Annotated in this window: 54 protein-coding genes and 1 pseudogene (1 of these 55 only partly in view); 39 read left to right on the plus strand and 16 right to left on the minus strand. The window is 55.8% G+C overall.

What is annotated here, in order from left to right:
- From D9K61_RS03440 to D9K61_RS03455, 4 genes are all read left to right on the plus strand, one after another.
- A protein-coding gene (locus tag D9K61_RS03440) for an adenosylcobalamin-dependent ribonucleoside-diphosphate reductase (RefSeq protein ID WP_120631857.1) crosses the window boundary here: on the plus strand, positions 1 to 616 show its 3' end. 1,667 nt of this gene lie to the left of the window's left edge; the window shows 616 of its 2,283 coding nt (coding positions 1,668-2,283); its start codon lies off the left edge, out of view; it ends in the stop codon at positions 614 to 616.
- Positions 617 to 1,107: 491 nt separating this feature from the next.
- The gene (locus tag D9K61_RS03445) at positions 1,108 to 1,383 is read left to right on the plus strand and encodes a PepSY domain-containing protein (protein WP_162946725.1); all 276 of its coding nucleotides are present in this window, start codon (positions 1,108 to 1,110) and stop codon (positions 1,381 to 1,383) included.
- 124 nt (positions 1,384 to 1,507) lie between these two features.
- Positions 1,508 to 1,963: a LuxR C-terminal-related transcriptional regulator gene (locus D9K61_RS03450; RefSeq protein ID WP_216825742.1), complete on the plus strand. Its 456-nt coding sequence runs from the start codon at positions 1,508 to 1,510 to the stop codon at positions 1,961 to 1,963.
- Positions 1,960 to 3,282 (plus strand): ferric reductase-like transmembrane domain-containing protein, encoded by a 1,323-nt coding sequence (locus tag D9K61_RS03455; RefSeq protein WP_120631860.1) that lies wholly within the window; start codon positions 1,960 to 1,962, stop codon positions 3,280 to 3,282. Before D9K61_RS03450 ends, D9K61_RS03455 begins: the two co-directional genes overlap by 4 nt.
- A gap of 151 nt (positions 3,283 to 3,433) precedes the next feature.
- Here the strand turns inward: D9K61_RS03455 and D9K61_RS03460 are convergent, their stop codons facing one another.
- The 3 genes from D9K61_RS03460 to D9K61_RS03470 all read right to left on the minus strand — a co-directional run bounded on the left by D9K61_RS03460 (position 3,434) and on the right by D9K61_RS03470 (position 7,959).
- Entirely contained in the window at positions 3,434 to 5,749 is a 2,316-nt protein-coding gene (locus tag D9K61_RS03460; RefSeq protein ID WP_162946726.1) for an autotransporter outer membrane beta-barrel domain-containing protein, read from the minus strand.
- A gap of 257 nt (positions 5,750 to 6,006) precedes the next feature.
- Positions 6,007 to 7,209, minus strand: coding sequence for a hypothetical protein (locus tag D9K61_RS03465; RefSeq protein ID WP_120631862.1), 1,203 nt, complete (start codon positions 7,207 to 7,209; stop codon positions 6,007 to 6,009).
- 261 nt (positions 7,210 to 7,470) lie between these two features.
- Positions 7,471 to 7,959, minus strand: coding sequence for a helix-turn-helix transcriptional regulator (locus tag D9K61_RS03470; RefSeq protein WP_162946727.1), 489 nt, complete (start codon positions 7,957 to 7,959; stop codon positions 7,471 to 7,473).
- Between the two features lie 442 nt (positions 7,960 to 8,401).
- On the opposite strand from D9K61_RS03470, the pseudogene D9K61_RS03475 reads away from it, so the two are divergent.
- Positions 8,402 to 8,558, plus strand: a pseudogene (locus tag D9K61_RS03475) (transposase); the annotation flags it as partial.
- A 48-nt stretch (positions 8,559 to 8,606) separates the two neighbouring features.
- On the opposite strand, the gene xylB reads toward D9K61_RS03475, so the two are convergent.
- A complete protein-coding gene (gene xylB / locus D9K61_RS03480; RefSeq protein WP_120631864.1) occupies positions 8,607 to 10,043 on the minus strand; it encodes a xylulokinase in 1,437 nt (478 codons plus the stop codon).
- 123 nt (positions 10,044 to 10,166) lie between these two features.
- Between xylB and D9K61_RS03485 the strand changes: the two genes are divergently transcribed.
- The 7 genes from D9K61_RS03485 (at position 10,167) to D9K61_RS03515 (ending at position 17,677) form a co-directional block, all read left to right on the plus strand.
- Entirely contained in the window at positions 10,167 to 11,192 is a 1,026-nt protein-coding gene (locus tag D9K61_RS03485) for a LacI family DNA-binding transcriptional regulator (RefSeq protein WP_120632088.1), read from the plus strand.
- A gap of 92 nt (positions 11,193 to 11,284) precedes the next feature.
- The gene (locus tag D9K61_RS03490; RefSeq protein WP_120631865.1) at positions 11,285 to 12,589 is read left to right on the plus strand and encodes a sugar ABC transporter substrate-binding protein; all 1,305 of its coding nucleotides are present in this window, start codon (positions 11,285 to 11,287) and stop codon (positions 12,587 to 12,589) included.
- Positions 12,590 to 12,694: 105 nt separating this feature from the next.
- Positions 12,695 to 13,561 carry a carbohydrate ABC transporter permease gene (locus tag D9K61_RS03495; RefSeq protein WP_120631866.1) on the plus strand — a complete coding sequence of 289 codons (867 nt, stop codon included), beginning with the start codon at positions 12,695 to 12,697 and terminating at the stop codon, positions 13,559 to 13,561.
- Between the two features lie 11 nt (positions 13,562 to 13,572).
- Complete coding sequence (locus tag D9K61_RS03500) at positions 13,573 to 14,403, plus strand: carbohydrate ABC transporter permease (protein WP_120631867.1); 831 nt, start codon at positions 13,573 to 13,575, stop codon at positions 14,401 to 14,403.
- A gap of 12 nt (positions 14,404 to 14,415) precedes the next feature.
- Positions 14,416 to 15,420 (plus strand): ABC transporter ATP-binding protein, encoded by a 1,005-nt coding sequence (locus tag D9K61_RS03505; RefSeq protein ID WP_120631868.1) that lies wholly within the window; start codon positions 14,416 to 14,418, stop codon positions 15,418 to 15,420.
- The gene (locus tag D9K61_RS03510) at positions 15,417 to 16,190 is read left to right on the plus strand and encodes an L-iditol 2-dehydrogenase (RefSeq protein WP_120631869.1); all 774 of its coding nucleotides are present in this window, start codon (positions 15,417 to 15,419) and stop codon (positions 16,188 to 16,190) included. The genes D9K61_RS03505 and D9K61_RS03510 overlap by 4 nt, the downstream gene beginning before the upstream one ends.
- Positions 16,190 to 17,677, plus strand: a complete 1,488-nt coding sequence (locus D9K61_RS03515) for a mannitol dehydrogenase family protein (RefSeq protein WP_120631870.1) — start codon at positions 16,190 to 16,192, stop codon at positions 17,675 to 17,677. The genes D9K61_RS03510 and D9K61_RS03515 overlap by 1 nt, the downstream gene beginning before the upstream one ends.
- A gap of 183 nt (positions 17,678 to 17,860) precedes the next feature.
- Here D9K61_RS03515 and D9K61_RS26795 read toward each other — a convergent pair whose 3' ends face one another.
- Entirely contained in the window at positions 17,861 to 18,109 is a 249-nt protein-coding gene (locus tag D9K61_RS26795) for a hypothetical protein (RefSeq protein WP_162946737.1), read from the minus strand.
- Between the two features lie 121 nt (positions 18,110 to 18,230).
- Here D9K61_RS26795 and D9K61_RS03525 point away from each other — a divergent pair, with 121 nt between their 5' ends.
- From D9K61_RS03525 to D9K61_RS27415, 5 genes are all read left to right on the plus strand, one after another.
- Entirely contained in the window at positions 18,231 to 18,938 is a 708-nt protein-coding gene (locus D9K61_RS03525) for a M48 family metallopeptidase (RefSeq protein WP_120632089.1), read from the plus strand.
- Positions 18,935 to 19,303, plus strand: a complete 369-nt coding sequence (locus D9K61_RS03530; RefSeq protein WP_174235076.1) for a YigZ family protein — start codon at positions 18,935 to 18,937, stop codon at positions 19,301 to 19,303. Before D9K61_RS03525 ends, D9K61_RS03530 begins: the two co-directional genes overlap by 4 nt.
- Positions 19,304 to 19,373: 70 nt before the next feature.
- A complete protein-coding gene (locus D9K61_RS03535; protein WP_120631872.1) occupies positions 19,374 to 19,625 on the plus strand; it encodes a DUF6455 family protein in 252 nt (83 codons plus the stop codon).
- Positions 19,626 to 19,764: 139 nt separating this feature from the next.
- Positions 19,765 to 19,938, plus strand: coding sequence for a DUF6455 family protein (locus D9K61_RS27795; protein WP_371688448.1), 174 nt, complete (start codon positions 19,765 to 19,767; stop codon positions 19,936 to 19,938).
- Entirely contained in the window at positions 19,910 to 20,212 is a 303-nt protein-coding gene (locus tag D9K61_RS27415) for a DUF6455 family protein (RefSeq protein ID WP_120632091.1), read from the plus strand. The genes D9K61_RS27795 and D9K61_RS27415 overlap by 29 nt, the downstream gene beginning before the upstream one ends.
- Here D9K61_RS27415 and D9K61_RS03545 read toward each other — a convergent pair.
- Entirely contained in the window at positions 20,171 to 20,413 is a 243-nt protein-coding gene (locus D9K61_RS03545; RefSeq protein WP_120631873.1) for a CDGSH iron-sulfur domain-containing protein, read from the minus strand. The two genes, D9K61_RS27415 and D9K61_RS03545, sit on opposite strands and share 42 nt — an antisense overlap.
- 230 nt (positions 20,414 to 20,643) lie before the next feature.
- Between D9K61_RS03545 and D9K61_RS03555 the strand changes: the two genes are divergently transcribed.
- Positions 20,644 to 20,832, plus strand: a complete 189-nt coding sequence (locus D9K61_RS03555) for a hypothetical protein (protein ID WP_254055665.1) — start codon at positions 20,644 to 20,646, stop codon at positions 20,830 to 20,832.
- A 133-nt stretch (positions 20,833 to 20,965) separates the two neighbouring features.
- Here the strand turns inward: D9K61_RS03555 and rimO are convergent, their stop codons facing one another.
- Positions 20,966 to 22,357: a 30S ribosomal protein S12 methylthiotransferase RimO gene (gene rimO / locus D9K61_RS03560; protein ID WP_120631876.1), complete on the minus strand. Its 1,392-nt coding sequence runs from the start codon at positions 22,355 to 22,357 to the stop codon at positions 20,966 to 20,968.
- A gap of 95 nt (positions 22,358 to 22,452) precedes the next feature.
- Here rimO and D9K61_RS03565 point away from each other — a divergent pair, with 95 nt between their 5' ends.
- The gene (locus tag D9K61_RS03565) at positions 22,453 to 24,411 is read left to right on the plus strand and encodes an AsmA family protein (protein ID WP_120632092.1); all 1,959 of its coding nucleotides are present in this window, start codon (positions 22,453 to 22,455) and stop codon (positions 24,409 to 24,411) included.
- Between the two features lie 44 nt (positions 24,412 to 24,455).
- Here the strand turns inward: D9K61_RS03565 and D9K61_RS03570 are convergent, their stop codons facing one another.
- Genes D9K61_RS03570 through D9K61_RS03585 form a run of 4 tightly spaced genes read right to left on the minus strand, consistent with a single transcriptional unit; the run spans position 24,456 to position 29,027 of the window.
- Positions 24,456 to 25,952 (minus strand): phosphomannomutase/phosphoglucomutase, encoded by a 1,497-nt coding sequence (locus D9K61_RS03570; protein ID WP_120631877.1) that lies wholly within the window; start codon positions 25,950 to 25,952, stop codon positions 24,456 to 24,458.
- 15 nt (positions 25,953 to 25,967) lie between these two features.
- Entirely contained in the window at positions 25,968 to 26,801 is an 834-nt protein-coding gene (gene kdsA, locus D9K61_RS03575) for a 3-deoxy-8-phosphooctulonate synthase (RefSeq protein WP_120631878.1), read from the minus strand.
- A gap of 5 nt (positions 26,802 to 26,806) precedes the next feature.
- Entirely contained in the window at positions 26,807 to 28,390 is a 1,584-nt protein-coding gene (locus D9K61_RS03580) for a capsule biosynthesis protein (protein ID WP_120631879.1), read from the minus strand.
- On the minus strand, positions 28,368 to 29,027 hold the full coding sequence (locus D9K61_RS03585; RefSeq protein WP_120631880.1) for an ABC transporter ATP-binding protein: 660 nt from the start codon (positions 29,025 to 29,027) through the stop codon (positions 28,368 to 28,370). Before D9K61_RS03585 ends, D9K61_RS03580 begins: the two co-directional genes overlap by 23 nt.
- A 247-nt stretch (positions 29,028 to 29,274) precedes the next feature.
- On the opposite strand from D9K61_RS03585, the gene D9K61_RS03590 reads away from it, so the two are divergent.
- Together D9K61_RS03590 and D9K61_RS03595 are read left to right on the plus strand one after the other, a co-directional pair.
- The gene (locus tag D9K61_RS03590) at positions 29,275 to 29,862 is read left to right on the plus strand and encodes a uracil-DNA glycosylase family protein (RefSeq protein WP_120631881.1); all 588 of its coding nucleotides are present in this window, start codon (positions 29,275 to 29,277) and stop codon (positions 29,860 to 29,862) included.
- On the plus strand, positions 29,855 to 30,643 hold the full coding sequence (locus D9K61_RS03595) for an SseB family protein (RefSeq protein WP_120631882.1): 789 nt from the start codon (positions 29,855 to 29,857) through the stop codon (positions 30,641 to 30,643). Before D9K61_RS03590 ends, D9K61_RS03595 begins: the two co-directional genes overlap by 8 nt.
- 66 nt (positions 30,644 to 30,709) lie before the next feature.
- Here D9K61_RS03595 and yghU read toward each other — a convergent pair whose 3' ends face one another.
- Complete coding sequence (yghU, locus tag D9K61_RS03600) at positions 30,710 to 31,588, minus strand: glutathione-dependent disulfide-bond oxidoreductase (RefSeq protein WP_120632093.1); 879 nt, start codon at positions 31,586 to 31,588, stop codon at positions 30,710 to 30,712.
- Between the two features lie 248 nt (positions 31,589 to 31,836).
- On the opposite strand from yghU, the gene D9K61_RS03605 reads away from it, so the two are divergent.
- Positions 31,837 to 32,355, plus strand: a complete 519-nt coding sequence (locus D9K61_RS03605) for a YHS domain-containing (seleno)protein (RefSeq protein WP_120631883.1) — start codon at positions 31,837 to 31,839, stop codon at positions 32,353 to 32,355.
- A gap of 59 nt (positions 32,356 to 32,414) precedes the next feature.
- Here D9K61_RS03605 and D9K61_RS03610 read toward each other — a convergent pair whose 3' ends face one another.
- Positions 32,415 to 33,083 (minus strand): J domain-containing protein, encoded by a 669-nt coding sequence (locus D9K61_RS03610; protein WP_120631884.1) that lies wholly within the window; start codon positions 33,081 to 33,083, stop codon positions 32,415 to 32,417.
- 241 nt (positions 33,084 to 33,324) lie between these two features.
- The gene (gene metF / locus D9K61_RS03615; protein ID WP_120631885.1) at positions 33,325 to 34,191 is read right to left on the minus strand and encodes a methylenetetrahydrofolate reductase [NAD(P)H]; all 867 of its coding nucleotides are present in this window, start codon (positions 34,189 to 34,191) and stop codon (positions 33,325 to 33,327) included.
- 94 nt (positions 34,192 to 34,285) lie between these two features.
- On the opposite strand from metF, the gene D9K61_RS03620 reads away from it, so the two are divergent.
- Together D9K61_RS03620 and D9K61_RS03625 are read left to right on the plus strand one after the other, a co-directional pair.
- Positions 34,286 to 35,191, plus strand: a complete 906-nt coding sequence (locus D9K61_RS03620; protein ID WP_120631886.1) for a LysR family transcriptional regulator — start codon at positions 34,286 to 34,288, stop codon at positions 35,189 to 35,191.
- A gap of 98 nt (positions 35,192 to 35,289) precedes the next feature.
- Positions 35,290 to 36,075 carry an inositol monophosphatase family protein gene (locus D9K61_RS03625; protein WP_120631887.1) on the plus strand — a complete coding sequence of 262 codons (786 nt, stop codon included), beginning with the start codon at positions 35,290 to 35,292 and terminating at the stop codon, positions 36,073 to 36,075.
- A 25-nt stretch (positions 36,076 to 36,100) separates the two neighbouring features.
- On the opposite strand, the gene D9K61_RS03630 is transcribed toward D9K61_RS03625, so the two are convergent.
- Both D9K61_RS03630 and putA read right to left on the minus strand, forming a co-directional pair.
- Positions 36,101 to 36,844: a rhomboid family intramembrane serine protease gene (locus tag D9K61_RS03630; protein WP_120631888.1), complete on the minus strand. Its 744-nt coding sequence runs from the start codon at positions 36,842 to 36,844 to the stop codon at positions 36,101 to 36,103.
- Positions 36,845 to 36,886: 42 nt separating this feature from the next.
- Complete coding sequence (gene putA / locus D9K61_RS03635; protein ID WP_120631889.1) at positions 36,887 to 40,285, minus strand: bifunctional proline dehydrogenase/L-glutamate gamma-semialdehyde dehydrogenase PutA; 3,399 nt, start codon at positions 40,283 to 40,285, stop codon at positions 36,887 to 36,889.
- Positions 40,286 to 40,388: 103 nt separating this feature from the next.
- Between putA and D9K61_RS03640 the strand changes: the two genes are divergently transcribed.
- The 15 genes from D9K61_RS03640 (at position 40,389) to D9K61_RS03710 (ending at position 56,608) form a co-directional block, all read left to right on the plus strand.
- Positions 40,389 to 40,877 carry an Lrp/AsnC family transcriptional regulator gene (locus D9K61_RS03640; protein ID WP_120631890.1) on the plus strand — a complete coding sequence of 163 codons (489 nt, stop codon included), beginning with the start codon at positions 40,389 to 40,391 and terminating at the stop codon, positions 40,875 to 40,877.
- Between the two features lie 206 nt (positions 40,878 to 41,083).
- The gene (locus D9K61_RS03645) at positions 41,084 to 42,085 is read left to right on the plus strand and encodes a Gfo/Idh/MocA family protein (RefSeq protein ID WP_120631891.1); all 1,002 of its coding nucleotides are present in this window, start codon (positions 41,084 to 41,086) and stop codon (positions 42,083 to 42,085) included.
- A complete protein-coding gene (locus D9K61_RS03650; protein ID WP_120631892.1) occupies positions 42,085 to 43,656 on the plus strand; it encodes an acyl CoA:acetate/3-ketoacid CoA transferase in 1,572 nt (523 codons plus the stop codon). The genes D9K61_RS03645 and D9K61_RS03650 overlap by 1 nt, the downstream gene beginning before the upstream one ends.
- Positions 43,653 to 44,420, plus strand: a complete 768-nt coding sequence (locus D9K61_RS03655) for an enoyl-CoA hydratase/isomerase family protein (protein WP_120631893.1) — start codon at positions 43,653 to 43,655, stop codon at positions 44,418 to 44,420. The genes D9K61_RS03650 and D9K61_RS03655 overlap by 4 nt, the downstream gene beginning before the upstream one ends.
- A gap of 4 nt (positions 44,421 to 44,424) precedes the next feature.
- Positions 44,425 to 45,948, plus strand: a complete 1,524-nt coding sequence (locus D9K61_RS03660) for an aldehyde dehydrogenase family protein (protein ID WP_120631894.1) — start codon at positions 44,425 to 44,427, stop codon at positions 45,946 to 45,948.
- 59 nt (positions 45,949 to 46,007) lie between these two features.
- Positions 46,008 to 47,258 (plus strand): ABC transporter substrate-binding protein, encoded by a 1,251-nt coding sequence (locus tag D9K61_RS03665; RefSeq protein ID WP_120631895.1) that lies wholly within the window; start codon positions 46,008 to 46,010, stop codon positions 47,256 to 47,258.
- A gap of 96 nt (positions 47,259 to 47,354) precedes the next feature.
- Entirely contained in the window at positions 47,355 to 48,248 is an 894-nt protein-coding gene (locus D9K61_RS03670) for a carbohydrate ABC transporter permease (RefSeq protein WP_120631896.1), read from the plus strand.
- Positions 48,248 to 49,129 carry a carbohydrate ABC transporter permease gene (locus D9K61_RS03675; protein ID WP_120631897.1) on the plus strand — a complete coding sequence of 294 codons (882 nt, stop codon included), beginning with the start codon at positions 48,248 to 48,250 and terminating at the stop codon, positions 49,127 to 49,129. Before D9K61_RS03670 ends, D9K61_RS03675 begins: the two co-directional genes overlap by 1 nt.
- Before the next feature lie 6 nt (positions 49,130 to 49,135).
- Positions 49,136 to 50,248: an ABC transporter ATP-binding protein gene (locus D9K61_RS03680; RefSeq protein ID WP_120631898.1), complete on the plus strand. Its 1,113-nt coding sequence runs from the start codon at positions 49,136 to 49,138 to the stop codon at positions 50,246 to 50,248.
- Complete coding sequence (locus tag D9K61_RS03685) at positions 50,245 to 51,735, plus strand: GMC oxidoreductase (RefSeq protein WP_120631899.1); 1,491 nt, start codon at positions 50,245 to 50,247, stop codon at positions 51,733 to 51,735. The genes D9K61_RS03680 and D9K61_RS03685 overlap by 4 nt, the downstream gene beginning before the upstream one ends.
- Entirely contained in the window at positions 51,732 to 52,490 is a 759-nt protein-coding gene (locus tag D9K61_RS03690; RefSeq protein WP_120631900.1) for a 3-ketoacyl-ACP reductase, read from the plus strand. The genes D9K61_RS03685 and D9K61_RS03690 overlap by 4 nt, the downstream gene beginning before the upstream one ends.
- Positions 52,491 to 52,517: 27 nt before the next feature.
- Positions 52,518 to 54,110, plus strand: a complete 1,593-nt coding sequence (locus tag D9K61_RS03695; protein ID WP_120631901.1) for a GMC family oxidoreductase — start codon at positions 52,518 to 52,520, stop codon at positions 54,108 to 54,110.
- Positions 54,107 to 54,415 carry a Dabb family protein gene (locus tag D9K61_RS03700; RefSeq protein ID WP_120631902.1) on the plus strand — a complete coding sequence of 103 codons (309 nt, stop codon included), beginning with the start codon at positions 54,107 to 54,109 and terminating at the stop codon, positions 54,413 to 54,415. Before D9K61_RS03695 ends, D9K61_RS03700 begins: the two co-directional genes overlap by 4 nt.
- Positions 54,416 to 54,419: 4 nt before the next feature.
- On the plus strand, positions 54,420 to 55,589 hold the full coding sequence (locus D9K61_RS03705; protein WP_120631903.1) for a dihydrodipicolinate synthase family protein: 1,170 nt from the start codon (positions 54,420 to 54,422) through the stop codon (positions 55,587 to 55,589).
- Positions 55,590 to 55,594: 5 nt separating this feature from the next.
- Entirely contained in the window at positions 55,595 to 56,608 is a 1,014-nt protein-coding gene (locus D9K61_RS03710; RefSeq protein ID WP_162946728.1) for a LacI family DNA-binding transcriptional regulator, read from the plus strand.
- The last annotated feature ends 160 nt before the right edge of the window (positions 56,609 to 56,768 follow it).

The raw sequence follows: 56,768 nt of genomic DNA on the forward strand, positions 1-56,768 counted from the left end.
GACCGGATCGGTTCTGACCGTGTCAGAGAGCGAGGACAAGGTCCCGGGCGAAAGCGCAGACGCGCCGCACCAGGTCGATGGTGGGGAAGTCGTCTATATGTCCGAACCGCTGGATCGCCCTCAATCGCTGGAGGGGTCGACCTACAAGTTGAAATGGCCGGATAGCGAACATGCGATTTATCTGACCATTAATGACATTGTCATCGGTGGGCGTCGGCGTCCGTTTGAAGTTTTTATCAACTCGAAGAACATGGAACACTACGCTTGGACGCTTGCGCTGACCCGGATGATTTCTGCCGTGTTCCGTCGTGGTGGGGACGTTTCCTTTGTGGTTGAAGAGCTGAAGGCTGTTTTCGATCCCCGTGGTGGGGCCTGGGTCAAAGGTAAGTACATCCCATCGATTCTGGCCGCGATTGGCGGGGTGATCGAACAACACATGGTTAACATCGGCTTCCTTGAAGGCGAAGGGATGGGTCTCAAGTCCGACCCGCAGGCGCAAGTGGTCAACATGAATGCACCACGCGGTAAAGCATGTCCATCCTGTGGCCAGTTTGACATGGTTATGATTGAGGGCTGCATGACCTGCCGCAGTTGTGGACACTCGAAATGTGGTTGACCAATTGCGAACGCATGCTTGTGTATGAAACAATCGGGTAGCTGAACCCTACAAGCCGATCTATTTCATGAGTTTTCGCCACGTCTAAGCGGCGATGCCAAGGGATGCGCGCGATGTCTTTTCAATTAGCTCGTTCTCATCGAGAAAGAGGACGCCTCGTGTAGTATGACCAAGGCGCCGCCGTACGTAGTTATCGACTAAAGTCGTGGTGTAATCGAAATCCGCCGATAAGGGATTCGAGCATCGAAGATAGTATGCTCAGTCCCGTTATGAAGACCAATCTGCATCCCTTTTGCTGCGGCTTCATACAATGGTTTTGGATTCTGACCCCATCACGACCTCTCCAGCGGCCGGTACCGAACCAATTCACGTAAACTTTCGGCCTAAGCCGCTTGAATTCTGCCCAAAGTCTAATTTTGTCATTCCTGAACGCTTCCCAGATTGATGCGACCGCACTTTCGCGTTGGTTAATTTCTTAGAAAGGAATGCAGATGAACAGTTTTGGTAAATGGGCGACGCTGGCCGCTATTTCCATCCCAGGTCTGGCCACGGCTCAGATAAATGTAGGTGATGCGTTGGGATCGACAGAGGAAAGCATCCGTTCAGCGCTTGAAGCTCAAGGTTATGCCATCTCGGATGTTGAAACCGAGGGCGGTGAAATCGAAGTCCAAGCGTCCTTAGATGGCAAAGACTATGAGATCGAAGTGTCAATCGAGACAGGCCAGATCGTCGAGATCGAAGAAGAAAACGATACAGATGAGGGTTAAAGCTTCATCGGTGCGCCCTGCTCACGGGCGCACCCCTGGCCCATTCAAATCCGGCAACAAAAAGCATCCGGTCGCCTTATGGTCATTGTTCGCGCTGCAATCCGTTTGCTGCGCTTACTTTCTGATGGACATTCTTGTGGATGTTCTTTGGCCATCAATCAGCATCGGCCTGGCTGAGAGCGACTTCGCAGAGGCGCTGATTACAGTTGCACTATTCAGTGGCTTGGCCTTTACGGCAAACGAGTTGCGGCAAGTGCAGATCCGTCACACCAGGCTTGAAGCTCAGATAAGAACGGCTGCGGGTGCCTTCAGCGAAGTCTTAGAGGCCCATTTTCGGACGTGGTCCCTAACTCGGGCAGAACGTGAAGTGGCCATTCTTGCAATCAAGGGTTTTTCGATTGGTGAAATTGCTGATCTGAGAAAAACAAAACAGGGAACGATCAAAGCTCAATGCGCTTCGGTCTATCGAAAGGCCGGCGTTTCAGGGCGTCTGCAGCTTATGAGCGTGTTTGTCGACGATCTTCTTGCTGACAGTTTGGTTAGCTCCACAAACCCTGCAAATCTCAAGGAAGACACATGAGGCCAATCGGGCTAGTTTTGATTTGTGCGACAGTCGCGTATCCGGGATACCAGCTTTTGGCTTTGCCCGGGATCACCGATCAGGTCGCATTGTTTTCGCAGTACATGGGTCTTGCTGCACTTGTCCTAATGTCGTGGGGCCAGCTATTGGCGACACGCATGAGGGGGGTCGAACAGCTGTTCGGCGGGCTTGATCGCGTCTATGTACTGCACAAATGGGCAGGTATTGCGGCAATGGCAGCTATCCTGCTGCACGATCTGATTGGGGCCGAGATGCGCGGATTGGGGGCCGAAACCACCCTAAACGATATTGCTGAATCGCTAGGTGAAATCAGCTTCTACGGGCTGATCTTTCTGGTTCTGATATCTGTTGCGACGTTTATCCCCTATCACCTCTGGAAATGGACGCACAAAGCTATGGGCGCTTTGTTTGCCATCGGCAGCCTTCATTTCTTCCTGATTGCAAAGCCCTTTCCGATGACGGATTTTGCCGGGTTGTATACGGGATTGTTTTGTGTGGCAGGCATTGCATCTTATCTTTGGATGCTGCTGCCACAGAACTTGCGTCCAACGCATAGGTACAAAGTATCGAATATCGAAGCGACGGGTGGCGCGCTGGCCATCAAACTTGAGCCAGTCAGCAAGGGACTAAACCCATCGCCTGGACAGTTTGGTGTTCTGCGTTTTTCCGGTGCAGGTTTACGCGAACCACATCCGTTTAGCTTTTCAAAAATAGATCCGGACCGGGTTTTGCGTGTCACCGTAAAAGCACTTGGAGACTACACTTCTAAACTGACCAGCGAACTTGAAGATGGTCAGTTGGTTCGTGTCCAGGGCCCTTTCGGACGTTTCCGTCAATCGGGCAGAGGCCGACAGGTCTGGGTCGCAGGTGGGATCGGGATCACTCCGTTTCTTGCCTGGGCGGATGCGCTGAGCGTTGATGGCGAACCAGTCGACCTGTTCTACTGCATGAGATCTCGAAAGGATGCTCCGCATCTGGAAGAGGTCGAAAAACTCGCCCAGACCAAATCGAACCTGTCTTTGCATCTCATGGTCTCTCAGGAAAACCGGCGTATCAGTGCTGAGCACATAAGCGACGTGATCGGTCCTGATCTATCACGTGTTACCTTCTCTTTTTGCGGCCCGGTTTCCCTTAGGCTGTCGCTTAAGCAAGGCTTGCGCCGCTACGGAGTATCCGCGCGCCGTTTTCGCTATGAAGAATTTGAATTCCGCACAGGTATCGGTGTTCGACAGTTTTTCAATTGGCTCTTGCGTCGAAAATTTTTCAAATTCAACCGGATAAGAATACTACAACCCTGAACGACCCGGCTGTGTTCACGTAGTCAACAACTTCATATGTCAGCATCAACAAGGTTTGCCATCCTTGCGCTTCGGACAAGAAAGCCGACCCAAGGATCGGCTTTCATTAAGAACTCATCCGACAGTACGCCTTAAGCGTGTAACTTTGTCTTTAGAAATGCCACTCATATGATGCCCACATTGCCTGTGTGGACACGTCAGCGCCAACGGTCGACTTGGCATCAAGACGCAAGATACCGCCATGGTCAAAGGACTTTTCATAGCTCAAACCAACCTCACCAAAAGTGTCAGAGCCGCTTCCACCCGACGCCAGAGAGAGCGAGTTTCCGAAGATGGCTACGTCCGTCACCGAAGGGGCATTCGCATCCCTGTGCACGGCCGTCAGCGACGCGGAAAGGCTTCCACCCGCTATTGGTACCGCATATGCGCCACCGATCCGTGCCTCGCTGAACGAAACGGCCCTTTCACCCACTGTCGCGTTGGGGCTGCTGCCAGTCTCGGTATACCCATCCAGATTTTGTTCCCCGTACAAAAAGCTGGCCCGGGGTGTCAGGATCGCGCCGTTTACCATGAAATAGTCCCGCTGAGCCGCTACCAGCGCCGTGATCATGTCGCTGGAGTAGTGGGCCTCCGAAGGGCTGTTGCCGCTGCTCTGTGTCTCGCTGTGGTCCAGGTTGCCATACCCCAGACCAAAGCTGAGATCGGCAAAGCCAAAGTTCTGTGCGGCGCTCGCGCTGAGAAACACACCAGACGTGTCGAAAGAGACTGAACCTAAGGTGCCATTATTCTTCAGATAGCTGGCACCGAAACCAAATCGAAATCCGGCTCCAAGATCGCGGGTCAAACCGGCGCTGGTGCTCCACATATTTGAGGAAAGCGCCGCAGAATTGCCGCTTGACGTTCCATCGCTTCGACTGCCGCTAACTAGGAAATACGGTCGAAACCCTTCAATGGCACCGCTTCCACGCGTGCTGAGCACCATCCTGTCTCGGCTGACACTGTCGCCACCGATGCCGCCCAATTGGCGTGCCAAGTCGTAAGACAAACCCGCAATTTCGAACGATTGGTTTGTATTGGGCTGGAGCTCACTTGCATCGATTGAGGCATAGACAGGTGCTGCGCCACCTTCACCATCGACGAACCATCCCTGTGATGCCGACGTCCCCGACGTTGTGAACACGCCGTTACTCGTGTCGTCGTCCTGGAAACGATAAACAACTTTGCCACCTACATTCTCCAGGTTCACATTGTGATCACTGATCCGAATTGTTCCATCGATGTTGGCAGTTGTGTCGACATTCAACGTTCCACCACCATCGCCAAGATAGACGCCATAGCTAAGGCCTGATGAACTTGCAGCGATGTCGCCTTTAAGATTAATGGTGCCTCGGGCTGCGGTGACATGCAGGCCATAAGCTTCCGCAGTCGGACCTTGCGCTGATGAAATGATTGAGCCGCTGTGCGTCAGAACACCGGCTGCGTCGATCTCGTCGATCTTCATGCCGTAGGAGGAGTAAGACGTCCCTCCCACGCCCGAGACATTGGCTGAAATACTCCCAGAGTTCGAGAATGTCCCGCTTACGATGTCTACTTCGATGCCCGTCGCATCAGCGGTAGACGTTCCTGACGCCCGCACCGACAGATTCCCCGAGTTGGTAAAGGACCCAACCACGTCGTCCATTTCGATCCCGTCCGCCCGGGCCATTTGCCCGTTTGCCGAAGCGGTTATGGAACCGGAGGTTGTGACCTGACCGTCAAGTTGCCTAAGATCAATCCCGTTTGCATGCGCGGACGTTTGACCGGATGCCACCACAGCGATGTGTGCAGTGTTTACCAGAGTGCCGGTGACCTTGCGCACATCAATGCCGTCCACATAGGCTTTGTTCGCAATGGCCTGAACAGAGATGTCGCCAACGTTGGAAAACTGTCCATCGAGATCCCTCAGAACGATCCCAGCGGTAGAAGCAGATGACTGACCTGTCGCGCTAACCCTGATGTCGCCGCTGTTCGCAATCAGGCCATCAACAGAGCCAGTTTTAATTCCATGCGCATCGGCGACGGATCCTTCGGCAGAAACTGATATCGTGCCGGAATTGATTAGCTGACCGCCGATGTTGAACGCCGCTAACCCAGTCGCTGCGGCGGATGCTGTACCTTTGGCTGAAACCGCAATAGAGCCGCTATTCTCATGGGAACCACCCACAAATAGCGCATCAATGCCCTCGGCATTGGCATATGATCCTTGTGCAGTTGCCGTGATCGTGCCTGAGTTTGCAAGGTGACCATCGAGCAGCCTGACTTCAATTCCTCGGGCGTCCGCCGAGGTGTCGCCAATCGCTTCTATCGACAGTGTTCCGCTGTTGTTGAGGGCCCCATCAACAATAGAAACGCTGATGCCTTCTGCGACTGCAGTTGAGCCATTGGCCGCAATCGCCATAGAGCCACTGTTGTCGAGCGTCCCCGACACGCTGTTTGCAGAAATGCCTATTGCAGATGCCTGGGTTGTTCCCGTCGCAGAGATCGCCAGTGTCGCCGAGTTCTGTAGCAGGCCATCGACGCCTCGGGTCTGAATCCCGGCCGCGACTGCCTGACCACTGGCGGCGCGGGAAATGACCGCAACGGAACCGCTATTTGACAGGCTTCCGGCGATGTCGCGCGTGGAGATGCCCCTGGCTTGCGCAGATGTCGCGCCGTTGACGAGCAGCTCAAGGGAACCGCTGTTGGTTACCGCCCATCAATCTGGCTAAAATCCAATGCATCCGCGCGAGCGGCTGAGGACGTTCCCACAGCCTGAATTCTGATCAGCCCGGCATTTTCATAGGTTCCGGATGCCAAGACGTCCCCTGCGTCTATTCCGTCGACAGAGGCGCTTGATGCAATCGCGAACCCTGTCAGTTGACCGGTATTCAGAACACTGCCGCTGACATTGTTGGTTTCGATGATGTCGAAATACGCATCACCGGAATTGCCGGCGGTTGTGATGGTGATATCACCACTATTTTCGAAGCGCCCGAAAATGGTGGATACTTCGATGCCATTTCCGACTGCTGTATTAACGGCGTTGGCGCCGATGGAAATACCGCCCGAGTTTATCAGTGTGCCAGTCAGATCACTGACCTCGATACCGTTGGTGTTTACAGTTTGGCCATTTGTGCCAACAACCTGGATCGAACCAGTGTTTTCTACGGTTCCAGTTACTGCGCCCAGTTGGAAAGCATCGCCGACAGTCGCAGATCCGTTGGCTGACATTTGGATCGTGATGGTGCCCGTATTGCGAACAGCGCCACCGACCGTAGTTGCCCGAATTCCTCGGGCTTTGGCTGAGCTGCTTGTGTCGACCATCAACTCAATTGTACCGCTATTTGAAACCTCGCCATCGATGTCCGAGGCAGAAATACCAATGGCGGTTCCAAATGTGAGCGCAGAGTTTGCGACGCGAATCGTGCCGGTGTTTTGCACCAACCCGGTAACGTTACCTGAGACGTCGACACCCCTAAGATCGGCACTGTCACCAATTGCGGCACTCATAGAGATCGCGCCGGAATTCAAGACGACGCCGGAAAGATCGCCATTCAAATCAACAGCCGAACGGGTTCTCAAGTTCCCTTCCGGCGAGGACAGTTGCCCGGCATTGGTTAGCGTGCCCGAATAGTCCGCCACATTGATCTCGACCACTCCGGGGCCCAGCAACGGGTTCACGTTGATCGCTCCGCTGGCAGTAATTGTATGATCCTCGTTTACAGCACTGATCAGGGGCGTGCTCTGGGCCACATTGACGACTTCACCGAGCACCACCGATCCTGCCGAAATCGCCAGAACTGAAGTCGAAAGAAACAGAAGTGAGGGTGCAACACTCGCGACTTTACCTTTCCACTTGGTCAAACGCCCGCCGCGCCCAAGGGCGTGAACTCTCTGTTCGGTCTGCATGTATTTCTGCCTCACGTGGCTAAATTTCCGGTTCCCCGAGCCCGTGGAATTGTCCCTCCCACATCACCCGTTTGATGTGCCGTTGTTTGCTATGGCACAAAGCGGGGTTAAAGGGCCGTTAGGGGCGCAATTGAGGCCAATCCGGCGATTTAGACCTTTGGTTTATGGATCTAACACCGCGGTTTATGTTGGGGTGAGACTTCCGGATGCGACGTTCAGCCAGGGCGCGCCATGCAGAGCGCGCACCCGGCGATTAACACATCAGGCTACGGACCCGCCGTCCGTCAGATCTTCCAGGAATGCGCTAAGCAATTGGGCTTTGCCAGCATACCCAGACTTTTTGTAGATCGAATTGGTTTGTGCCTTGATGGTGCCTTCCTTGGCATTGCGGATCTCCGCCATTTCGGCGGTTGAACACCCCTTGATCAACAATCGCGTCACTTCACGCTCTGCCTCTGTGAAAGACCATTTCTCAAAATATGCGTCCAGCAAAGCTTCGAAGGCGCTGGAGGCCTTGGCGACCTTATCCTCAAGGGTTTCCTGATACTCACGCATTTTCAGAATTTCGAAACCCAGTACCATGTTGGCCCCGAATAGGGATAACATGATCAGGACTTCCCAGACGTGGATATCATCCCATTCATCAATCCAGGCGACACCCATTGCTTCGCCAATGTCCTCGAACAACATGACGCAAGCACAGAACAGTGAGGCGAAAAATGAAAAAGTCAGGAGCTTCTTTGAAGGCATGTGGGCGTCCATAGCTGTCAAACGTTGATCGCAGGTACCTACGTCGGACCGACATACATTCTCAAGCCATAACTGTTTGGCGCGGTTCCTGACATCTGGTTCGATCTGCGAATACGAACCAAGGTCGACAAGCTGCAAACTTGCGGTTGAACAATGAGAGTAGTCTAAGCAGATATGCCTTTGGCACCCAAGGGGGCTGCCACGGGGTCTTACAACCCACCAAGTCCTCTGACCTGTCAATTTGGGGTCAGGCATCTGCAGGGGTTCAGCAGGTTGATCGTAATAGTCAAACCCAAGCCATCACTGGTGGCAAAAGGATCCAGCGGCCCTCGGCATAGAAATGCTTTGAATCGGGTGTCCTCAGCTAGGTTTTGGACCCAGTAATTTGAGAGTCGTCATTTCTGTTGCGCGTCACAAACCCCCCGAGTTTCGGGGGTGTATTATCAGTAACCTATTCTGGCTGACTAACCAGCACATGGCGCGTCTTCAGTTCTACTTTCCCAAAATCAAGGCAATCCGAGGGTTGATGATGGACGCGTGTTAAGCGGGATAACTTCATGAACCGCAATGGGTTGCGGTGGTCTGATTTACCTCGTCAGAGATGACCAGAGAAGACCAATGTCCCCTGCGGAACGTGGGTTCCGCATCTAAACCTCGGTTCTGATCGTTTGATAAAGCGAACGGAACTTGTGCAGTCGCTCAAACAGGGCTGGCATCGCTTCGGGTTCAAAAGCCGCTTTCTTTGGGGGCTGCACCCCCAGATCGGCGATGCCTAATGCGCCATCGCCGCACGCCGCCAGTTTCGCTGACCCCATTGCCGGACCCGAATCTGCCCCGTTAGACCGAATGATGGATTTCTCAGTGACGGTGGCGATCAAACTCAGAAGCAGGTCAGATCTGCTGCCACCTCCGATTGCGGCCAGTTCGGATAGGTTTGACAGAGTATCGCCAAAACTCTCGGCCGCGTCTGCGAAACAGAAAGCCACAGCTTCCACAACCGAACGACAGATTTCTGCACGCGTCGTCGCATCTTCCAGTCCGAAAAAACAAGCTCGGATATGTGGGTCCCCATGAGGGCTGCGTTCGCCCGTCAGATATGGCAGGAAAATGGGCACCCGATCCGTGTTGACGGTTTCTGCCAAAGCCACGACCTCGGCTGCCGGCAGGTCTAGCTGCCCTCCGATCCACGATATGGGTCTTGCGCCGTTTAGCATGGCGGCCATCTGATACCAACGGTCTGGTAATGTGTGCGCAAAGGCGTGCACGTATCTTTCGGGGTTTGGCTTGTATGCCCGCCCAGCGACAAAAAGCTGACCGGATGTTCCAAGCGAGATAAAACCGCGCCCCGGTTCTGCCGCACCCAGAGAAACGGCGCCGGTCGCCGCATCACCGCCACCCGCGACAATGGGCACGCCAACCCGAAACCCGGTATCCGCAGCACTCTGAGGAGTTATTGTGCCGACGATGTCGTGACCGTCAACCACATGTGGAAGCCAGCTTGTGTTGACGCCGGTGGCTGCAGCAACCGTGTCACTCCATGCGCGTTCGGCTTGATCCAGCCACAACGTTCCAGCGGCATCCGATGTGTCTGTTGCCAACTCACCATGAAGACGCAAGCCAACATAGTCTTTGGGCAGTAGGATCGATGAAATGCGGTTGTAGTTTTCAGGCTCGTTTTGTTTCAGCCACATGATTTTGGGCGCTGTGAACCCAGGCAGCGGGAGGACACCTGCTATTTGGCCTATATCGGGCATGGCTTCGTGGAGTTGATCACACGCGCTCGTCGCGCGGCTGTCGTTCCACAGTATCGCAGGCCGGATAGGGCGTTGATCCTTGTCGAGCAGAACCGCCCCATGCATTTGGCCAGATAGCCCGATGGCTTTCACATCCGATAGATTGATCTTTCCACCCAACTGCCGCAACGCGTCGCACGTCGCCTGCCACCAGATATCGGGATGCTGTTCGGACCAGCCTGGCTTGGGCGACGATGTGTCCAGATCAACGGATGCCGCGGCCAGGATCCTCATCCCGTCAGCACAGACAACTTTTACGGCCGATGTGCCGATATCAATACCTGCGTACATATGAAATCTGTAGTCTTGCGAAGTTTCTGCGACAAGGGTCCTGCTGTTGATTTTTTTGTCGCGCGCAAAGAATATGTAAAAAGTGGTAAGATCGCGACGGTGTCAATCCGCAGGTTAGAGAGCATGACAAAAATCAAAAACATGGAAGAATTTGCTGCGGTCAGTGGTCTTTCTCGACCTACGGTATCAAAGTATTTTCACGATCCTGAAAGCGTCCGGGCCACAACACGGGCCCGTATAGAAGAGGCTCTGGAACGGTTCGAATATCGCCCGAACATCTATGCGGTGAATCAAAACAGGAAGCTGACAAAGAATATTGGTATCGTCGTGCCCTATCTGGCGGACCCGTTTTTTGCCGAGATCGCGCGGTACCTAGAGCAAAGCTGCATAGCGGCTGGCTATCGCCCTTCACTTTTCAGCTCGCATGGCGAACACAAACTGGAAAATGAAATTCTGGATAGCCTGCGATCGCTGAAACCCGCAGGCGTATTGCTTGCGCCATTGGGCCGGGCATCGGACCGGGCAGCGATTGAGAAATTCTGCGAAAATGTGCCCACCGTCCTGTTCGACAGCAATCTTGAAGGGCTTGGCGCGGCCTTCATAGGGTCGGATAACTTCAGTTTTGTATCTCAGACAGTCGAATACATGACCCGAACAGGTGAACCACCATCTTTTTTTGAAATGCGCACCCCTGCAAACCCTAACGCCAATAAACGGCGCAAGGCATACGTCGAGGTGATGGAGAGGCTTGGATTTGAGCCGCATGTCATCAAGATCGATGGCGAAGGTTGGGCCTTTGAGGAGATTGGGCGCAAGGGAGCAGCCAAGGTTTTGGGCCGTCAGGAACTGAAAACAGACTCGGTTTTGTGCAGTAACGACCGTCTGGCGATCGGCTTTCTCTCGGCTTGTTATGAGATGGGGATTCGGGTCGGCCGTCGTGAAGATTGCACGTTGCGGGTGGCTTCAAACGATGACCATCCCTTCTCACGGTTCACTTGTCCGTCACTGACAACCGCTGCACATGACTATGACAATGTGGCCGGTCGCAGCGTGGAGACCCTCTTTGAACTTATTGAAAGTGGAGGGGAATTTGGAAATAGGACGGAAACCCTGTTTCCAGCGCGGTTGGTTTTGCGGGAATCTGCGTAGATAAAAATTAACGCGCGTAAAGTTATTATTGACGGCGCGGCAACTTCTCAACTACGTTTCCTGTACGACATCCAAGCTCAGGGAGGACAGGGATGTATTTGAGAAACGCACTTCGTGCGGCGACTGCAATGACACTCGTCGCGACGGCAGCAGCTCATGCGGATACCTTAACAATCGCGACCGTGAACAACGGCGACATGATCCGGATGCAGGGCTACACAGACAACTTCAGCGAAGCGACCGGTATCGACGTTGAATGGGTGACGCTGGAAGAAAACGTGCTGCGTCAGCGCGTGACCACCGACATTACCACCAAGGGTGGTCAGTTCGACATCATGACCATCGGCATGTACGAGACGCCGATCTGGGGGGCAAACGGCTGGCTGGTGCCGCTGGATGGCTTGTCGGCAGAATACGATGTTGATGACATCCTGCCAGCAATGCGCGGCGGTCTGAGCAATGACGGCACGCTCTATGCAGCTCCGTTCTACGGTGAAAGCTCGATGGTGATGTATCGGACCGACCTGATGGAAAAGGCCGGTTTGGAAATGCCCGAGGCACCAACCTGGCAATTCATCCGCGAAGCTGCGACCGCCATGACGGACCGTGACAACGATATCAACGGCATCTGCCTACGCGGCAAGGCCGGTTGGGGTGAAGGCGGCGCGTTCATCACAGTAACGGCAAACTCGTTTGGTGCGCGCTGGTTCGATGAAGACTGGAAGCCCCAGTTCGATCAGCCTGAATGGAATGAGGCGCTGACCTTCTTCGTGGGCATGATGAATGAATCCGGGCCTGCGGGGTATGCGACCAACGGTTTCAACGAAAACCTGTCACTGTTTCAGCAGGGGAAGTGCGGTATGTGGATTGATGCCACCGTTGCCGCATCATTTGTGACAAATCCTGACGATTCGACCGTGGCTGACAAGGTGGGCTTTGCGCTTGCCCCGAACTCGGAAGGCGTCGACAAGCGCTCCAACTGGCTTTGGGCGTGGGCTCTGGCCATCCCAGCAGGAACCGAGCAAGCGGACGCGGCCAAGCAGTTTATCGAGTGGGCAACTTCGAAAGACTACATCGAGTTGGTTGCCGAAAACGAAGGCTGGGCAAACGTTCCACCAGGCGCACGTACCTCGCTCTATGAGAACCCCAACTACCAAGAGGTTCCTTTCGCCAAGAAGACGCTGGAGTCGATCCTGTCGGCTGATCCGAACAATCCGACTGTGAAACCAGTGCCTTACGTCGGCATCCAGTTCGCGGCGATCCCGGAATTTGCAGGCATTGCCACGCAGGTGAGCCAGGAATTCTCGGCGGTTTATGCCGGGCAGCAATCGGTGGAAGAGGCGCTTGAAAAAGCGCAGGCCTTCACCACAGAAGAGATGGAAGCCGCAGGGTACTGAGGCTCCTTCCCGGTGGGGGACAGGTTCCTGTCCCCCGCTCCCCACTTCCACAACCCGCGTTTTTCTCGCAGGCTGGTATGCGCCTGAACAGAGAGGTCTTGCGTCATGGCTACTCAACATTCCCGATCCGTTGCTCGCCTGATGATGGCACCCGCAGTGGTCCTGTTACTTGGCTGGATGCTGGTGCCGCTGACAATGACTCTGTATTTTTCCTTCAAGAAGTATCTGCCACTGCGCGGTGGTGATCTGGGTTGGGTCGGGTTCGATAATTACGTTCGGTTCGTTTCCTCCAGTTCCTTTTGGCCAGCGGTTCAGGCGACACTGGTGATCGTTGGCGGCGTGTTGGTGATTACAGTCATTTTGGGCATTCTTCTGGCGATGCTGCTGGATCAGCCGATGTGGGGGCAAGGCGTTGTCCGCATCCTCGTCATCGCGCCGTTCTTTGTCATGCCGACCGTCTCGGCTCTGGTCTGGAAGAACATGTTCATGGACCCTGTGAACGGGTTGTTCGCTCATCTCTGGCGTTTTTTCGGGGCGGAACCCATCTCGTGGCTGTCCGAGGCCTCTATGCCCTCAATCGTGATGATTGTTTCTTGGCAGTGGTTGCCTTTCGCGACGCTGATCCTACTGACTGCAATCCAGTCGCTTGATAGCGAACAGCTGGAAGCGGCTGAGATGGACGGTGCGCCGCCGCTGAAACGCTTCTATCACATCATTCTGCCGCATCTCGGTCGCGCCATCACGATTGTGATCCTGATCCAGACGATCTTCCTGCTGTCGATCTTCGCCGAGATTTTCGTGACCACCGGCGGCGCATTCGGCACCCGAACACTGACCTACATGATCTTCCAGCGCGTGTTGGAAAGCCAGAACGTTGGCCTTGGATCAGCGGGAGGTGTCTACGCCATCATCCTAGCCAACATCGTTGCCATCTTCCTGATGCGCATCGTTGGCAAAAACCTGGACGCGTGAGGAGACAAAACATGGCCCGCGCCGTCACGACACAACGCAAAACCTTCAACACGGCCCTCGCCTGGGCAGTCGGACTACTGATATTTTTCCCGATCCTGTGGACAATCCTGACCAGCTTCAAGACCGAGGCGCAGGCGATTGCCAGCCCACCGATCTTCCTTAGCTTCGATTGGACGCTGGAAAACTACGCCATCGTACAGGAACGCTCTGATTATATGCGGTTCCTGTGGAACTCGGTCATCATCGCGGGCGGTTCGACGATCCTGGGTGTGATCATCGCGGTGCCTGCCGCCTGGGCCATGGCCTTTGTTCCATCGAAGCGCACAAAAGACATCCTGCTGTGGATGCTGTCTACCAAGATGTTGCCAGCGGTGGGCGTACTTTACCCGATCTACCTGCTGTTCATCCGGATGGGGCTTTTGGACAGCCGTCTGGGGCTGGTGGTTGTGCTGATGCTCATCAACCTGCCGATCATCGTCTGGATGCTGTACACTTACTTCCGCGAAATCCCCGGTGAAATTCTGGAAGCGGCGCGGATGGACGGGGCGACGTTGAAAGAGGAAATCCTCTATGTCCTGACACCCATGGCCATTCCCGGCATTGCCTCTACGGTTTTGTTAAACTTCATCCTCGCTTGGAATGAGGCGTTCTGGACCCTCAATCTGACGGCAGTCAATGCGGCACCCCTTACAGCTTTCATCGCCAGCTATTCCAGCCCGGAAGGTCTGTTCTTTGCCAAGCTTAGCGCAGCCTCGACAATGGCGATTGCACCAATCCTGATCCTTGGCTGGTTCAGCCAGAAACAACTTGTCCGCGGCCTGACCTTCGGCGCTGTGAAATAAGGAGCACTCCTCATGGGACGCATTCAACTCAAGTCCGTGACCAAAAGCTTCGGCGACGTACAGGTCATTCCTCCGCTGGATCTGACCATCGAAGATGGCGAATTCACCGTCTTCGTCGGTCCCTCGGGCTGCGGTAAATCCACGCTGCTTCGCCTGATCGCGGGTCTTGAAGATATGACCTCAGGTTCGATGGACATCGACGGGGCAGATGCGACGGATGTACCGCCCGCGAAACGCGGCCTGGCCATGGTATTCCAATCCTACGCGCTCTATCCGCATATGACCGTGCGCAAGAACATCGCCTTTCCGCTGCGCATGGCGAAACTGAGTCAGGCCGAGATTGACCGTCGTGTGGAAGGCGCCGCAAGTGTTCTGAATCTGACGGACTATCTGGATCGTCGCCCCGGGCAATTGTCCGGAGGTCAGCGCCAACGCGTTGCCATCGGGCGTGCAATTGTTCGCGAACCAGCCGCATTTCTGTTCGACGAACCCCTGTCGAACCTCGATGCCGCCTTGCGCGTCGGCATGCGACTCGAAATCAGCGAACTGCACGAGCGTCTGGCAACCACGATGGTCTACGTAACTCATGATCAGGTCGAAGCGATGACGATGGCCGATAAGATCGTAGTTCTACATGCCGGCGTGATCGAACAGGTTGGCAGCCCATTGGACCTCTACCGCGCGCCGCGCAACCTATTCGTCGCGGGGTTCATCGGCTCACCCAAGATGAACTTCATCGAAGGGCAAGAGGCCGCGAAACATGGCGCCCATACAATCGGTGTGCGCCCCGAGCATATCGCGGTGTCCGATAGCGAAGGTCCGTGGTCCGGAAAGGTCAGCGTGTCCGAACATCTGGGATCTGACACGTTTTTCCATGTGCATGAGACCGGTTTGGCCGAAACGATCACCGTGAGGGCCGACGGCGAAGTGGCCTTTAAGCACGGGGATCGCATCCATCTGACGCCACGCACTGACGTAATACATCGTTTTGATGCGAAAGGACTACGGATCGAATGACCCGGCTGGCAGGCAAGACCGCGCTGATCACCGGCGCCGCACGAGGGATCGGGCTGGCGTTTGCCAGGGCCTACGTCTCTGAAGGCGCGCGCGTGGCTCTTGCGGATATTGATATCGCGCGCGCGCGCCAAGCTGCTGCTGAGATTGGCGAAGCCGCAATAGCTGTCGAAATGAATGTTACCGATCAGCAGAGCATTGACGCTGCAATCGCGAACACCGCTAGACAGTTTGGCGCAATCGATATCCTGGTCAACAACGCTGCCATCTTTACAGCCGCGCCCCTTACCGAAATTGAACGTGGCGACTACGACCGCGTTTTTGACATCAATGTCGCGGGCACTTTGTTCACGATGCAAGCCGTCGCACGGCATATGATTGAACACGAGGTAAAAGGTCGGATCATCAATATGGCTTCGCAGGCTGGACGCCGCGGAGAGCCTTTGGTCGCCGTCTATTGCGCAAGCAAAGCAGCCGTCATCTCACTAACACAGTCGGCAGGTCTGAACCTCATTTCTCACGGCATCAACGTGAATGCCATTGCGCCCGGCGTTGTGGATGGTGAGCATTGGGATGGAGTCGACGCTTTCTTTGCAAAACATGAAGGCAAAGCGCCGGGTGAGAAAAAGCGCGAAGTCGCGGCGGCGGTTCCCTACGGGCGCATGGGCCGCGCGGAAGATTTGACGGGCATCGCGGTGTTTCTCGCGTCAGATGAGGCAAACTACATTGTGGCTCAGACATACAATGTCGATGGCGGAAACTGGATGAGCTGATGGGATCTCTGGCACATGCATCTGTCCAGCTAGGGCTTGATCGGCTTGCTGATCTGCCGGCATCCATCGAACGCCCGTCGTATAACCGATCCAACCTGAAACCTGGCATTGTCCATATTGGTGTCGGAAATTTTCATCGCGCGCATCAGGCCTGGTATTTGCATCGCTTAATGCAGCAGGGCGCCGCCCATGACTGGGCAATTGTCGGTGCAGGCGTGCGTAGCTATGACGCTGCTATGCGCGAAAAGCTCCGTCGGCAGGACTATCTTACGACACTCATTGAGCTTGATCCGTCAGGCGTTTCTGCCGAGGTGATCGGCCCGATGACAGACTACCTGCCGATTGAGGCAGGAAATGCGCCCTTGATCCGACAAATGTCCGACCCTGCAATCCGGATCGTGTCCTTGACGGTGACAGAAGGCGGCTACTTTCTGGATCCCAACACCGGCGCGTTTGATGTGCAGGATGACGACATCCGCCACGACGCGCAAAACCCGACCGAACCAAGAACCGTGTTTGGTGCCATCGTCGCCGCCCTTAGCCAGCGCAGGACGGCCGGGGTGGTTCCCTTTACGGCGCTGAGTTGCGATAATCTGCAAGGCAATGGAGATATCCTGCGCAATTGCGTTGTGGGTTTGGCGCGCCTGTCTGACGTCGATCTGGCAAACTGGATCGATCAGAACGGGGCCTTCCCGAATTCCATGGTGGATTGCATTGTCCCGGCCACGACGGATCAGGTTGTTTCCCAGTGCAGAGAGCTGGGCGTTGACGATCTCGCCCCGGTTACACATGAAAATTTTCGCCAGTGGGTGGTTGAAGACCAGTTCTGCGCGGGACGACCTTCTTTGGAAGATGTTGGCGTGACGATGACAAACAACGTTCATGTCTACGAGGCCATGAAGTTGAGGATTCTGAACGGTGGTCACCAGCTGCTTGCCAATGTCGGAGAAATTCTAAACATCCCGACGATATCGGATTGTATGCAAGATGTTGGTGTTCTGGAATTTTTCCGAAAAGTGCAAGTCGAAGAAATTGTGCCGCATGTGGCGGCCGTTTCGGGAACGAGACCTGACGAATACCTCAAACTAGTTGAGCGTCGTTTCGCGAATTCTGCGATCCACGACACGACCCGCCGCGTTGCCTTTGACGGATCGTCGCGCCATCCCGGATTTTTGCTTCCTTCGCTTCGAGACGCGCTTAGGTCTGGCGGGTCTGTTAAAGGGCTCGCTTTGGCAGCCGCTTTTTGGGCGCGGATGTGCGCCGGTGTTCGCGACGACGGCACAGAGATCGAAGCGAACGATCCGTTATGGGCCGGGTTGAAGGCTACAGCTCTGGCCGCCAAGGATGATCCACAAGCATGGATAGGTCAGACAAACCTGTACGGCGAAACCGGGCTCGAGCACCGCTTTTCACAGGAGTTTTCCAATTGGTTGTCCTTGATCTGGCAAAACGGGTGTCGGGAGGCAATTAACAGCTACTTGAAATGAGGTTTTCGGAATTGGGTCAGTTCCCGAAAAAAACCGGCCTGAATTCACGTTTTTGGTCTCTCTTTTTGCAGAAGCGATAAGGCAAGTTAACCGGAGTGAGATAGCTTCGCTCAAAGTATTGGGATTGCCCTTTCAAACCCAATGCTGAAACAAAGCCAGACGCGCCGCGAAAAGGTTAATTTCCTATGATTCCTGATCTTGAGTTTCCCGAATTTGATAAACCCCTTCAGGCAGATCCAACGCTGCAGCCAGATCGCGGATCTGTTCAGGTGACAGGGTTATTTTCTGGACCTGCTCTGTGCGCGCGTCAAATTGCTCTAAAGTTACGCATTCAGCGAAACTGTTGATCACGACATCCTCTTGCAAAGGTTTTGGGCCTTCGTCCACCAGAGTAATGACCGTCGAGTCGAATTCATGCTCAATCGAAAACATATAGGCAGAGTGCAGCTCGTTGACGCGCAATGCAACCCGTTGTGCATTGATCTGTCAGTGGCGGCACCGCATAGGTAACGTTATGTTGGCCCGACGGCCGGACGCGCTCAAAGGAAATAAAATGCATCGTGTAATTTTCTTGCTGTTTTTCCTGCTGTTGGCGGCTTGTGAAACAGATATCCTTCGTGTGGTTCCAGCTGACGAATGGGATCAACCCACGTCTGGCACACCGGTCTCAGCCGCGACCTTTCGCGACGTAAGTCGCGCGATCGGGAGCGAGGCGCGAACGCAGTGTTTGCGTGAGACACGAAAGCAGAATTGTGATTTCAGGGTCATGGTCGACGTGAACCCGCGGGCACCAGCCAACGCCTTTCAAACCTTGGATGAGAACAACCAACCTGTGATCATTTTTACCCGTTCCATGATCCGTTCGGCGCAAAACAAAGACGAGCTGGCTTTTGTCATGGGGCATGAAGCGGCACATCATGTTTTGGGGCACATTGCCCGGCAGTCCAAAAACGCCAGCGACGCGGCAACGAAGTTCGGTGATCAGGAACGACAGCGAGGCGGAAGTGATGCAGAAATCGAAGAGGCGCAAAAGCTAGGCGCCAAGGTCGGCGTTCAAGCCTATGTGAAGGATTTTGAGCTGGAAGCTGACGAGTTGGGAACAATCATCACGCATAATGCGGGCTACAACCCCCTGATTGGGGCCAAGTTCTTTGATCGAATCCCGGACCCAGGCGATAAGTTTCTTGGATCCCATCCACCCAATGCGCAGCGGGTTCAAAGGGTGCTTGAGACGTCTAGAAAACTTGGCTTGACGCAATGACTACCGTGGTCAGGCTTGGCGTGATCTTGACGGATAGGGGATCGAAATACGCCGTCTCGGGTGCAAGTGTCGCGTCCAGAGCTGAAATCGATGCCGTTTTGAATGAGCTGAAATCAGACAAGACTTATGCCAAGGCCACGCATAATACTTGGGCCGCAACACTGCCGACCGGGGCATTGAAGGCGGATGACGGCGAAGGTGGTGCTGGCATGGTGATCCTTCGAATGATGCAGCGCGCCGGTCTTGAGAGCCATGTGATCATTGTTACCCGCTGGTATGGCGGCAAAAAGCTGGGCGGCGACCGGTTTCGCCGGGTGCAGGATGCAACACGCACCTATCTTGACCAGATGGACGTCGCACCTTGACCTGTGTCAAAGGTTTCAGTGACGGCAGGCGGTATCCTTTGGGCAATTCGCTTTAGGGAAAGGACCTAGCATGCCCAGCCGAGAGACCTTGCGACTGCACGCCGGACTGGTGGATGAGATGGCAAAGATGCTTGACGTTGATCTGGAAGAGGCTGCCATTGATGGTTCTGTTTCTATCGATCAAATCTCTGACGCTGTTGTGCGGTGCACAGAATGCCCAAACCCTGCGCATTGCCAGGATATAATAAATGGCGCAGTTTCTCTGAGCCACACGCCCGAGTATTGTCGCAACAAGGACCTTCTTCATAAGCTGATGCCTTAGCAGAGGAGGGGGTTGTATGTCGCGTTTAGGGGATCTCATGACCCACTTCGGGCTTGCTCTGCGGATGGCTCAGGTAACCTGAACAGATCTTGTGTCAGCCCATCAGCATGGGCATCTGCGCCACGACGATTGGACAGAAATGGGTCAGTTCTGCCGCGGATGCGCATGGGCGCGGGATTGTCCGGATTGGCTGGATCGTCATTGCTCTGGTGCCAAGGCTCCTAGTTGTTGTCCAAATCGGGACCGGTTTGCAGCGTTGCAAGCCCAACTGTTGCGAGGGCCTGATGCCGCAAGATCCACTCGGGGATATTGAGAAACACTTCTGGCTCACGCGATCCGTTGCCCGTTGTGTTGGTATTTCATTGACCGAGGCTATGGCTGACGGGCAACTTTCACCCGAAGGTTATGCTGAACTTATCACGCGTTGCCGGAGGTGCCTCAACGGTGGGCGCTGCGAAATCTGGCTTGCAACGCAACAGGAATGGGCGGGCCTTGTGCCCGACTTCTGTGCCAACGCAGACGCCTTGAATGCATTGAACTGGGGGTCAAAGGCGAGAATGAGAGCCATCGCAAAGCGGAGGCTTTGACGTCTGCTTGCACCCGCAGAAGAACAATTTTTTGCTGGCATCGGCCGTGTATTTCACAGGTTCCAAACCCGTCCCCTTGTGGGACCCGTCACAAAACGGTTGACGTTTTGACCTGCCACATGCGCACCAAAAATAGCTTTTCCCTTCGGTTACCTCGACGGGAAATGGTGAATTCTGAGCAACGATTCGGGGTTCAGACATGTGGCTCCTCCGATTTTTTGGCTGATGTCGTCAAATCAGTTTAGAGCAACATGGCAAAAAGGACAGCGACGCCCAATTTTCCCGCAATATTCGACGCTGCCCAAGCGTGGTTCCGCCAGCGATCACGGCCAAGTGATCGATTCTGTTGCCAGATTGTCGTTCAGCCCGTATTCTGGTTGCGGCCCCGAAAAACTGGGCAATATCAGAAAAGTAATAGAGGACTGATGGACATGAAACTCAAATTCGCTGCAGTTGGCGCATTCGCTCTGATCCTGACCGCGTGCGCGCAGCAAGAAGAGCCGACCCCGGTTTACGTTCAGCCCAGCTATGACAAGGCTGGTTCGCCCAGCTGTTCAGCCGGTTACGATCTGGCAACAACCGAAGCAGGCCAGACCGTCTGTAACCCGGTTGGTCAATAAGCTTTTCGCAGGCGGTCCCAACTGTGGACCGCCTGCATTTTTCGATTGTCGTGCCGCCTTCGGGGCGGTTTTTTTGTGCTTAGATGTTTAACGGGCGGATTTACGCCGATCCGAGATTGGGCTCAAATGCGGCTCAGGGCTTTAGACGCCCCCAAAGGTCATACTCTCCGGCTTCATCGACCTCGACCGTTACAATATCCCCGGGTTTGAGGTTTTCGAACCCGTCATCAATGAACAGGTTCCCATCAATTTCTGGCGCATCGGCCTTGGTCCGGCAGGTTGCAGCTTCGTCGTCGATTTCGTCCACAATCACATCTATGGTCTGACCAACTTTCGCCTGCAGTTTGGCTTCGGAAATAGCCTGGGCTTTTTCCATAAACCGTTCCCAGCGGTCTTGCTTTACCTCCGCAGGCACGTGACCCGGCAGGTCGTTTGATCTGGCGCCTTCGACGTTTTCGTATTGAAAACAACCAACACGATCCAACTGCGCTTCATCCATCCAGTCTAGCAGTGTCTGGAATTCATCGTCGGTTTCCCCCGGGTATCCGACGATGAATGTCGAACGCAGGGTGATGTCAGGGCAAATGTCCCGCCACGCTTGAACTTCTTCCAGTGTTTTTGCAGCAGCGGCCGGGCGGGCCATACGCCTCAGGACATCCGGATGGGCATGCTGGAAGGGGATGTCCAGATACGGCAACACGTTGCACCCCGCGTCCGCCATCAGCGGGATCAGGTCGCGGACATGCGGGTAGGGGTAGACGTAGTGCAGCCGAACCCAGGCGTCGAGCTGTCCCAACTCGCGGGCGAGGTCGGTGATATGGCTGCGCACCTCGCGGTCTTTCCATGGGTTCACATCGTATTTGCGGTCCAGGCCGTAGGCCGATGTGTCTTGGGAAATAACCAACAACTCGCGCACGCCATTGTCGACCAGCTTTTCCGCCTCACGCAGCACGGCATGGGCCGGGCGGCTGGCCAGTTTTCCGCGCATGTCAGGAATGATGCAGAACCTGCACTTGTGGTTACAGCCCTCGGAAATCTTAAGATAGCTGTAGTGGCGGGGGGTCAACCGAACGCTGCTGGCGGGCAGCAAGTCTACGAAGGGATTTGGGTCAGCTGGCACGGCAGAATGCACCGCATCAAGAACCTGTTCATATTGATGTGGGCCAGTTACGGCCATGATGCGCGGATGATGCGTGCGGATATAATCTGGTTCAGCCCCCAAACATCCGGTGACAATGACCTTGCCGTTTTCAACCAAAGCTTCGCCAATGGCATCCAGAGACTCGGCCTTGGCGCTGTCGAGGAACCCGCAGGTGTTCACGATCACGGCATCGGCCCCGGCATAGTCGGGCGAGATACCATATCCTTCGGCACGCAGCCGGGTCAGGATACGTTCGCTATCGACCAAAGCCTTTGGGCATCCCAGCGAAACCATTCCGATCGTCGGTTGGTCGATGCGGGGCGTCTCGGTGATCCGGGCGGCTGGCGCGAGGTCGGGGCGGAGGTTTGGCGGGTTTGTGGTCATGGCGCGGCATATAGTGGGGAAAGCTTCCCCTTGCAAATGCGCCGTGTCATTTGAATGATCGTAACAAAGGAAAGCCAAAAGGCGGAGAGCAGAAAATGAAATGGCTGATACGCATTCTGTTTATTCTAGTGGTGGTGTTTGGGCTGGTCGTCGGCGCATTGCTTTTGATGCCTGGCGACAAACTTGCCGCGATCCTGTCTGAACAGGTTCGGGCCCAGACAGGGCGGGAATTGACACTTTCCGGTGATGTCAATCTGTCCTTCTGGCCTGTTCTGGGAATGGAGACTGGGCCGGTGACGTTCGGCAATGCCACCTGGGCTGGGCCCGAACCTATGTTGAGCGCCGAGAGTCTTTCTGTTGGCGTCGACGCGGCGGCCCTGATCAAGGGTGACTTACGGATCAAGCGTGTTTTTGCCGACAACCCAGTGCTGCGGCTCGAACTGTCTGATGGGCGCGGCAATTGGGAACTTACAGCCCCGGCGCAGGCCACGTCTACAAGTGACGCACCGGCAAGCTCGGCCTCGGCTGGTGCGCCCGGTGCGGTTACTCTGGACGGCCTCGAGCTGACCAACGCAAGACTTGTCTACGTCGAAAACGGTACGGTTGCGCTGGACTTTGCTCAGGTCAATCTGTCCGCTAGTTGGCCGGACGTCACAGCACCCATGGTGATGGAGGCCAACATGGCTGTACCCGGAGGTACGGTGCAGGTCGATCTGAAGATCCCGGATCTGCCAGCCTTTGCATCTGGCACCGTGACGCCGCTGGATCTGGCGTTGAAAGCCCCAGGTGGCGATATTGGTTTCGATGGGCGCGTGAATCTTGTCGGTGAAATGGACGGCAAAGTGAAGGTTGTCACCAAGGACACCGAAAAGATGCTGGCCGCGTTTGGACAATCCGGCGTCGCCGTTCCATTGGGTCTGGGGCGCGCTGCGGATGTTTCCGGCCAGATGACCTATACCCAAGACGGACGTGTTTCGTTGCGCGACATGGTGGCGAAACTGGACACCAATACGTTTAACGGAGAAGCGGACATGACGATCGCTGATCCGCCTCAGATCACTGCACGCCTGGACGTAGGAGATCTTGATTTGTCCAACTTCGCCGAAAGCGAAGGCAGTTCGGGCCAAAGCTCAAGTGCGGCTCCTTCTGTCGATGAGGGGTGGTCAAAAGAACGGATAGATGCGTCGGCGCTGTCTTTGGCCAATGGTAAGATCCGGCTTAAAGCCAAGTCGATCGCTGTACCCGGCATGACCCTCGGTCCCAGTGACCTCACGCTGATCCTTGATCGTTCAAGGGCCGTTCTACAGATGCATCCGGCCACATTGTTCTCTGGACAATTGAACGGGCAGGTTGTTGCCAATAACCGCAAAGGGCTGTCTGTCGGTGGAAACCTGCAGGTCAGTGGGATCGATGTTCAGCAAGCGCTGACGACTTTGGGTGGGATTGAACGCCTTTCGGGAACAGGCGCGGGCACATTTGAATTTCTGGGTGTTGGCCAGACTGAGGATCAGATCATGCGCTCGCTCAGTGGCAAGGGAAATGTAGAAATAGGCAATGGTGTGATTTCGGGATTTGATCTGGATCGCTTAATGGGGCGCGGTACGGGATCGGGCGGCACAACAGTGTTCAACAGCTTGACCGCCAGCTACGTCATCGACGACGGTGTTCTGACCAACAACGACTTGCTGATGGCCCTGAAGAACTTTCGCGCGGATGGTAAGGGTATTGTCGACCTGGGTGCGCGTAGCATCGACTATCTGTTCACACCGGTTGCATTGCGCGCGAATTCGGGTGCCGGAATTTCAGTTCCGGTTCGCATCGTTGGGCCATGGAGCGATCCTTCGATCAAACCGGACCTGACCAAGGTCATCGAAGCCGCGGCGGATGTGAAAGTGAAAGAACTGGAAGGCGACGCCAAACAAAAGGTCTTTGACAAGGTCGGCGATGAATTGAACACAACAATCACGGATAGCGACCAGATCGAAGACGCCGTCAAAGACAAACTTGAGGAAGAGGCGAAGAAGGGCTTGCTGAAACTGTTTGGTGCCGATTGAAATGCATCGGCACCAAGGTCGGGGCGCACAAGGCGCCCCGCAACTCAGATCATCTGGTCGTAATCACCGACATCAGGTTCGGTTCTGATAACTGCGTCGATGTCTGCGAAAATCGCGCGCATTTCTGCTTCGCTTTCGCTGCTTTCGCAGACCACCACCAGATTTGGCGTGTTTGACGATGCTCGAACCAGACCCCAGCTGCCATTGTCCAGAATGACCCGAGCCCCATTGACCGTGACAACCTCCTTGATCGCGCGGCCTGCGAAACTGTCGCCGGCGTCGGCTTTGGCGACCAGCTTATCGACCAGTCGCTGCAGAATGTCATATTTCTCGGTGTCGGCCGCATAGGGCGACATCGTGGGCGTGGACCAGGTCTTGGGCAGGGCCTTGCGCAGGTCCGACATGCTTTGATCCGGATTGCGATCCATCAGTTTACAGATCTCAACCGCAACGCGCATCCCGCAGTCGTAACCACGACCAATCGGCTCTGCCAGAAAGTAGTGCCCGGATTTTTCAAACCCAGCCAGAGCACCGATTTCCTTGACCCGCCGTTTCATGTGGCTGTGGCCGGTTTTCCAATAATCCGCCTTTACGCCCAAGGCCTGCAGCTCAGGGTCACTGGCAAACAGGCCGGTGGATTTCACATCCGCGACGAAGGTCGAACCCGGGTGTAGCTTGGCCAGATCGCGGGCCATGATGACGCCGACTTTGTCGGCAAAGATCTCTTCGCCCTCATCATCCACAACGCCACAGCGGTCGCCGTCCCCGTCAAACCCCAGCGCAAAATCGGCACCGCTGGACTTCACCGAATCGGCCATGTCGTGCAACATCTCCATGGCTTCGGGGTTTGGATTGTAGTGAGGGAAGGTGTAATCCAAGCCGTTGTGACTGGGAACAATCTCAACACCGATCCGCTCGAATATCTCGGGGGCAAAGGCCGAGGCCGTCCCATTGCCCGTCGCGCAGACCACCTTGAGCGGGCGAGACATTTTGAAATTCCCGACCAGATCGTCAATATAAGCCTCTTTCACACCATCAACGAATTCATACGATCCGCCTTCGTGGGCGACGCCCTCGCCATTCAGCACGATATCGCGCAACTCGGACATCTCGTCCGGTCCATGTGTCAGTGGGCGTTCAAAGCCCATCTTGACCCCGGTCCAACCGTTTGGGTTGTGGCTGGCCGTGACCATGGCCACTGCAGGCACATCAAGATGAAACTGTGCGAAATACGCCATTGGGCTCACCGCAGGGCCGATATCCATCACCTTGATTCCAGCCTGCATCAACCCAAGGATCAGCGCGTTCTTGATGGCCAGTGAGTAGTCTCGGTAGTCGTTGCCGACAGCAATAACGGGTTCAATGCCTCGTCTGCGCATCTGGGTTCCAAGACCCATGCCAAGGGCGGTCATGCCCGGCAGGTTGATCTCTTCTGGATACTTCCAACGTGCGTCGTATTCCCGGAATCCGGTTGGTTTGATCATCGCGTCGCGCAGAAAGCTCCAGGTGTTTGGGGTCACCTCGGGGATCGGTTTGGTCATGACAAGTCTCAATCGTTAAATCTGAATAGGATTAGCTTTGGCCAGCGCATCAAAGCGCATCAATGTGTCAATAAGTTGGGGCATTTGGTCCAGGTAGATCATATTGGGCCCGTCGCAGGGTGCGTTATCCGGATCTTGGTGCGTTTCCATAAAGACCGCAGCCGTGCCAACCGCAACCGCCGCCCGCGCCATCACGGGAGCGAATTCGCGCTGGCCACCAGAAGACCCGCCTTGACCACCTGGTTGCTGTACCGAATGGGTGGCATCCATAACGACCGGATACCCTGTCTGTGCCATTTGGGGCAGGGACCGCATGTCGGCGACCAGAGTGTTGTATCCAAACGATGAGCCACGTTCGGTCAGCAAGATGTTTTGATTTCCCGTGCTCTCAATTTTCGCAACGATGTTTGGCATCTCCCAAGGTGCCAGAAACTGCCCTTTCTTTACATTGATCACGGCTCCGGAATTACCCGCCGCCAACAGCATGTCGGTCTGACGGCACAGAAAGGCAGGAATCTGCAGCACGTCGACCGCCTCAGCCGCGATGGCACATTGCGCCTCGGTGTGGACATCGGTCAGGACAGGGATGCCCATCGTTTTGCGGATATCGTCCAGAACCTTAAGCCCGCCGTCGATCCCCATGCCACGTTTGCCAGAAAGCGACGTACGGTTGGCCTTGTCATAAGAGGCTTTGAACACATACTGCGCGCCGGCGGCATCACAAGCTTCTTTCATTTTGCCCGCAATCATTTGGGCGTGGTCTGCTGTCTCAAGCTGGCAAGGGCCGGCGATGATGGTCAGCGGAAGGTCGTTGCCGACCATCAGATCGGAGATTTTTACATGTTTCATGTGTCTTACGAGGATACCTGTTCACGAAGGACCGACGCGGTAAGCGAGATCATCAGGTAGATACCAGCAAACAACAGGAAAGCCAAAATCGTATTTTCGAACTTGCGCGGATAGCTGGGTTCCTGGCTCGGCACAGGGTTTACCGAGACTGTCAGATAGCGCACTTTGCGATTGGCTTCTGTCCGCGTGGTTTCCATGTACTGCATTGCCGTTTGCAGCATCATATCCCGCGCCACCAAGTCGGCCTGAGCCATCTGGATCCGCACACTCAGTCGCGCCAGCGAGTTTTCGCCGGCAGAGGCATCCAGCATCTTTGCATTCAGCTCTTTTAACACCTTCTCCAGCCGGGCGATGTCAGCGCTGACCCCATCGACCTTGGCCTTGTTGGGGCGCAAATTGTCGAGCAGGGCGGCCAGTTCAAGTTCTTTGTCCTGAAGGAGTATTTCAATCTCATTTATGCGGCCGCGCAAACCGGCGATTACGTTTTCCGGGTCCAGAACGGCACCCTGAAGCTGCAGCTCGATCAGGTCTTCCTGCGCCAGCCTGCGAGATTCTTGAGCCGCTTCAAAACTTTGCCGGGCTTCGCGCATCTGATCTTCGCGTTTTTTTCCGGAGAGAGTATTTACCCGGTCCTCAGCGTAAGAGATCAGACGCTCAGAAAACTCGGTGGATGTTTGCGCGTCGGGGGCCGCGACCTCCATCCGGATAATGCCATCCGTCGGATCGTAGCCGATCGTAATCATCCGAGTGTAAAGTTTGTATGCGTCTTCCAGCGTCGCATTGGCCTCCAGTCTTTGGATTGGGTCGATCCAATCCTGCTTGAAGACATCAGCAAATCCGGCGTCACGATCCAACAGCAACATGGCTTCCTTGGATTCCAGAAAGTCCTGAACCGATATGGAATCCTGAGCGGTTGCGAATTGTGTGCCCGAAAGCAAACCACCGATCGAGCCCGCCGCACCATCAGCCTGCAATATCGAAAAAGACGAGTCGCTGGCGTACATGGGGGTCGCCACACGGTAGAAATAATAGCCAATGATAAACGTTGGTAAGATCACGAAAGCCGCCATTCGGGCAAAAAGTGCAAACAGTTTGCGTCGACGTCGCCGAGCGATGTCTTTCTGAATCTCACCGATTTCGAAGTTGCGGCGTTCAGACGGGCTCAGTTCCGGACCCGGCAGATTTTGAGGCCCTTCCCGTACCGTTTGCGGTAATTGAATCTGGATCTTGTCTTTCGGCTTGGTCTTCTTGTCATCTTTGGGTTTTGACACGGATGCCAGATCCAGCAGATTTGTACGCTCGAACGGATCAATGCCCTTCTTGCGCAACAGACGCACAGCGTCATAGTCAGACGTTGCGGCCAGCCCGTTTTTCTGGGCCAGTCGTCGCGCGATGCGCAGTTGCCGACCTGTCAGACCTTCGCGCTTGATTTCGTCCAGCACTGTTCCGGGTTGCGGTTCGTTCACGGCGGCGGGGGATTGCGTTGCATTGCGGATGCGCGAAATCGCGTCCGACCGCGCATCGGCCGTACCCTCTCCCTGACGTTTGCGGCGCCAGTTGTATTTCTTAACCTTGGGTTTCGTAGTCATATAACTGCTTTGCCTCTTCCAAGGTTTCAAAGATGTAAAGCTGCCCGTCCAGCAAAACCGCGGCTTGTTGCGCAAACTTCTCCAGAATCGAGGGGCTGTGCGACACAATCACGATGGTCGTCGTGCGCAGTCTTTCCTGCAGAATCGCACCCGCCTTTTTGTTGAATTCAACATCCGTTGTTGATGGCATCCCCTCATCAATAAGGTACATGTCGAAATCCAGTGCCAGCATCAGGGAAAACGTGAACCTTGCGCGCATTCCCGAGGAATATGTCGCAAGCGGTTGGTTGAAGTACTCACCCAGGCCGCACAGCCAGCTACAATATGCTTCGACGTAGTCGGGGTCCATCCCGTAGATTTTGGCGATGTAACGTGCGTTTTCCAACGCTGACATCTTGCCGGAAACACCACCCGTGAACCCCATTGGGAACGATATCCTGCACTCGCGCCGGATCACACCTTCATCGGGTTTTTCCAAACCGGCCATCATATTGATTAGTGTGGTTTTTCCTGTCCCGTTCGGGGCTAGGATACCAATAGACTTGCCCAGTTCAATCCGGAATGAGACTTGGTCCAGAATCACCTTGCGGCGTGTCCCGGTCCAGAAGGATTTGCTGACATTCTCGAATTCTAGCATTCGCGGCCTGCTGCTCATTCCGTTTGTTTGTCGCTCTTGTAGGGTGGCGATGAAACGTGTTTCCTAGTGTCTCATGTTGGCTACATTATGTCGAATTATGAAACAAATGATCAATGCTCACCGATAATGACGGGGATCACACGATGTTTGGTTGCCGCTTAGGGTGGCGCACTGGATCATGGTCAGGCGATAAAATTCTTTCTGTGCGGATGTGCACAAGATCCAGCTAGGGACGCTTTGCAGTCAGATGAAAAGCTTGGCAGAGGAAATCAGCGGATGCCGCATTTGCGCGGACACGTTTGCGCAAACCGAAACAGCGCATGAGCCGCGCCCGGTGGTGTGGTTTCAGCCGGGAACTCCTATTCTGATTGCCGGTCAGGCACCGGGCGTACGCGTTCATAAATCGGGGCAACCCTTCACCGACCCGTCCGGGGACCGTTTGCGTGACTGGTTGGGAATAGATCAAACGGTTTTCTACGATCGTGCGCGTGTTTCCATCGTACCGATGGCGTTCTGTTTCCCGGGCTACGACGCGCGGAAGGCGGATTTGCCGCCGCCTGCCATTTGTGGCACCACCTGGCACGATCGGGTGATGCAGGCGTTGGGACAAGTTCCTTTGACAGTGCTGGTCGGAGGGCACGCGCATAGATATCACCTCGGCGTGCGCAGCTCTGTTACCGAGACGGTTCGAAATTGGCAGGACCATGCGCCGCAGGTCTTTGCCTTGCCTCATCCTTCATGGCGCAATACGGCATGGCTGAAGAAAAACCCATGGTTCGAGGCTGATCTGCTGCCGGTCCTGCGTGCCCGGGTTCAAGAGGTGTTGAATGACTGAGACCACGGCGTTGGACGCCGCCCATGCCGCGATGCAAGCCGACCCGCAAGACGATGCCTGTAGGCTGAAGTTCTTTGAACGGTTGTCAGACAGCGAGCTGTTCCTGATGCTGACCGAAGAAGCGCAGGGCGAAAACATCTCACCGGAAGTGTTCGACGTTGCAGATGGACGTTTCGTGCTGGCTTTTGACCGCGAGGAACGATTGGCGCAATTCGCGGGTCGTCCTGTGCCCTATGCGGCGTTGTCCGGTCGGGTATTGTCGTCAATGCTGTCAGGGCAGGGGATCGGTATGGGCTTGAACCTTGAAACCGCCTCCTCCTCGATGTTGATCCCGGCAGAGGCGCTGGGCTGGTTGGCGACGACGTTGCAGCACGCCCCTGAGGAAGTGCAGGAAAAACTGGCAGAGTTTTTGCCGCCGTCCGGCCTGCCGGACAACCTGTTGACTGCTCTGGACGCCAAGCTGGCGACGGCCGGAGGGTTCGCTCAGTCTGCTTATTTGGTGGCCACCAAGTCTGACGAAGGGGTCATCGGGCATCTGCTGGGATTTGTTGGCGCAATCGCGGGTGCCGAAACCGCACTGGCTAAAGCGGCTTCCGAAGCGCTGACATTTTCAGGAATAGAAGCGGGTGCGATGGATGTTGGGTTTTTTGCGCCTGAAGACGCGGCTGCTGCCTTGCTGGCAAAAACCGGCCTAAGATTTGACTTGCCGCAGACGAAATCGGTTGATCCGGTGCGACAGGCTCCGGGTCGCAATCCCGACAAACCACCGATCCTTAAGTAGCCGAAGCACACCCACAGGACATCGCGCAGCACTTGCGCGCTGCGTGATCAGGTATGGAGGGTGATGTTACTCGACGCTTGCTTCCAGTTTGTCCTGGGTGCGCGTTTCGAAATCACTGGCTTCATGACGTTCATGAAGCTGCGTATGCGGCTCACCAAAGGGGCGATTGACCATACGGCCGCGTTTGACGGCAGGACGATCATCAATCAGTTTGGCCCATCGCATGACGTTTTTGTAGGAGTCCACATCGAGAAACTCAGCCGCGCTGTAAAGGCGACCCAGCACCAATTGACCGTACCAAGGCCAGATCGCCATATCGGCAATCGTATAGTCCTCACCTGCGATATATGTCTTGTCGGCCAGTTCCCGGTCTAAAACATCCAATTGGCGCTTGGCTTCCATTGCAAACCGGTCGATCGGATATTCCCATTTCTCCGGCGCATAAGCATAGAAATGCCCGAACCCGCCACCCAGATACGGCGCACTGCCCATCTGCCAGAACACCCAATTCATGACCTCGGTACGTTCGGGGCCGGATTTGGGAAGGAATTCGTCAAATTTTTCAGCCAAATGAAACAGGATCGAGGCGCTTTCAAACACGCGCAGGGGTTCTTCGCCTGACCGATCCCAAAGCGCCGGAATTTTGGAGTTCGGGTTGGCGTCGACAAATCCCGAGCCGAACTGGTCCCCCTCGCCGATATTGATCAGCCAGGCGTTGTACTCGGCGCCTTCGTGGCCGAGGGCCAGCAACTCTTCGAGCATGACAGTCACTTTGACACCATTGGGCGTCGCCAGAGAATACAATTGCAGAGGATGGCGTCCGACGGACAAGTCTTTGTCATGAGTGGCTCCGGCGATTGGCCGGTTTATGTTGGCGAATTGTCCGCCGCTTTCGCTGTCCCAGGTCCAGACGCTTGGAGGAGTGTAAGTGGATTGATCGCTCATCTTCTGCCTTTCTTGACGTTTTCGGGGCCGCGACCCCGACGCATCTACAGCTAATGTTGCAACTTTCATGTTCCAACCCCGAACATGGGGCACAATCTGTAATAATCAGCGGGCAACTTCTCACGTTTTTTCGTCCGTGGTCACAGCGGCGCGAGCGACCCTACGAAGTTTGGAAGAATCGCTTATTGTCACGATGATCGCGCCAACATGGCACCCCTGATGCAGATGACATAAAAAGGATTGTCCCTATGAAACGCTTTGCCCTTTCAATCGCGGCGGCCATTGCCCTTGCTGTTCCGGCTTTTGCCGGTCCGCAATATGTTGATGGTACCGGATTTGCCGTGTCAGGCTATGACGTGGTTGCCTATCGCAGCCTGGATCAGGTTGGTGTTGGCCAGTCGCAACCCGAACCCGTGCGTGGACAAGCCGAAATCACGGCAGACTACAACGGTGCCACCTGGGCCTTTGCCACGGAAGAGAACCGCGATAAGTTTCTGGAAAATCCTGCCTACTACGCGCCGCAATATGACGGCCACTGCGCCTATGGCGTGTCCCGCGGGGGCAAGGTTCCGGCGAACCCGAACCTGTGGCGTATCGTTGATGACAAGCTGTACCTCAACATCACTGATGTCGTAGTTGGCTTCTGGGAAGAAGACGTCCCCGGCAATATCAATCTGGCCGAAGGCAACTGGCCCGGCATCGAGCCTGCGGATGCGTCGTCCAGCGTTATTCCCAAGTTCACTTCGGAAGGTCCCGTCACAAACTAAAAGTTTGTTTCGTGAAACAAGCAGCCCGGCTCATGCAAGCCGGGCTTTTTCTTTGCACCTTAGCTTGCCAGCCAGAATTCGTCGCGCATGTCCTGATCAGCCTCAAATCTGATCCGAACGCTTTTTGCGCCTGGAAATTTGCTTTCGCAGATGGTGTCAGGAACGACAACTTCACCAGCGCCCATGTCTTTCGATTGAAAGCTCAGTACCTCGGTTTCCGTGTGTCGGGTGTTGGTTAGAACACTTGTTGGCAAAGCCACGCGGTTTGCACCTTCACATACCGAAGTGGCCACGAAATAGGTCAGGTTGCGGCCAAAGCATCCGACGGCTTCCGGCACGTGATCCGATGCAGAGAAGTATTTTTTGTCTGGTGAGCTGTCACTCAACCCGGGGTTATGTGACAGCGCCTGTTCCGGGTTCAGCATGGCCCCGCACGCCGCGATGTCTTCCTGGGCCAGTTCGATGATGCGCTTTTTCAAACGGGGTCGCCGGGGCCGTCGCGCTGCTGAATTCGCGGCACCTTTGACGGTCAACCCTTGTTTGCGCAGATAGTCATAGGCGACTTTGGCGCGCGAAAAGTCAGAACAGTCACCGCCTTTGTGGTCAGGATGGGCATGAAAGGCGATCTGTCGCCATGCGTTTCGAATGTCATCGGGGCTGGCATTTGCGTCTAGTCCCAGGTCAGCCAACGCGTCAGTGCGCGCCTTGATCTTGTCTACAGGTTCCATACTCAAATCACTCATTAAACTAAAAACAACTACACAGCCTCAGTGTGGTCACGGTCACATTTTTGTCAATTTTCCCAGAGTTTTGAGGATGATTGACGCTACAATTTAGACGCGAAGACCGGATTGTTCCGTCTTTGGAATTTGGGGGTGCGCTGGACTGTGAAGTGGATCACACAAACATGGACGCAAAAACGCCCGGGCCGTTTTGCGACCCGGGCTTTTTTGCAGGCAAGTGAGAGAATCAAGCGACGTTTTGCAATTCCGCTTTGGGCGTAATGCCCAACGCAAAGCAGACGTCGCGCGTCAGTTCCGGGCGGTTGAGCGTATAGAAATGCAGCTTATCTACACCGCCGTCGATGAGGTCTGAACACAGTTCCGTACACAGCGCAGTCGCCAGCAGGTCCTCACGGTCATCGCGGACGGCCTTGTCGAATGCCTGGTCAAGCCACGTCGGAATGTGCGCACCGCAGCGCTGGGCAAACTTGCGCGCGCCCTTCCAATTCTCGATCGGTAAGATTCCCGGGACGATTGGCTTATCGATACCAGCCTTGGCACAGGCGTCCCGAAAGCGGAAAAAGGTCTCGGCCTCAAAAAAGAACTGGGTCAATGCTTCGTCCGCCCCGGCGTCCAGCTTGGCTTTGAGCCAGTCAATTCCTGCACTGGCGTCTTGGGCTTCTGGGTGCGTGTCCGGGTAGGCGCCCACGCGAATGCTGAACATTTCGGTCTCAGCCAGTGCGGAAATCAACTCGACCGAGTTTGCAAATCCGTCCGGATGCGGTTCGAACCGGTCCTGGCCTTTGGGTGGATCGCCCCTGAGCGCAACAATGTCCTGAACACCTGCGCGCGCGAAGGTGTCTGCGATCTCTAACGTCTCCTGCCGAGAAGCGTCGACACAGGTCAGATGTGCGGCCACGGGCAGCCCCGAGGATTTGTGCAGAGTTGAAACAGCATCCCGCGTCAACTCTCGGGTCGTGCCACCAGCACCGTATGTGACCGAGACGTACCGAGGGTCCAAGGGGGCCAACGTTTGCACGGTATCCCAAAGGCGGAATGAGGCTTCCAGAGTTTTAGGAGGAAAGAACTCAAATGAAATTTCAGGTTTGGTCATCACGGCCTCATTGGATCAATTGGGCCACTTGTGCCACGTGACGCATTGTGAGACAAACTCATATTCTTCAAGAACAACATGAGCGCAGTGAATTATGCATATTGAATTTCGGCATTTGCGGACAGTTAAGGCGATCCATGAATGCGGTGGGCTTGCGCGGGCGGCAGATCAGCTGAATATCACCCAGTCAGCGTTAAGCCATCAGATCAAGGGCCTTGAAGATCAGGCCGGGGTCGAGTTGTTTTTGCGCCGCTCAAAACCGATGAAACTGTCTGCTGCGGGCTTGCGCCTGTTGCGCCTTGCCGAGCAAATTCTGCCACAGGTCGAGGCCACCCAGCAGGAGTTTTCGTCGCTCAGAGATGGCCGCACTGGCCGAATGCATATCGCAATTGAATGCCATGCGTGTTTTGAGTGGTTGTTCCCGGTGCTCGAGGCGTTTCGAAAGTCCTGGGGCGATGTCGATGTCGACATTCGTCCGGGTTTGGCATTCGACGCACTGCCTGCATTACAAAAAGAAGAAGTAGATCTGGTTGTATCTTCGGACCCCGAGCATTTGCCGGGTGTCGAATTTGTCGAACTGTTCGACTATAATGCGGTTTTTGTGGCGGCCTCCTCGCATCCGTTGGCGCAAAAGGAATTCATCGAAGCCGAAGATTTCCGAGGCCAGACCCTGATAACCTATCCGGTGGAACGAACGCGGTTGGACGTGTTCAGCCAGTTGCTGATCCCAGCGCGCGTCGAACCCGCGACGATCCGACAGGTGGAATTGACAGCGGTCATACTGTTGTTGGTCGCGTCCAACCGTGGGATTTCGGTCTTGCCGGACTGGGTCGTGCGAGAGGTCAAATACAACTCGGACTATGTCACGCGACCACTGACGAAAGACGGGATCACGCGCCGCCTGTATGCGGCTGTTCGATCCGAGGATTTGGAAAAACCCTTTGTGCAAGAGCTGGTGAAACTGGCCCGAGACGAGGCGCACAAGCTGCAGGCGCAGTAGCGGCGTTTCATGCGGGGCAGCTATGCACATCATTCCTCTTGGCAAGGGGGCGTTGCGTCAGTATACGCGCGGTTTGACCGAACAGGAGCCTTTGGACAATGGTTGGCAGTGCAAATCTCAACATCATGATCAAGGCCGCGCGTAAGGCGGGGCGTTCTTTGGTCAAGGATTTTCGTGAAGTCGAGAACCTGCAGGTGTCGATGAAAGGCGCTGGTGACTTCGTCTCAAAGGCTGATATCGCTTCTGAGGCAATTCTAAAGGAAGAACTTCTGGGTGCGCGCCCGACCTATGGCTGGCTGGCTGAAGAGGGCGGGTCGATCGACGGTGAAGATCCAACCCGCCGCTGGCTTGTCGATCCGTTGGATGGCACGACCAATTTCCTGCATGGTTTGCCACATTGGGCTGTTTCGATTGCTCTGGAACACAAAGGCAATATCGTCGCCGGTGTGATTTACGATGCAGCAAAGGACGAGATGTTCTTTGCCGAAAAAGGCGAAGGTGCCTGGATGAATGACATGCGAATTCGCGTGTCGGGTCGTCACCGCATGATCGAATCCGTGTTCTCGACAGGGTTGCCATTTGGTGGTCGGTCAGATCTGCCGGCGACGTTGCAGGATCTGGCGCGTCTGATGCCGGTTTGTGCCGGTGTCCGTCGTTGGGGTGCTGCGGCGCTGGACATGGCCTATGTTGCCGCTGGTCGCTACGAAGGCTTCTGGGAACGCCGTTTGAACGCATGGGATATGGCGGCCGGGGTTATCATCGTGAAAGAAGCTGGCGGATTTGTTCAACCGCTGAATCCTGATGGCGACATTCTGACTGACGGCGAAGTTATTTGTGCCAACGAACCGATCTTTGACACTTTTGCCAAAGTGATCCGGGACTAATCACCAAGCAGGTTTAGACCTGCTGCTACTTACGCGGAATTTTTGGGATACGGGAACGTGACAGAGGGTATTTTGCCTCTGGGTGCGGTGGGTGCCCATGAGTTTGATTCCAGAGCTCCATGCCACCCCGCTTTAGCCACAGCGGAACGCAGAGGATTAATCCGACGATGAACCCGCCGGTATGGGCCCAATAGGCGACGCCGCCTTCATCGAGGTTGCTGGACAGGCTGCCAAGAAACTGCATGCCCAGCCAGACGCCGAGCATTACAAAGGCCGGTATCGTGAACACGCGAAAATAGACGATCAGGATTAGCAAAATATCCACGCGTGCCTTTGGGAACAGCAGCAGATAGCCGCCCATGACACCGGCAATCGCGCCAGACGCTCCGATGGTTGGCACAAGCGACTCGGGTGCAGTGATCACGTGGATCAACCCCGCTCCGATACCCGCGACGAGGTAGAAGACAAGAAACAGGACATGGCCCATTTCATCCTCGAGGTTGTCGCCAAAGATCCACAGAAACAGCATATTTCCCGCCAGATGCATCCAGCCTCCGTGCAGGAACATTGACGTCACGAAGGTCTCGAACGCCAGGCCATCGCTGATCCGCGCAGGAATGATCGCATAGTCGAAGTAAAGCCTGTTGATCAGCGGCGCGTCATTCATGATCCCGACATAGCTGAGGAAGATCAGGATGTTCGCCGCGATCAGGGCATAGACAACATAGGGGGTCCGCCCCGAAGGGTTATGGTCGCGAATAGGTAACATGGCGCGACGCTGGGCTTTTCAGCGCCCAGCGTCAAGGCAAGCTTATGCCGCACCACCCAACAAAGCGGCGTTGCCGCCCGCTGCTGTGGTATCGACGCAGACATGACGTTCGCCCAGTACCCGCGCTCGGTCTGGTTTTCCTGGGATCAGGGGCAGGATGGGGCCATCCCTCTGGGCCAGAGACTGCTCGATCTGACGAGCAGTATCGTCATCGCCCCACCACAAGACACCCGAGATATTCGGCAGGTTTTTCAGCCGATGCAGGTCCAGCATTCCCGTCGCTTGAATCGCGGTCCCACCAAGGATCATCACAGCCTCGGCTTGCGTGCGCGCCGCAGCTTCGCCAGGACCCATGCACAGCAACGGCGGGCGTGGATATTCGCTCAGACGGTTGGACTCTCCTGTCGGGCCCGGCAATGATTGAGTTTTGACCGCAGCAGGTTGTCCTTGTGGCGCCGGTAGGTCCGCCGCGGAGTCCCATGTCCCCTCTGCAGATTGGCGATCCGGTGCGCAGAACCGGGCCATGTAGTTAGGCCCACCTGCTTTGGGCCCAGTGCCGGAAAGACCCTCGCCGCCAAATGGCTGCGACCCTACGATGGCCCCAATCTGGTTGCGGTTCACATAGATGTTGCCCGCGTGGATCGCTTCGGTGACGTGCTGCACCCGGTCGTCGATCCGGGTATGAAGGCCAAAGGTCAGCCCATAGCCGGTTGCATTGATATCTGCGATGACCTTGTCGATGTCCTGAGCTTTGAAGCGAGCGACATGCAAAACTGGCCCAAAGATTTCGCGTTCCAGGGCAGAGATACCAGGTATTTCGATCAAAGTGGGGGCGATAAATGTGCCCTCGGGCGGTGTACTAAGTTCCTTGAGAACCCGTCCCTCGCTGCGTGCCTGCGCGGCATGGTCCGAGATGCCTTGAAGCGCCTGCACGTCAATGACTGGACCACAATCGGTTGCGATCATCCACGGATCACCGACTGATAAAGCGTCCATCGCGCCCTGAAGCATTGTCAGAACGTCGTCGGCGATGTCTTCCTGCAGGTACAGACAGCGCAGCGCCGAACATCGCTGGCCTGCGGATTGAAACGCGCTTTCGATGATGGACTGAACGGCCTGTTCGGGTAAGGCGGTGCTATCGACGATCATGGCGTTGAGACCGCCGGTCTCCGCGATCAGCGGTGTTCCTGGGCGCATGTTCTCGGCCATCGCCGTTCTGATCTTCAATGCCGTGGCGGTTGAACCGGTAAAGGCCACACCGGACACCCGCGCATCCGAGGTCAGCACTGCCCCTACGGCTGGTCCCCCCGGCAGCAGTTGCAACACATCGCGTGGCACTCCGGCCTCGTGCAGAAGTTGAACAGCGCGATGCGCGATCAGCGGTGTTTGCGGTGCAGGTTTTGCTAAAACCGCGTTGCCTGTTGCCAATGCCGCTGCGATTTGACCGGAAAAGATGGCCAATGGGAAGTTCCACGGGCTGATGCAGGTAAACGTCCCGGCAGGTTTGGCATCAGGAATGTTGGCTGCATAATAGCGAAGGAAATCGACCGCTTCACGCAGTTCTGCAACCGCATCGGGTAGGGATTTTCCTGCTTCTCGTGCCAAAAGGGCAAAAAGCTCGCCGTAATGCGCCTCGTACAGATCAGCAGCAGCGTTCAGGATGTGGGCGCGTTCGGCAGGCGGGGCTTGCCATGGGCTGGACGAGGCAAGCGCCAGTTCAATATCCTCTGCGCTCGCCGGCGCAACCGCACCGAGCGTATCCTGCGGATTGGCAGGGTTGACGATGGGCTCATCTGACCCCGGATTGGCTTTGTCCGATAACAGAGGTCGAGCATGCCAGTCAGAGGTACGGAATTGACCCCGCGCGGTCTCGATCATGTCAAGCGTCGGGGTGTGATGCAGGTCAAAGCCTTTTGAGTTTGGTCGCTCAGGCTGAAACAATTCAGGGCCGGTGGGCAGCGGGGGTGGGGGCGTCCGAATGGCGGCAAAGGGATCTGAAGCGACTTCCTCTGGCGGCACGTTCTCGTCTACGATTTGATTGACGAAAGAAGAATTCGCCCCGTTTTCCAACAGGCGTCGCACCAGATAGGCCAACAGATCGCGATGTGCGCCGACCGGAGCGTAAATGCGACAGCGTGTGTTCCGCTGATCCTTCACGATCTGATGCAGCGTCTCGCCCATGCCGTGCAGGCGTTGGAATTCATACTGCTGATCCTCGGCCATATGCACGATCGCGCTGACCGTATGCGCATTGTGCGTGGCAAATTGAGGATAGATGCGGTCGGTCATGTCCAACAGCTTGCGGGCATTGGCGATGTAGGACACGTCGGTTGCAGCCTTATGGGTAAACACGGGAAAGCCGTCGACGCCTTCGACCTGCGCACGTTTGATCTCGGTGTCCCAATAGGCGCCTTTGACCAGACGGACCATCAGTTTGCGGTCGTGCCTTTGGGCCATCTCGTAAAGCGTATCCAGAACCAACCCGGCGCGCGGGCCGTAAGCCTGAACAACAATGCCAAATCCATCCCAACCGGCCAGCGCCGGTTCGGCCATGACCGTTTCGATCACCTGCAATGACAGTGACAGGCGATCTGCTTCTTCGGCGTCAATGTTCAGGCCCATTCCGGCCGATTTCGCCAACAGCGCAAGCGAGCGCAGGCGCGGGACCAAGTCCTTCATCACCCGTTCTTCCTGTGCCAATTCGTATCTTGGGTGTAGGGCCGACAGCTTGACCGAGATGCCAGGATTGGCACGGATGTCGTCATGTGTGCAGGCTTCGGCAATCGCGGCAATGGCTCGGGAATAAGACAGATGGTACCGCGCTGCATCCGCGTCGGTGCGCGCTGCCTCGCCAAGCATATCATAGGAATAGGTATAGCCTTTCGCCTCCATCCCCTTTGCGCGGTCCATGGCGGACTGGATCGTTTCGCCCAGCACAAACTGGCGTCCCATCTCTTTCATGGCGCGTCCGACGGCGGTTCGGATCACCGGCTCGCCCAGACGCTTGATCGCACCCCGCAATGCACCGACCGGCGATGCCTTGCCTTCATCCAGGACTTTGCCCGTCAGCATCAACGCCCAGGTCGAGGCATTGACCAGCGAGGACGAGGACTGCCCCAGATGCTTGCCCCAGTCTGACGGCGCGATTTTATCTTCGATCAGCGCATCAATCGTATCCGCATCGGGGACGCGCAACAGAGCTTCGGCCAGGCACATCAATGCCACACCTTCATCTGTGGACAGGCCATATTCAGCCAGAAAGACCTCCATCATCCCGGGCGACGTGCTGGATCGGATGTCCCGAACAAGCTGCGCAGCAGAGCCGCAAATGGCGCTGCGATCCTCATCCGTCAGGGCCGCATGAGTGATCAGGGTATCAAGAATCGCTGTCTGATCCGCATAGGTCAAGGTATCGATACGGGTGCGAAGGCTGTGTGACATGGTTTCTCCGGGCGTTTTTGTTAGTATATCCACTAAATGGCAGGACAACGGACTGAGTTTTGTCGTATTGAAGCCTAATCGCCTAAAGATCTAAGAGAATGAGATGCAAAAAGACTTTCCGGACTTGGATCGGTTCGACCGATCCATCCTTAAGGTGCTCGCCGAAGACGGGCGGATTTCGGTCGCTGATTTGGCCCGAAAGATTGGATTGTCTAAATCCCCGACGCAGGCGCGTCTTAAGCGGCTAGAAGCGGACGGTGTCATCACCGGTTATCGCGCCATGCTGGACCCGATCCGCCTTGGGCTGGATCACGTTGCTTTTGTCGAGGTGCGTTTGACTGACACCCGCGAAAAGGCGCTGGCTGAATTCAACGCGGCGGTTCGAAAAATAGCCGAAATAGAACAGGCGCATATGATCGCCTCGAATTTTGACTACCTATTGAAGATTCGCACTGGTTCGATGTCGGAGTACCGCGCTGTGCTGGCCGAGAAGGTTTCTTCCCTGCCGCATGTCGCCAGTACATCCACATTTGTCGCGATGGAGGCGGTTAAAGAAACTGGAATGTTGGGTGCGTTGGACGGCCCCAGCTGAACACTCCCTGATAGCGACCCCAACCGGGGCATGTTTCAGCACGGTACAGTCATTGCTGAAAAGACTTTCCGCTCTGGTATCCGTTCGTCACAACCTGTTGGTTTGATAGGCCGTGAAACTCCTACCAAAAGTGATCCGAAAATTCTTTGTTGCCAAATTTGGAACGTTCCAGTATTGAATTGGAACGTTCTAATTGGGGGTGTGGAATGGACTGGGTTTTTGTTGGTGCAAGTACAATCGCTGCCCAACACATGCTGAACGCGGTACGCCAACAACCGGGGCACAATGTGACTTGGATCGTTAGCAACTCTCCTGAAAGGGTTCAGGTTTGGGCTGATGATCATGGGATTGCACACGCCACCACAAATCTGTCCGAAGCGCTTGCTGATCCCAAGGTAAAAGCGGTCTACATTTCATCCACCAACGAAAAACATCATGCGCAGGCCATGGCTGCCGTTTCGGCAGGCAAACATGTTCTGTGCGAAAAGCCGCTGGGGATGACCCAGAACGAGGCGGTTGAAATGGTGCAGGCCGCCCAGACTGCAGGGGTCGTCTTTGGGACCAATCACCACCTGCGCTGCTCGGGCAGCCATCGTGCTGTTCGTGATCTGATTGCTGCGGGCCGTGTGGGACAGGTTCTGTCGTTGCGCATTCATCATGCCGTTCACCTTCCGGGCAATTTGCAGGGTTGGCGGATAAACGACGCAGGTGCTGGCGGCGGAGTTATTCCTGACATTGTAGTGCATGATGCGGATGTTATCCGTTTCCTGTTGCGAGAGGATCCGACCTCGGTCGTGGCTCAGATGGCCAGTTCGGGCATGGGGCAGGGGGTTGAGGATTCATGCATGTCTGTCTGGACCATGCCGTCCGGTGTGATGGTTATGACGCATGAAAGCTTTACGCATCCATATGCCGGATCGGGCTTGGAGGTGCACGGAACGAACGGATCGATCTTTGCAAAGGGCGTCATGACGCAAAGCCCGGTCGGAGATATCACTTTGGTGACCGAGGCCGGTCAGGAAAATATCTCCTACTCAGGCCATGACCTTTATGTGCAGGGCGTTTGCGAATTTGTCGCTGCTACCACGGGGCAGGGTCGGCCCGCCGCCGATGGTCCGGATGGGGTGAAATCCCTTTCTGTCGCGCTTTGCGTGCGGAAGGCCGCCGCAACCGGTCAGCGTATCGATGTCGATTACGGTGGGTTCTGATGACCAAGCTTGCATCTGCATCGCAGGCCGTTTCTCGCATCCCAGACGATGCGGTGGTGACCGTGTCGTCATCTTCCGCTTTGGGATGTCCTGATCTGGTGCTCAACGCCATCGGTCAGCGGTTTCAGGCCGAAGGGTATCCGCGCAACATCACGACGCTTCACCCAATCGCTGCCGGAGACATGTACGGGGTAAAAGGGATGGATCATCTGGCCCAAGATGGGCTGTTGAGCCGCGTGTTGGCCGGATCGTACCCCTCGGGCCCTTCAAGCCTTGAGATGCCGAAAATCTGGAAGATGATCGTCGAGGATCGAGTGGCGGCCTACAACGTTCCCTCGGGTATTCTGTACGATATGCACCGCGAGGCTGCAGCACGGCGGCCCGGCGTGTTAACCCAAGTCGGCTTAGATACTTTCGTTGATCCGGTTCGCGAAGGGTGCGCAATGAACGCGCGCGGTGCGGATGAGCCCATCGTTGCCCGAGCAGAATTTGATGGTCAGACCTGGCTGCATTTTCCCAACATTGTTCCGAATGTTTGCATATTGCGTGCCACCACGGCGGACGAATTCGGAAATCTGACCTACGAACATGAAGGCGCTTATCTGGGCGGGTTGGAACAGGCAATCTGCGTGCGCAACCACGGTGGGTTGGTGATCGCGCAAGTTCAGCGGGTCACTGCCGCGGGCAGTCTGCGACCCCATGATGTGCGTGTCCCGGGTCATCTGGTTGACCTGATCGTCGAGGACTCGTTTCAGAAACAAACCACTGAAACAAGCTATGATCCGGCGATATCGGGTCAGGTTATGCGTCCGTGGGATGGTTTTTCCTTGGCTGAGCATGGCGTCGAGAAGGTCATCGCGCGCCGCGCCGCATTGGAATTGCGCAAGGGGATGAGCGCGAACCTGGGCTTTGGGATCAGCGCAATGGTCCCGCGTATTCTGCTGGAAGAAGGTCACCCGCAGGCTGTGACCTGGGCCATAGAACAAGGTGCTGTGGGTGGTGTGCCCCTGACCGGATTTGCGTTTGGATGCGCCTCGAATGCCCATGCCTATGTGCCGTCGCCGCAACAATTCATCTACTTTCAGGGCGGCGGTTTCGATATGTCGTTCCTGTCGTTCCTAGAGGTGGACGTAGAAGGCAATGTGAACGTCTCCAAGCTGGGCAAAAAACCTTACCTGACAGCGGGATGCGGTGGCTTTGTGGATATCACCGCACGGGCGAAGAAAATCGTGTTTTCCGGGTGGTTCGAGGCAGGCGCCAAGATCGATCTGGGATCAGACGGTATCAAAGTCGCGGCACCCGGAAAATTCACCAAGATGGTGGATCGCGTCGAACATGTCACCTTCTCGGGTCGCCGTGCGCGCGCGACAGGTCAGGACGTTCTGTATGTCACCGAACGCTGCGTGATCCGTTTGACCGAGAGCGGTTTGGTAGCGACTGAGATCATGCCCGGGATCAATCCACAGCGTGATATCGTCGATGCGTCCGGCGGCCGTGTGCCCGTTGCAGAAAACGCCAAGCTTATGCCGGGAACACTTTTTGCCGAAGGCCCGATGGGGATGACCTTATGAGTGGGATTGGTTTTCATATCGACGGGTCAACCGCAGTTTTGACGCTGGACAATGTTGCCAAACTGAATGCTTTGACGATCCAGATGCTGGATGCCCTGGACGCCAGAGTTCAGGAGGTCGAGCGCGATAGCTCGCTGCGGTGTCTGATCGTGACCGGGACCGGAGACAAAGCGTTTTGCTGTGGGGCCGATATTGGCGCATGGGGTGACTTAAGCCCGGCGGAGTTTTCGCGCCATTGGGTGCGGGACGGGCATCGGATCTTTGACCGGCTTGCGAGGTTGGGCAAGCCGACCATTGCTGCGATCAACGGCCACGCATTTGGCGGCGGGCTGGAACTGGCAAGTTGCTGTGATCTGCGACTGGTTGCTCCCCGTGCGACGCTGGCCCTACCCGAAGCACGCGTGGGGATTGTACCCGGCTGGTCTGGAACGCAACGGCTGACCCGGCTGATCCCGGAAGGCGCGGTAAAAGAGATGGCGCTGTTTGGTCGTCGCATCGGGGCGGAACGCGCTGTTGCACTAGGTTTCGCGACCGAGGTGGCAGACGTCCCGCTGGCCCGCGCGCTTGAGATGGCGGCTGACATCCAAGGCTTGTCCCCGCGTGCAGTGGAAATCTCAAAAAACATGATCCATGCAGCGGTCGGCGAAGACACGCAGGCCGTCGTCGAAGCCCTCGGTAGCGCGGCGGCTGCAGCTTCAGCGGATCGCGAAGAAGGTGTCGCGGCCTTTATGGAAAAACGAAACCCTCATTTCTCGGGCCTATGACAATATGAAGGATCTTTCGATCAACCCCGCAATTTCTTTCGATCTGCCCGAGCTTTTCGAAGGCCGGCACCTGATCAATGGTGTCTTATGCGACAGTGCGTCCGGTGAAACCTTTGAACGCCAGTCGCCATCTCATGGGCACATTGTCAGCCGATCCGCATTGGGTAGCGAAGCCGAGGCCGAGGCAGCGATTGAAGCGGCCCGCGCTGCCTTTGACAGCGGGGTCTGGAGCCGGGCATCTGGTAAAGAACGTGCGTCGGTTTTGCTCAAAGTTGCGGACCTGATCGAGTGCAACGTTGACCGCATCGCGTTGATGGAAACACTGGAAAGCGGAAAGCCGATCAGCCAGTCCCAGGCAGAAGTCGGCGGAGCGGCCGACTTGTGGCGCTATGCGGCCTCGCTGGCACGCAGCACGCATGGGGACAGTCACAACACGCTGGGTGAAGACATAGTAGGTGTGGTTCTGAAAGAGCCTGTTGGCGTAGTGTCGATCATCACGCCGTGGAACTTCCCGTTCTGGATTCTCAGCCAGAAACTGCCCTTTGCACTGGCGGCGGGCTGCACCGTCGTGGTGAAACCGTCAGAGATGACGCCTTCGACAACTCAGATGCTGGGTGAGTTACTGGTCGAGGCGGGTCTGCCGGCTGGTGTCTGCAATATTGTGCTTGGGTACGGCGTGCCGGTCGGCAGCCTGATGTCCAGCCACCCGGCAGTAGATATGGTGAGCTTCACCGGATCGACCGGGGTGGGCAAAACCATTGGTGCAACGGCGTCTGACACACTTAAGAAAGTGGCGCTGGAATTGGGCGGCAAGAATCCTCAGGTGATCTTCCCGGATGCCGATTTGGACGCTGCTGCGGATGCGGTTGTTTTTGGCGTCTATTTCAACGTTGGACAGTGCTGCAATTCGAGCAGCAGGATTATCGTGCATGAAGATATCGCTGAAGATTTTCGCGACCGTGTTGTTGAACTATCCCGCAAGGTGAAATTCGGCGATCCGCTGGATCCGACTACGCAAGTGGGCGCAATCGTAACCCCTCAGCACAACTCGAAAATTGATGCTTATGTCAAAGAAGCCAAGGCCTCTGGCGCGACCGTTGTGCTTGGTGGCGACCAACTGAACGTCGAAGGTCTTGGCGATCAGTTCTACCAGCCAACAGTGATAGATCAGGTCACATCGGACATGCCAATCGCAAGGGATGAAGTGTTTGGTCCGGTTCTTTCTATCCTGACGTTCAAAACACTGGACGAGGCCATCACACTGACCAATGATAGCGCTTACGGTTTGTCCGCTGGGGTGTGGAGCGAAAATGTTCACACCTGTCTTGAATTCGCCCGCCGTGCAGAAACGGGAACGGTCTGGACCAACACTTGGATGGACGGATTCCCCGAGGTTGCCTTCGGTGGGTTCAAGCAATCCGGGCAGGGAAGAGAGATTGGACGATATGGGTTCGAGGAATTTTTTGAAGTGAAATCTGTGGTTATGCGGATCGGCAACAGCCGGACGCCATGGGTGCAGGAAAGCTAACACCAAGCACCTAAAAAAGGTGCTCAACGAACGAAGATCGCATTTAGGGAGGAAACATAATGCGTAAACTACTCAAGACAAAGTCGGTCATTGTGGCCGGACTGCTGTGCACGTCCAGCCTTGCCCAGGCCGAAGAGGTTGAAGTTCTTCATTGGTGGACGTCAGGCGGTGAAGCCGCGGCGCTGAATGTTCTGAAAGACGATCTGTCTGGTCAGGGCGTTGGCTGGACCGATATGCCCGTTGCCGGCGGTGGTGGCGAACAGGCGATGACCGTTTTGCGGGCGCGTGTCACTGCTGGTAACGCACCAACCGCTGTGCAAGGTCTGGGTTTTGATATTCAGGACTGGGCGGCACAGGGTGCATTGGCTGACTTGAATGATGTTGCTGCCAAAGAAGGTTGGGACGACGTTGTTCCTGATGCGCTGAAGGCCTTTGCCAAGCATGACGGCAAGTGGGTGTCTGCGCCTGTTAACGTCCATTCGACCAACTGGGTTTGGGCGAACAAGGCCGTGCTGGATGCGAACGGCATTGCTCAGCCAGCCAGCTGGGACGAATTTGTGGCAGCCGTCGAAGCACTGAAAGCCGCAGGCATTACGCCGATCGCGCATGGTGGTCAGGCGTGGCAGGACGCGACCATATTTGACGCGGTTGCGATGTCGACACTGGGTCCGGATGGCTACAAAGCAGCGTTTGTTGATCTGGACGAAGGCACGCTTGGTGGCGACGCAATGAAAGAGGCGTTCGACCGCATGGCCTTTATCCGCGACAACGTTGACGAGAACTTCTCGGGTCGTGACTGGAACCTGGCCACAGCGATGGTCATCAACGGTGAAGCCGGTTTCCAGATGATGGGCGACTGGGCAAAGGGTGAGTTTCTGAATGCGGACAAAGTTCCGGGTGAAGACTTCCTGTGCTTCCGATTCCCGGGAACGGCTGATCAGGTCACGTTCAACGCCGACCAGTTCATGATGTTCGATCAGGGCGGATCGGTTTCACCCGAACAGGCCGCGCTTGCCAGCGCCATCCTGTCGCCTGCATTCCAGTCGGCGTTTAATGTCGTGAAGGGCTCGGTCCCGGCACGTACAGATGTCAGCGACGCAGACTTTGACGCCTGCGGCAAGCAAGGCATGAAGGATCTGGCAGCAGCGGCTGCATCGGGTAATCTTTTTGGCTCTATGGCTCATGGCCACGCAGCGCCTGCGTCGGTCAAGAATGCGGTCTATGACGTCGTGACGGCGCATTTCAACGGCGAGTACGACAGCGAAACGGCTGTGGTCGAGCTGGTTGACGCCGTATCGATCGCCAAGTGATCGGAAAGTGATCCTCCCGATGGGGCGGTCAGTGGCCGCCCTGTCCCAAGAGGGCAATCCAAGCCTTAAAACACCACCACTTTAGGAGGGCGCGCCATGGCTGTTTCAGCCGACGCGGATTTCAAGACACGCCTTCAAAACTGGATCCCGAAACTGGTCCTGTCGCCATCGCTGGCGATGATGCTGGTCTTTGTTTACGGGTTTATCCTGTTTTCGGTCTACCTGTCCTTTACCGACAGCCGTATCCTGCCGTCTTTTGGATGGGTTGGTTGGGAAAACTACGACAAGCTTTGGCGCCTCAGTCATTGGGAAACGTCTCTGATCAACATGGGCATCTTTGCGGGTCTCTATATCGTGATCTGCACCTGTATCGGACTTGGCCTGGCAATTTTCCTTGATCAGAAAATCCGCGGCGAAGGGTTGCTGCGCCCGATTTATCTCTATCCCATGGCGCTCAGCTTTATCGTGACAGGCACCGCTTGGAAGTGGTTCCTGGATCCCGGCATCGGGTTGGAAAACGTGATGCACAGTTGGGGCTGGGAAAGCTTCGAGTTCGACTGGATCAAGAACCGCGACTACGCAATTTACACTGTTGTGCTGGCCGCCGTATGGCAGACCAGCGGCTTCGTTATGGCGATGTTCCTTGCGGGGCTGCGGGGGATCGACAACGAAATCCTGCGCGCTGCCCAGATGGATGGTGCGTCGAACTGGAACCTCTACCGTCGCATCATTATTCCGCAACTGCGGCCTGCATTCCTGTCTGCGTTTGTGATCCTCAGCCATCTGGCCATCAAGACGTTTGACCTTGTGATCGCCTTGACCGGAGGAGGTCCGGGGCGCGCGACCGAGCTGCCCGCAACCTTCATGTATTCTTACACCTTCACGCGAAATCAGATGGGGATCGGCGCTGCCTCGGCCACGATCATGCTGATGACCATCGCGGCGATCATGATCCCCTATCTTTACGCTGAATTGCGGGAGAAACGCTGATGGCTCAGGCAACTCAGGATACCGCCATCCGCACCGGGCGCATCACGCGCACGCTGATCTATCTGGTGCTGTTACTGTTCTCACTGTTCTATCTGCTGCCGCTTTACGTTATGCTGGCGAATTCACTGAAACCGCTGGAAGAGATCACCGGTGGCGGCATGATGAACCTGCCAAAGGTATTGACCGTCGAGCCGTGGATCAAGGCCTGGTCATCTGCTCAAATTGGGGTCGAGCCGACAGGCTTGCGTCCGTACTTCTGGAACTCCATCAAGATGGTGGTTCCAGCGGTCATAGTCTCGACCGTTCTGGGGGCGCTGAACGGGTATGTGCTGACAAAGTGGCGGTTCAAATATGACACCATCCTGTTTGGCTTGATGTTGTTCGCTTGTTTCATCCCGTTCCAGATTGTGCTGATCCCGATGGCACGGATGCTTGGCCTGATGGGATTGGCGGGTACAACCTGGGGGCTGGTGCTGGTGCATGTGGTTTACGGTGTCGGGTTCACGACGCTTTATTTTCGGAACTACTATGCTGTCTTCCCGACTGAACTGATACGGGCCGCGCAAATCGATGGGGCTGGGTTCTTTCAGATCTTCTGGCGCATTCTTCTGCCCAGCTCCGGGCCAATCGCAGTGGTTTCAATCATATGGCAGTTCACAAACATCTGGAATGACTTCCTGTTTGGCGCGTCCTTTGCGGATGCCAACAGTCAACCGATGACGGTCGCGCTTAACAACCTGGTGCAATCGTCAACCGGTGTGAAAGAATACAACGTTCATTTTGCAGGCGCCATTCTTGCCGCCTTGCCAACTCTGCTCGTCTACATCGTGGCTGGTCGATACTTCGTCCGCGGCCTGATGGCGGGTTCCGTGAAAGGATAAGGCCTTATGGGTTTTCTGGACATAGACAATGCGACCAAATCCTACGGCTCGGTCGAGGTTCTGCACAAAGTTGATATCTCTGTTCGAGAGGGCGAATTCCTGGTTCTCGTCGGCCCCTCAGGGTGCGGCAAGTCAACCTTGTTGAACATGATTGCCGGGCTGGAAGAGATCACCAGTGGTGAGGTTCGTATCAAGGACAAGGTGATGAACGGGGTCCACCCATCGAACCGCAACATCGCCATGGTGTTCCAAAGCTACGCGCTCTATCCGAATATGACGGTTGGTCAGAACATCACGTTTGGTCTGGAAATGCATGGCGTTCCCAAAGCGGATCGCGACAAGGCCATGATCGAAGTCGCCAGCCTGTTGCAGATCGAACAATTGCTGGACCGCAAGCCCGGGCAGCTTTCGGGTGGCCAACGCCAACGGGTCGCAATGGGGCGCGCGCTGGTGCGCGAGCCTGATGTGTTCCTGTTTGACGAACCGCTGTCAAACCTCGATGCGAAACTGCGTGTCGATATGCGGACCGAGATCAAGAAGCTGCACCAAAATCTGGGCACAACCATTGTCTATGTGACGCATGATCAGATTGAAGCCATGACGCTGTCCAGCCGGATCGCTGTGATGAATGGAGGGTACGTTCAGCAGCTTGGTACGCCGCAGGATATCTATGACACCCCGGCCAACATCTTTGTGGCCACCTTCATGGGGTCGCCTGCGATGAATGTGTTGCCTGCGCAGGTGGCGGTGCTGAACGGCCGTCCTCATGCCGAAATTGCGTTGCACGATGGTTCGAGGACGCATTTGCCCTTTAGTCAAGACAATCTGGCCAATTGGGAGGGGCGCGACATCCTGCTGGGGATCCGTCCGGAAACGATTACCGATGTGGATGGCGCTGACAGAAAATCTTCGAACATTGCGAATATGACCAACCGTATCGTCGTGACCGAACCCGCTGGTTCAGACACCTTTGTGTCGATGCAGCTGGGCGGGCGCGACGTCATTGCTCGAATGCGTTCGGATGCCGAGGTTGCGGCGGGTCAGGATTTCAACTTTGCCGTCAACATGGAAAAGGCGGTGGCCTTTGATCCTGAAAGCGAGATGCGGATCGCTCCGTGACACGCGCCGATGTCATAATCATTGGGTCCGGCATGGGCGGGGCGACGCTGGCGGCGGCACTGGCACCGTCCGGGCGCCGTATCCTGATCCTTGAACGGGGGGAACGTCTGACCCCGTCACCTTGGGATAGGGACCCAAAGGCGATATTCGCTGACGGGCGTTTTCGGACCGACGAAACGTGGCTGGATGGCGAAGGTAAATTCTTCAGCCCGGGCAGCTATTATTGTGTAGGCGGGAATTCCAAATTCTACGGTGCGGCGCTTATACGCTACCGGGCCGAGGATTTTGAGCCGCGCCAGCACATGGGCGGGCAATCACCCGGTTGGCCGATCCGATATGATGAGCTTGAGCCTGATTACCAGGCTGCCGAGACCCTTTACAATGTACGCGGTATCACTGGCGAGGACCCAACCGAGCCACCGCACAGCTGCGGCTATCCACATCCTCCGGTACCCGACGAGTCCGATATTGCGGATCTGAGACATCGTTTGCAGCGAACCGGTCTGACCCCGTCTTCTGTCCCGCTGGGGGTCGATATCGACACATGGCTGGCAGGTGGTCAAACGACTTGGGATGCCTATCCTAACACCTGCGGTGGCAAGATGGATGCGGAAACCAATGCGCTGGCCCAAGCTTTATTGCATTCAAATGTGGAATTGCTGATCGGCGCAAATGCGCAAGCGCTGATAACCAGTGATGGCGGTCGCGTTTCAGGTGTCAAAGTCGAAGGGCAAGGTACTTTCGAAGCCCCGTTGATTGTTCTAGCGGCTGGGGCGGTTCAATCCGCTGCGTTGTTGCTCAAGTCCGCGAACGACAATTGTCCAACTGGTGTTGCCAATCGGTCAGATCAGGTAGGCCGCAATTTCATGAATCACAATTGCTCGGCGGTGCTGGCGCTTCACCCGCTGCGCCGAAACCAGTCGGTGTATCAAAAGACGCTGATGTTTAACGACTATTACAACGGTGACGGCAATGGGGGGCTGCCTTTGGGCAACATCCAGATGCTGGGTAAGATCACCGGACCAATCCTTGCGTCACAAACCAACCTGCCAAGCCCGGTTGCCGCGCTCATCGCCAATCGAAGTTTTGACTTTTACGCAATGTCCGAGGATTTAGCGAACCCCGACAGCCGCGTGACCGTCGAAGGCCAGCAAATCCGCCTGAATTGGAAGCGTTCGAATTGGCAAGCCCACGACGCCCTTGTCGTGCGTTTGAAAAAGCACCTGCGTCAAGCCGGGTTTCCGATCGTTCTTTCGCGTCCGTTTGATCGGTGCACCCCGTCGCATCAGTGTGGCACGGCGCGCATGGGCACCGATCCATCACTCAGTGTGGTCGATACCCATTGCCGCAGTCACGACCATCAGAACCTGTTCATTGTTGACGCCTCGGTCTTGCCGACCTCGGCCGCCGTGAATCCGGCGCTGACCATTGCCGCCCTCGCGTTGCGTGCGGGCCGCCACATCATTGAGACGGAGTTTGCGGCATGACCGGAACTGCATTGGTCACAGGCGGGCAACAAGGCATTGGTCTGGGCATTTCTCGCGCCTTGGTTGCGGCTGGCTACAGGGTCGCAATGGCATCGCGCTCGGCCCCTGACACACCGGTGGTTCGGGAGGCATTGGCCGAATTGGGCGCTGCCGCAATCTATGTGCAACATGATGTGTCAGATATCGCTCATGTCCCAATGCTGCTGGACCAAGTCGAGGCTGATTTGGGTCCGATCTCCGCATTAATCAACAACGCGGGCGTGGGCGCTCCTGTGCGCGGAGATATGCTGGATCTGACACCCGACAACTGGGACTTTGTACAGAACATCAACTTGCGTGGGGCGTTCTTTCTGGCGCAGGACGTGGCACGACGCATGCAGGCGCAACCTCAGGATAGCTATCGGTCAATAACTTTTGTCACCTCTGTCAGCGCAACGATGGTGACGGTTGAACGCGCCGAATATTGCGTTTCAAAAGCGGCCGCCGCGATGATGGCGCAGCTTTTTGCCGTGCGCATGGCCCCGCATGGTATAGGCGTCTTTGAGTTGCGCCCGGGCATTATTGCCACCGACATGACAGCGGGTGTGCGCGACAAATACACGGATCGGATCGAGGACGGCCTTGTCCCGGCGGCACGCTGGGGCGAGCCGCAGGATATCGGATCCGTTATCCTTCCGATTGTTGAAGGTCAGATGCAATTCGCCACTGGCGCTGTGATCCCTGTTGATGGCGGCCTGTCAATCTCGCGTCTTTAAACACCTAGGATCTGAGGACAAAACAGAATGTCTGAAGGGTATGATTTCATTGTGATTGGTGGCGGGTCGGCGGGCTCGGTCGTTGCGGCACGATTGTCCGAAGACCCCGCGGCCAGTGTGCTGTTGCTCGAGGCCGGATCAACCGACCGGCATCCGTTTTTCCATCTGCCTGCCGGATTTGCCAAAATGACCAAGGGCATTGGTAGTTGGGGGTGGTCGACCGTGCCGCAGAAGCACATGCAGGATAAGATATTCACCTATACCCAGGCCAAGGTGATTGGCGGCGGATCTGCGATCAACGCGCAGATTTACACGCGCGGTGCCGCGCAGGATTACGACGGCTGGCGACAGTTGGGGTGCGACGGTTGGAGCTATGCAGACGTGCTGCCCTATTTCAAGAAATCAGAAGACAACGACACCTATGACAACGCGTTTCACAGCAAAGGCGGGCCAATGGGGGTTTCAATGCCCGCTGCACCCCTGCCGATTTGCGACGCCTATATTCAGGCGGCTGGACAGGTCGGAATTCCTGAAACACGTGACGTAAACGGCAAAAAACAGGATGGAGCCGGGTACTACCAGCTGACCCAGCGAAATGCGCGTCGATCGTCGGCTGCCATGGCGTTTCTCGCCCCAAACCGGGGTCGTGCGAATCTTTCCGTGCGGACCGGCGCTCAGGTCCGCCGTATCCTTGTGGACCGGGGGCGGGCGACGGGCGTGGAGTTGATTGGTGGTAAAGAGATCACCGCCGCGAAAGAGGTCGTCCTTTGTTCTGGGGCAATTGGCTCTCCACGGTTGTTACAATTGTCTGGAATCGGCCCGGCGGCTCATCTGGAGAACCTTGGCATCAAGACGGTCTATGACCAGCCGCAAATTGGGGAAAATCTGCAGGACCACCTCGATCTATATTCGATTTGTGAGGTCTCGGGACCGCACACATACGACGGCTTTGCCAAGCTGCATTTGTCAGCCGTGGCCGGCCTGCAATATCTGTTCACTCGAAAAGGTCCGGTGGCCTCCAGCCTGTTTGAAACCGGTGGGTTTTGGTATGCCGATCCGGGCGCACGTTCGCCGGATATCCAGATGCATCTGGGGCTTGGAACCGGTATCGAAGCGGGGGTCGAGGCGATGCCGAATGGCGGCGTAACCCTCAACGCTTGTTTCTTACGACCTCGATCGCGTGGCACCGTCCGATTGCAAAGCGCTGATCCCGCAGCGATGCCGTTGATCGACCCGAACTACTTGGCCGATCCGTATGATCGAGAGATGTCGATCCGGGGGCTGAAACTGGTCCAGAACATCCTGGCGCAAGATGCCTTGAAACCCTTCATCCTTGCTGAACGTCTACCGGGGCCGGGTGTTCGCACCGATCAAGAGTATTTTGACTTCATCTGCATGCACTCCAAGACGTCGCATCACTGTGCTGGCACCTGTCGCATGGGCAGCGATGCCGAAGCAGTCTTGGACACGCGCCTGCGATTCAACGGGATCGAGGGGCTGCGCGTTGCCGATGCTTCGATCATGCCAACGGTCAATTCATCAAACACAAATGCACCTACAATCATGATCGGTGAAAAAGCCGCTGACATGATCAAACAAGATCAGGGGTTAACACTATGATCCGCCACATCGTTCTGACCAAATTTCGCCCAGACGTGACCGCGCAGACCATATCAGAAATCTACGCAGGACTTTCCGAACTTTCCGAGTCATTACCCGGCGCAGGCGGATTTATCGGTGGTCGCAGCGAAAGCCCCGAACAAATTGAACGTGGCTATATGCACGGGTTTGTCATTGATTTCGATGACTGGGAGGCGCTCGAGGCATATGCGACCAACGAAACCCACAAAGCACTGGGTGGGCAACTTGTCGAAAACGCCACGGGCGGGGTCGATGGGATTCTGGTTCTGGATCTGGAGGTCTGAGAGCATGACCCTGACTTTGCCAGGTCTCGATGGTCAATTGCGTCAGTACACATTGACTGGAACACCGTTGGTACCGCGGGCGCCGAAGGTACCTTTGACGCGCACGGCATTTGCCGCTGCGCACGTGGTCTCGGACCCTCTGGCCGAGCGGAATCCCTGGGACGGGCGCCCGGCTGTGGATTGGGACGCTACGCTGCGGTTTCGGCAAGGATTGTGGGATCAAGGGCTTGGTCTGGCTGAAGCAATGGACACTGCTCAGCGCGGCATGGGTGTGGATTGGGACACCGCGCTGGAGTTGATACAGCGTACTATGGCGGCCGCTCGGGCGCATCCATTGTCTCCTCGGGTCGCATGTGGGGCAGGGACAGATCACATGCGTCTTGAAGACCTTAGAACCGCAAATGACATTCTGTCCGCTTATCAAATGCAGGCGGAACAGATTGAGACGGCAGGCGGACAGCTTATCCTGATGGCGTCACGCGCCTTTGCTGCAATTGGGGCTGGGCCGGATGTCTATCATAAGGTCTATCGCGCATTGATTGATGGGGCGAAGGATCCTGTCATCCTGCATTGGTTGGGTGATATGTTTGACCCTGCGCTGACCGGCTATTGGGGAAGCGTTGATGTCGAAAAGGCCAGTGATTTTGTTCTGTCTCTGATCGCCGAAAACCCTCGCAAGGTAGACGGTATCAAGATATCTTTGCTGGATCAGGCCCATGAAGAGGCGTTTCGCGCGCGCCTGCCGGATGGGGTTCGCTTGTACACGGGGGACGATTTCAACTACACCGATTTGATTGCTGGGGATGGATCGATTTATTCTCACGCCTTGCTGGGTATTTTTGCGGCCATCGCCCCAGCCGCAAGTCAAGCGCTGGAAGCGCTCGCTCAGAATGACATGGATCGCTACAATTCCTTGTTCGCACCAACCGTCCCGCTAAGCCGCGAGATTTTCAAGGGGCCAACCCGATACTACAAGGCAGGGATAGCTTACCTTGCGTGGGTGAACGGTGCGCAGTCTCATTTCACAATGCCGGGTGGCTTCCAATCCAGCCGCGACATCTGCCACTACGGCGAAGTGTTTCGTCTGGCAGATCGGGCCGGATTGCTTCTGGATCCGGATATGGCCAAAGAGCGGATGATCACACTTTTGAACCTTCACGGAGTTGAACAATAAGCCGAATGCGCAGACCGACGATCATAGATGTTGCGACCAAGGCAGGTGTTTCCAAATCCACTGTGAGCCTTGTTCTGCAGGGCAGTGAACAGGTGAAACCCGCCACGCGCCAGTTGGTGCACGCGGCGATGAAAGAGATCGGCTATGTCTATAACAGGTCTGCAGCAAACCTCAGGTCTTCCGGGACTGCATTGATTGGGTTGGTCATCAACGACCTCAACAACCCGTTCTTCACAGAATTTGCCACATCCTTGCAGATGGCGTTGGGATCTCGCGGGTATGCCGTCGTGGTGGCGAACACGAACGAAGACACCGAAATCCAGGATCAGGTTATCGGTGCAATGCTGGAACATGGTGTGTCGGCGTTGATCCTGTCTCCCGCTTACGGCGATGTGGCAAATTCCGTTGCCGCGATTGAACGTTCGGGCGTGCCAATGATGCAGGTGATGCGTCAGATCAGCAGCGATTGTTCCAAGTTTCCTTTCCTTGCGCCCGACTATCGGACCGGTGGTCGTATGGCGACGCGGTTTCTTTTGCAGGCTGGGGCCCGACGCATTGCATTTGTTGGTGGGCTCGAAGGTCGTCAGGTCACCCATGAAAGGGTTTCAGGATATCTCGAAGTGATGGCCGAGCGGGACCTTCCGCCCCTGATTCTGACGGGCCGCAGCAGCCGTTCATTCGGACAGATAACAGCGGCCTCTTTGTTCAAAGAGCATCCGGAATACGACGCGGCTGTGTGTTTTAATGATCTTGTTGCATTTGGAATGATCAATGCATGCCACCAGGCCCGCAAAGCCATTGGTAGTGAATTTCAGATCATCGGGTGCGACGACATCAAAGAGGCCGCCGAATGTTGGCCAGCCTTGTCCACAATTTGTTGTGGTGTCGACGACTTTGGCCGACAGGTAGCAGAAACCGTTCTGGATTGGCTGGAGAACTCGGCTGAGCCATCAATAGTCAAACGAACACCGGTGCGATTAATCGAACGTCAAACCACGAAACCGGCTGGATTTTCTTAGCCTATAAGGGTGCGGATGCAATCGGATAACTCCTCACCGCTATTGATATTCTTTCAGCGGTGCTCGTTCCTATTTGCCGAAACGTTGAGGCGCAGTTCTACATCCTAAGGCAAATCGCCAGCGTTTTTTTGTTTTTTGGATCGGGCATTGGGTGCCAAAA

The sequence above is a fragment of the Ruegeria sp. EL01 genome, assembly GCF_900313035.1.
In the GTDB taxonomy this organism is placed as follows: domain Bacteria; phylum Pseudomonadota; class Alphaproteobacteria; order Rhodobacterales; family Rhodobacteraceae; genus Ruegeria.

Bases quoted from the DNA above. Each gene is read 5' to 3' on its own strand.
- D9K61_RS03710 (WP_162946728.1), top strand. From the start codon at position 55,595: ATGCGCAGACCGACGATCATAGATGTTGCGACCAAGGCAGGTGTTTCC.
- D9K61_RS03535 (WP_120631872.1), top strand. From the start codon at position 19,374: ATGCCCAGCCGAGAGACCTTGCGACTGCACGCCGGACTGGTGGATGAG.
- kdsA (WP_120631878.1), bottom strand. From the start codon at position 26,801: ATGAAACATGTAAAAATCTCCGATCTGATGGTCGGCAACGACCTTCCG.
- D9K61_RS27415 (WP_120632091.1), top strand. From the start codon at position 19,910: ATGCCGCAAGATCCACTCGGGGATATTGAGAAACACTTCTGGCTCACG.
- D9K61_RS03515 (WP_120631870.1), top strand. From the start codon at position 16,190: ATGGGATCTCTGGCACATGCATCTGTCCAGCTAGGGCTTGATCGGCTT.
- D9K61_RS03675 (WP_120631897.1), top strand. From the start codon at position 48,248: ATGGCTCAGGCAACTCAGGATACCGCCATCCGCACCGGGCGCATCACG.
- D9K61_RS03455 (WP_120631860.1), top strand. From the start codon at position 1,960: ATGAGGCCAATCGGGCTAGTTTTGATTTGTGCGACAGTCGCGTATCCG.
- D9K61_RS03665 (WP_120631895.1), top strand. From the start codon at position 46,008: ATGCGTAAACTACTCAAGACAAAGTCGGTCATTGTGGCCGGACTGCTG.
- yghU (WP_120632093.1), bottom strand. From the start codon at position 31,588: ATGAGCGATCAATCCACTTACACTCCTCCAAGCGTCTGGACCTGGGAC.
- D9K61_RS03465 (WP_120631862.1), bottom strand. From the start codon at position 7,209: ATGCAGACCGAACAGAGAGTTCACGCCCTTGGGCGCGGCGGGCGTTTG.
- D9K61_RS27795 (WP_371688448.1), top strand. From the start codon at position 19,765: ATGGGTCAGTTCTGCCGCGGATGCGCATGGGCGCGGGATTGTCCGGAT.
- D9K61_RS03505 (WP_120631868.1), top strand. From the start codon at position 14,416: ATGGGACGCATTCAACTCAAGTCCGTGACCAAAAGCTTCGGCGACGTA.
- D9K61_RS03555 (WP_254055665.1), top strand. From the start codon at position 20,644: ATGAAACTCAAATTCGCTGCAGTTGGCGCATTCGCTCTGATCCTGACC.
- metF (WP_120631885.1), bottom strand. From the start codon at position 34,191: ATGACCAAACCTGAAATTTCATTTGAGTTCTTTCCTCCTAAAACTCTG.
- D9K61_RS03620 (WP_120631886.1), top strand. From the start codon at position 34,286: ATGCATATTGAATTTCGGCATTTGCGGACAGTTAAGGCGATCCATGAA.
- D9K61_RS03530 (WP_174235076.1), top strand. From the start codon at position 18,935: ATGACTACCGTGGTCAGGCTTGGCGTGATCTTGACGGATAGGGGATCG.
- putA (WP_120631889.1), bottom strand. From the start codon at position 40,285: ATGTCACACAGCCTTCGCACCCGTATCGATACCTTGACCTATGCGGAT.
- D9K61_RS03580 (WP_120631879.1), bottom strand. From the start codon at position 28,390: ATGACTACGAAACCCAAGGTTAAGAAATACAACTGGCGCCGCAAACGT.
- D9K61_RS03470 (WP_162946727.1), bottom strand. From the start codon at position 7,959: ATGCCTTCAAAGAAGCTCCTGACTTTTTCATTTTTCGCCTCACTGTTC.
- D9K61_RS03590 (WP_120631881.1), top strand. From the start codon at position 29,275: ATGAAAAGCTTGGCAGAGGAAATCAGCGGATGCCGCATTTGCGCGGAC.
- D9K61_RS03570 (WP_120631877.1), bottom strand. From the start codon at position 25,952: ATGACCAAACCGATCCCCGAGGTGACCCCAAACACCTGGAGCTTTCTG.
- D9K61_RS03645 (WP_120631891.1), top strand. From the start codon at position 41,084: ATGGACTGGGTTTTTGTTGGTGCAAGTACAATCGCTGCCCAACACATG.
- D9K61_RS03500 (WP_120631867.1), top strand. From the start codon at position 13,573: ATGGCCCGCGCCGTCACGACACAACGCAAAACCTTCAACACGGCCCTC.
- D9K61_RS03655 (WP_120631893.1), top strand. From the start codon at position 43,653: ATGAGTGGGATTGGTTTTCATATCGACGGGTCAACCGCAGTTTTGACG.
- D9K61_RS03660 (WP_120631894.1), top strand. From the start codon at position 44,425: ATGAAGGATCTTTCGATCAACCCCGCAATTTCTTTCGATCTGCCCGAG.
- D9K61_RS03640 (WP_120631890.1), top strand. From the start codon at position 40,389: ATGCAAAAAGACTTTCCGGACTTGGATCGGTTCGACCGATCCATCCTT.
- D9K61_RS03680 (WP_120631898.1), top strand. From the start codon at position 49,136: ATGGGTTTTCTGGACATAGACAATGCGACCAAATCCTACGGCTCGGTC.
- D9K61_RS03610 (WP_120631884.1), bottom strand. From the start codon at position 33,083: ATGGAACCTGTAGACAAGATCAAGGCGCGCACTGACGCGTTGGCTGAC.
- D9K61_RS03545 (WP_120631873.1), bottom strand. From the start codon at position 20,413: ATGTCTGAACCCCGAATCGTTGCTCAGAATTCACCATTTCCCGTCGAG.
- rimO (WP_120631876.1), bottom strand. From the start codon at position 22,357: ATGACCACAAACCCGCCAAACCTCCGCCCCGACCTCGCGCCAGCCGCC.
- D9K61_RS03690 (WP_120631900.1), top strand. From the start codon at position 51,732: ATGACCGGAACTGCATTGGTCACAGGCGGGCAACAAGGCATTGGTCTG.
- D9K61_RS03605 (WP_120631883.1), top strand. From the start codon at position 31,837: ATGAAACGCTTTGCCCTTTCAATCGCGGCGGCCATTGCCCTTGCTGTT.
- D9K61_RS03695 (WP_120631901.1), top strand. From the start codon at position 52,518: ATGTCTGAAGGGTATGATTTCATTGTGATTGGTGGCGGGTCGGCGGGC.
- D9K61_RS03585 (WP_120631880.1), bottom strand. From the start codon at position 29,027: ATGCTAGAATTCGAGAATGTCAGCAAATCCTTCTGGACCGGGACACGC.
- D9K61_RS03595 (WP_120631882.1), top strand. From the start codon at position 29,855: ATGACTGAGACCACGGCGTTGGACGCCGCCCATGCCGCGATGCAAGCC.
- D9K61_RS03485 (WP_120632088.1), top strand. From the start codon at position 10,167: ATGACAAAAATCAAAAACATGGAAGAATTTGCTGCGGTCAGTGGTCTT.
- D9K61_RS03670 (WP_120631896.1), top strand. From the start codon at position 47,355: ATGGCTGTTTCAGCCGACGCGGATTTCAAGACACGCCTTCAAAACTGG.
- D9K61_RS03450 (WP_216825742.1), top strand. From the start codon at position 1,508: ATGGACATTCTTGTGGATGTTCTTTGGCCATCAATCAGCATCGGCCTG.
- D9K61_RS03445 (WP_162946725.1), top strand. From the start codon at position 1,108: ATGAACAGTTTTGGTAAATGGGCGACGCTGGCCGCTATTTCCATCCCA.
- D9K61_RS03630 (WP_120631888.1), bottom strand. From the start codon at position 36,844: ATGTTACCTATTCGCGACCATAACCCTTCGGGGCGGACCCCCTATGTT.
- D9K61_RS03495 (WP_120631866.1), top strand. From the start codon at position 12,695: ATGGCTACTCAACATTCCCGATCCGTTGCTCGCCTGATGATGGCACCC.
- xylB (WP_120631864.1), bottom strand. From the start codon at position 10,043: ATGTACGCAGGTATTGATATCGGCACATCGGCCGTAAAAGTTGTCTGT.
- D9K61_RS03490 (WP_120631865.1), top strand. From the start codon at position 11,285: ATGTATTTGAGAAACGCACTTCGTGCGGCGACTGCAATGACACTCGTC.
- D9K61_RS03510 (WP_120631869.1), top strand. From the start codon at position 15,417: ATGACCCGGCTGGCAGGCAAGACCGCGCTGATCACCGGCGCCGCACGA.
- D9K61_RS03565 (WP_120632092.1), top strand. From the start codon at position 22,453: ATGAAATGGCTGATACGCATTCTGTTTATTCTAGTGGTGGTGTTTGGG.
- D9K61_RS03705 (WP_120631903.1), top strand. From the start codon at position 54,420: ATGACCCTGACTTTGCCAGGTCTCGATGGTCAATTGCGTCAGTACACA.
- D9K61_RS03625 (WP_120631887.1), top strand. From the start codon at position 35,290: ATGGTTGGCAGTGCAAATCTCAACATCATGATCAAGGCCGCGCGTAAG.
- D9K61_RS03525 (WP_120632089.1), top strand. From the start codon at position 18,231: ATGCATCGTGTAATTTTCTTGCTGTTTTTCCTGCTGTTGGCGGCTTGT.
- D9K61_RS03650 (WP_120631892.1), top strand. From the start codon at position 42,085: ATGACCAAGCTTGCATCTGCATCGCAGGCCGTTTCTCGCATCCCAGAC.
- D9K61_RS03700 (WP_120631902.1), top strand. From the start codon at position 54,107: ATGATCCGCCACATCGTTCTGACCAAATTTCGCCCAGACGTGACCGCG.
- D9K61_RS26795 (WP_162946737.1), bottom strand. From the start codon at position 18,109: ATGTTTTCGATTGAGCATGAATTCGACTCGACGGTCATTACTCTGGTG.